This window comes from Halalkalibacter hemicellulosilyticusJCM 9152 (assembly GCF_000513115.1).
Classification (GTDB): domain Bacteria; phylum Bacillota; class Bacilli; order Bacillales; family Bacillaceae_D; genus Halalkalibacter; species Halalkalibacter hemicellulosilyticus.
On the sequence record NZ_BAUU01000034.1, the window covers coordinates 1 to 44,484 of the forward strand.

The following is a 44,484-nucleotide window of genomic DNA, read 5'->3' on the forward strand; positions in this document are numbered from 1 at the left end:
GTCTGTATAGAGCAGTAGTTTTTTTGTTAACAATAAAACAAAGAGCGCCTTCTATAGAAAGCGCTACATTGTGAAGTTGACACAATTGTTGAAATTAAGTTATTATAAATAGGTAAAATAGAGTTAACGATAAACTAACGAAGTAAACTGATTGTTAAGGAAGGTTGAATGACTATGATTCATGAAAAGTATTTTGATTTATTAGAAAAGCAAAATGAATACCTTGCAAAGAAAAATAAAAAGAAGGAAGATTTTTATAACGGTATTTATGATCGTTACGAAGACCCTGTCTTAACACGACATCATGTTCCTCTTCATTGGAGGTTTGATCTTAGTAAGCAATCTAATCCATTTTTTATGGAGCGTTTAGGCGTAAATGCTACCTTTAACCCTGGGGCTATTTATTTGAACGGGAAGTATTATATGGTCGTTCGATTAGAAGGGGTTGATCGTAAGTCTATCTTTGCGATAGCAGAGAGTGACAATGGGGTTGATCAGTTTCAGTTTATTGGTACTCCTATTACTTGGGAGAATCCTTATGAAGACGAGACGAATATTTATGATATGAGATTAGTGCAGCATGAAGATGGTTGGATTTATGGAATCTATTGTTCCGAGAGCAAGGATCCTGGAGCACCTCAGTTTGACACATCCAGTGCAGTTGCTCAAGCTGGTCTTGTTCGAACGAAGGATTTGAAATATTGGGAGCGCCTTCCAAATATTGAAACACCCTCACCGCAACAACGAAACGTAGTACTGCACCCTGAATTTGTGGATGGAAAGTATGCCTTTTATACAAGGCCACAAGATGGCTTCATCTCTACTGGGAAAGGTGGGGGAATTGCTTTTGGTGTATGTGATGACATAGAAAAGCCGATTATTTCCGAAGAAACGATCATGGATGAAAAGGTGTATCACACTGTGTATGAGGTGAAAAATGGCCAAGGGCCTGCTCCGATCAAAACGGATAAAGGTTGGATTCACATTGCACATGGAGTGCGAAATACAGCTGCTGGGTTACGATATGTACTTTATACCTTTGCAACTAGCTTAGAAGCTCCTGAGAAGATTATTGCTAAGCCAGGTGGACATTTTATTGCCCCGTATGATGAAGAGCGTGTCGGTGATGTTTCAAATGTGATTTTTTGCAATGGAGCAATTGTAAATGAGCAAAATGAAGTATTTATTTACTATGCTTCAAGTGATACAAGGATTCACGTAGCGACAACAACGATTGAAAAGCTAGTAGATTATACGTTCCAAACACCTGAGGATCCGTTACATTCGATCGAAAATGCTAAGCAACGTAAAGAATTGATAGAGAAAAATCTGCATTTACTTAAAAATATTAAGTAAGTCATAGGAAAAAATAGTTGCAACCTTTTGATTCGCTTAGTATTCTTAGTATGTGATAGTGCAAATTTAGTATTGAAGAGGTATCACAGAGGGTCAAAGTTGACTTTTTGCGATACCTTTTCTGTAAACAGTTGAAGAGTCGGTAAGGAGGTGCGCGCAATGAAAAGTAATATAACGATGAGAGATATAGCTGAACGTATTGGAGTGAGTAGTGTTACGGTATCAAAAGCGTTAAATGATAAAGAGGGAGTAAGCGATGAGCTGAAAGCAAAAATTAAAGCGCTTGCGATTGAAATGGGTTATCGATTTAATGCAGTAGCGAAATCGATGAAGGAAGGTCTTTCTTATAATATAGGGATTATCATTCCGGAAAGATTTTCTGGTGGTAATTTTTATTTAAAATTCTATCAGCACATTACGACAATGCTTGAACAATATAGTTATTATGGGATCTTGCAAGTTCTATCGGCAGAGGATGAACGGAACTTACAGTTACCGAGAACATACTATGAAAGTAAGGTTGATGGATTTATTATATTAGGTCAAATTAGTAGTAAGTATATTGATTTGCTAACTGATAATAATATCCCAAAAGTTTTCTTAGACTTCTATACAGATCACTCTGATATCGATTCTATTATTACAGATAACTTTTATGGAGTGTATGAATTAACGAATTATCTAGTGAAGGAAGGACATAAAGACATCGCTTTTGTTGGTAATATCCATTCAACGAGCAGTATTCAGGATCGATTTCTTGGGTATTATAAATCGTTATTAGAACATAATCTAAGCTTAAATGAGGGCTATATTATTAATGACCGTGACGAGAAAGGAACTTATATTGATCTAGAAATACCTAATCCACTACCGTCTGCCTTTGTATGCAACTGTGATCAAGTTGGTTATAATTTGATGAACAAGTTACGATCAATGGGTTATTCAGTTCCAGAAGATTGTTCAGTTGTAGGGTTTGATAATGATATTTATTCCACTCTAACAGAGCCTCAGTTGACAACGGTTGAAGTAAATATTGAAGAAATGTCAAAAGTAGCTGTAGAATTTATTATTGAAAAGATTAAGAACGAGCACAAAAATTCCGGTCGTGTTCTTATAAAAGGAACGATTATTCACCGTGATTCAGTCAAAAAAATTTAAATTAAATAAGAGAAAAAGATGTTGAAGGGGGATAGACTTCAACATCTTTTTTATTGTTTGGGGTCAATTTAATAAGTATTTTGAACGAAAAAATGATCAAGATAAAAAAGAGAAATGTATTGACAAGTAAGCGGTGTAAAGGTATTATACGTTATGTAACTTAAACGATAAACTCATTTGATAGGTTCGGGTAAGTAATTTTAAATTGAGTTTGAATAAGAATCATGTAATTAAGCGGTCGATTTGTACGAATATCAGGCCATATGAAAATCTCGGTCGTTACTTTATTCTTGGAAAGAGGTGTTCGTGTATGAGTCAAGTGAAGATCATTGGTGAGTCGTTATCTAATATGCTTGGCAGGAAAAGCCAAGTGGCTATCATGGGCCTGTTTGGAGACATTCAGATAATCCAGTAATAAGGCGAAACCCTGTTAAAAATGTTGCGCGTATCTTTAATAGTGCTGTTCTCCCTTATGGAGAGGGATTTGTAGGTGTGTTTCGCGCAGAAACAACGAATGGCCGTCCGCATTTACACTTAGGCTGGAGTGAAAATGCCTTAGATTGGAATATAGAGGAAGAAAGAATTCATTTTGTCGATGAAAATGGTGATGTGTTCCAACCGAACTATGCGTATGATCCACGTTTAGTTAAGGTTGAAGGTACGTATTATATTATTTGGTGTACAGATTTCTATGGAGCATCAATTGGTTTAGCTCAAACAAAAGATTTTAAACAGTTTATTCGATTGGAAAATCCTTATTTGCCTTTTAATCGAAATGGAGTCTTATTTCCAAGGAAAGTAAATGGTCATTATATGATGTTGTCGCGTCCTAGTGACAGTGGTCATACCCCATTTGGTGATATCTTCTTAAGTGAAAGTCCTGATTTGACTTACTGGGGTAAGCATCGCCATGTTATGAGTAAGGGAGGCGAAGGTTGGTGGCAGGCAGTAAAGATTGGTGGTGGACCCGCGCCGATTGAAACAACAGAAGGTTGGTTAATGTTTTATCATGGAGTGACTGGAACGTGTAATGGATTTGTTTATTCAATGGGTGCTGCCATTTTAGACCTTGAGAATCCATCTAAAGTGAAGTACCGTTGTAAAAATTTCGTTCTTACGCCTGAAGAATGGTATGAGGAACGAGGGTTTGTTAACAATGTCATCTTCCCATGTGCTACATTACATGACGCTGACTCTGGGCGCATCGCAATTTACTATGGTGCGGCTGATACGTACGTTGGGATCGCGTATACAACAGTTGAGGAAATTGTCGCTTATACAAAGGAATACCATGAAGTGATTGGTGAGGACCCTTTAGAAGGGAATATGTAAGTAAGGAACTTGTTTCAGCCCGCTATGGATGGTTGGTCTCATAGCGGGCTTGTTTATCTAAATGAAAAGAAAAAGGAGAAAGTTGAGATGATTCCACAATTAGAACTACGTCAACAAATTGAAAAGCATCTTACGAGTGATATTTTACCTTACTGGATTGATCATACGATAGATGAAGAATATGGTGGGTTTTATGGTTATATAACAAATGATCAACAAATTAATAAAGAAGCAGAAAAAGGGTGTATATTAAACTCTCGTATCCTTTGGAGCTATTCAAAAGCTTACCGAATGTTCAAGGAAGAACGTTACTTAAAAGTTGCTAATCACGCATATTCATTTTTAATTGAATCATTTATAGATCCTGAGCAGGGCGGAGTGTATTGGATGGTTGATTATAAAGGGCAACCAGTAGAAGATCGTAAGCACATTTATAATCAGTCTTTTGCGATTTATGGTTTGTCCGAGTATTACATGGCAACTGGAAATGAAGAAAGCTTAGAAATAGCAAAAGAGCTGTATGAATTAATTGAGAAGCATGCGTATGATCAGGAAAATAAAGGGTACTTAGAAGCTTTTACTCGTAAATGGGGGGAGATGAAGATTTACGATTAAGTGGTAAGGATTTGAACACTGCAAAATCAATGAATACTCATTTACACATTCTTGAAGCATACACGAACCTATACCGAGTATGGAAGGATGAAGGTTTGAAGAGTCAGTTAACCGAGTTAATAGTAGTGACGTTGGACCATATTGTTCATCCTGATACGTACCAATTTATATTGTTCTTCAATGAACAGTGGCAACCTGCGTCCAATACGATTTCTTATGGTCATGATATTGAAGGAAGCTGGCTGCTATATGAAGCGGCAGAGGTTCTTCAAAATGAATGCTTATTAGAAAGAGTAGAAAAGGTATCGTTAAAAATGGCCAAAAAAGTGTTAGAAGACGGAATAGATTCAGATGGAAGTGTCATGAATGAGTTAGAGGACAACGGACATTTAGATAAGGACCGTGTATGGTGGGTACAGGCTGAATCAATGGTTGGTTTTTATAATGCATTTCAGCTTACGAAGGATCCAGCATATTATACTGCTGTCGAAAGCTTATGGAAATATACAACCAAATATGTCATTGATCATAAAAATGGTGAATGGTATTGGAAGTTAGATAAAGATAATCATGTATATCAAGATTTTCCGAAGGTGGAGCCTTGGAAATGTCCTTATCACAATTCAAGATTTTGTTTTGAAATGATTGAACGTATTAGTGAAGAACAGCGTTAATGACAAAAAAAGGGGCGTTTGTGTAATGAATTTTATTAAAGGAATGACTTGGGGTTGGGTAGGTATCCGTGGTCAATGGGCGACGGAGGAAGCGAAGCACTCTATGAAAGAAATGAAGGAGCGTTTAGCTGTTAATTGGACGGCGATCGCATTTCAAGGGTTACAAGAAACAGCACATTCGACAGAAATTAACTATAAAAGCGGCACGGTCGTAACAGATGATGAAGTGTATTGGGCTATTAATGAAGCAAAAAAGTTAGGCTTGTCCGTTTGCTTAAAGCCTGTTGTTAATTGTTCTGATGGCACATGGAGAGCACATATTAATTTCTTTGACCTTGATGTTCCTTGTGAACCAAAATGGTCAGAATGGTTTGAAAGCTATACGAAATTCATCTTGCATTATGCGAAGATAGCTGAAGAGACGGGCTGTGAAATGTTCTGTGTAGCTGTGAAATGGTGCAAACCGATCGCCGTGAGCAGGAATGGCGAGAACTTATTCGAAAAGTACGTGAAGTGTATTCAGGTGTCGTTACTTATAATTGTGACAAGTATCAAGAAGGCCAGGTGAAATGGTGGGATGCGGTCGATGTCATCTCATCTAGTGGCTATTACCCTGTTGATTCTTGGGATGAACACATTCAACGTATTAAAAAAGTCGTTAATCAATGGGAGAAGCCATTTTTCTTTATGGAGGCTGGCTGTCCCAGTCGGTTCGGTTCTCCGATGGTTCCGAACGATTGGAACTTAAATAAAGGGCAAGTGAGTGAAGAAGCCCAAGATGACTATTATAAGGAAATGTTTTCTAAGTTAGATGATGAAGAATGGTTTGGCGGGTACATGCTTTGGGACTGGCCTGCTCGTTTGTATGGACGAGATCAAGCTTCTTCGAATGATGATTATTGTATATACGGCAAAAAAGCAGAGAAAACCGTCCATAATTATTATTCATCTAAATAAGCATCCTAAAAAATGCCAGATCAGAGAAAAGGCTGGTGATCTGAAGGGCACTGAAAAAGTTTTGTTTTTAACTTTTTCAGTGCTCTTTCAGCAATGTGCGAAATCGTTGCCTTTTTGAAAAGTTTGATACGAGTGGGTTTCTCCTATTAAGCGGGTGACGAGTGAAGCTAGTGTTAGTCAAATTAAAATGGACCTCTTTCATTCTGTCCTTTATTTCAAAGTCAGAAGTGCTTTCTCGACGCACGAAGGTTCTTGAAATGTCGTTGTACATTTCTTATAGTAAAGTGAGCGTTAAGGAAAAAATTAAGTAGAAAGTAGGGGGATGTATTGTATTTAATTGGAGTTGATTTAGGAGGGACGCAAATACGAGCAGGGCTTTTTACTGAATTAGGCGATTTGATAAAAAGAGAAAGCACGCTAACTCAGGCTGAAGAAGGACCGGATTCTGTTATTAAACGTTTAATTTCATTGGTTGAGCGAGTGAGCGATGAAACGGTTAAAATAGAAGGGAAACAAGCGATATTAGGAATTGGGATAGGCTCTCCAGGACCATTAGATGTGTTTCAAGGAACGATTCTTTCGCCACCTAATTTACCTGGTTGGGTAAATATCCCTTTGAGGAAGATTCTTGAGGAACACTTTAATGTACCTGTTTATCTTAACAATGATGCTAATGCTGCAGCCTTGGGGGAATATTACTTTGGGGCAGGAAAAGGAAAAAGAAATATGGTGTATATGACGATAAGTACGGGGGTAGGGACAGGGATACTAGATAATGGCCATTTGCTATTAGGAGTTAACGGTAGTTCAGCAGAGGTTGGACATATGAGCCTAAACCCTGATGGTCCTGTATGCGGTTGTGGGAATCGAGGTTGTCTAGAAGCATACACCTCAGGTACAGGAATTATGAATAGAACGAAAGAGCGATTACGAGAGAGTTCAGTTGATAGTATTTTAAGAGAAAAGAGTACAATTACGTCTAAAGATGTTTTTGATGCAGCGAAGAGAAACGATGAGTTAGCATTAGAAATTGTTGAAGAAACGAGAACATATTTAGGTGTAGGACTTGTTAATGTTATCCATTTATATAATCCAGAATTAATCATTTTTGGGGGAGGGGTGAGTAAAGTAGGTGATTACTTGTTTAACCCTTCAATTGAGTTTGCTAGAGAGAAAGCGATGAAACCACTGGCTGATCATTTGCAATTCAAAATGGCACAGTTAGGTGACGATGTTGGGTTAATTGGGGCAGCTGCATTAGTGAAATATAATGAAACACAGTCATAGAAATTTCTGGATTTCAAATATTGAGCAGGAGGATGAAGATGTATAATGAACCGATTTTTTTAGAACCAGAATTTAAAGATCGTATTTGGGGTGGAAAGAAACTTAGGGAGCTATTTGGTTATATAATTCCGACTGAGACAACAGGTGAATGCTGGGGGATATCGGCGCACGAGAATGGTCCTTCGACCATTAAAAATGGTCCTTTAGCTGGTCGGACGCTAATTGATGCTTGGAACGATCATCGCGAGCTATTCGGAAATGAAAAGGGAGAGCAATTTCCACTTTTAGTGAAGATTTTGGATGCGAATAAAGACTTATCTGTTCAAGTTCATCCTGATGATGATTATGCCCGTGTAAATGAAAATGGTGAGCTTGGTAAAACAGAATGCTGGTATGTTATTGATTGTGAAGAAGGGGCAGAATTGATCTTAGGCCATCACGCTCATACGAAAGAAGAATTCGTAACAATGATAGAAGAAGGGGCATGGGATAAATTGTTAAAGAAAGTACCCATATCTCCAGGAGACTTCTATTATGTACCGAGTGGTACTGTTCATGCCATTGGAAAAGGGACTCTTATTCTTGAAACACAGCAAAGCTCGGATACGACTTATCGAGTGTATGATTATGATCGTATTGATGATAAAGGGAATACGCGTGAGTTACATATTCGTCAATCAATTGATGTAACGACTATCCCGCATCAGGATACATATCCAGAACAAACGGAGTTAAGCGATCAAGGGTTAACAAAGAAAAAATTAGTGTCACAAGAGTACTTTACTGTATTTCATGGAACGTTAGCAGGGGTTTATGAAACAGAGCACACAGAGAATTATTTATTAGTTAGTATTCTAGCTGGCGAAGGTGAGATTGTTGTTAATGAAACATCTCATTCATTTTCAATGGGTGACCATTTTATTATTCCTGCGACTGTTGAACGTTATGAATTAATAGGAAATGCTGAAATGATCTATTCATATTCGTCAATTAAATAGAAGAAGCGAGGGGAATACGATGCCAATGATTGATATGCCTTTTGAAGAGTTAGTTGAATATAAAGGAAGAAATCCGAAACCGAAAGATTTTGATGAGTATTGGGAAAGAGCATTAGCAGAAATGAAAGCAGTTGATGCTCAATTAGAGCTTGTTCGTAGTGAATTCCAAGTCCCTTTTGCGGAATGTTTCCATTTATACTTTACAGGCGTGAAAGGGGCGAGAATACATTGTAAGTATGTGAAGCCGAAAAATGCTTTAGAACCTCATCCAGCAGTTATTCAATTTCATGGATATACGGTTAACTCAGGAGAATGGGCTGGCTTATTAAGCTTTGCTGCATTGGGGTATTCAGTTATAGCGATGGATGTACGTGGACAAGGCGGATACTCAGAGGATACGGGCGGAGTGAAAGGGAATACTCATCATGGTCATATTATTCGTGGACTCGATGATGAAGGAGCAGATCATTTATTGTTCCGTCATATTTTTTTAGATACAGCTCAAGTGGCTAGGATTGTGATGGATTTACCTGAAGTTAATGAAGAAAAGGTTATTGCAACAGGATGGTCACAAGGTGGCGCATTAACGTTAGCTTGTGCTGCATTAGAGCCAAGAATTAAAAAAGCCGCTCCTGTTTATCCGTTTTTAAGTGATTATCAGCGGGTGTGGGAAATGGATTTAGCGAAGGATGCGTATCATGAGCTGAAAGAATACTTTAGACATTTTGATCCTCAGCATAAACGTGAAGAAGAGATATTTACGAAGTTAGGTTATATCGATATTCAGCATTTAGCACCTCGTATAAAAGCAGATGTGTTAATGGCTGTTGGCTTAATGGATACAGTTTGTCCTCCGTCGACACAATTTGCAGCCTATAACAAAATTACATCTTCGAAACGTTATGAATTGTACCCAGATTTCGGACATGAGCAATTGCCAGGTCATCCTGATCGTATTCTTCAATATATTTTAGATATATAAGATAGTAATGGGTGTCTTGAAAGAAGGACTTTTGAGACACCTTCAGTTATTTTAGGATTTCTCTAAGGAGTGGATTTTATGGGGGAGAAGAAAAATCAATCCTTTAATTATGAACCATTATTTAACGGAGATCAGGTGAAGCAGGGGAGAGCTTTGCAGACGTTTTTACAGTTATATAAAGGTCAAGTAAGTAATATTGTTCTATCTTTTATTTTCTTTTTGATGAAGCATTCACCTGTCTGGGTGATACCTGTTGTGACAGCTAATATGATTAATATAGCTAGTGCCCCTGATGAACGAAATGTAGCAGAGTTGTGGATCAATTTTGCTGTTGTCGTTTTAGTTATTGTGCAAAACATTCCTTCTCAAGTGCTACATGTTAGTTACTTAAGCAAAGCTTCAAGACATGTTGAAGCAGGTCTAAGAAGTACGTTAATTCGTAAGTTACAGCATTTATCGATTTCCTATCATAGTGAGTTGCGCTCAGGGAAATTACAAGCGAAGGTGCTTCGAGATGTAGAAAATATTGAGGTTCTCTCTAAACAAGTGATGTTTACTTTTTCTGCTGCGGTTACAAATGTGGTTGTAGCCATAACAGTAACGGCCTTTCGTGATGGAACGATGGCTTTATTTTTTATTTTGGTCATTCCTCTTGCGATTGGTTTAGTTATCCTCTTTAAGAAAAGATTGAGACAACGTAACCGGGAATTTAGAACGCAAATTGAAGTGATGTCAGGTCAGGTGGCGGAAACAGTAAATATGATTCCTGTAACAAGAGCTCATGGGCTCGAAGATTTAGAAATTAAAAAAACAGATTCGACGCTTAAGGATTTAAAAGGGAAGGGGTATAAATTAGATATTGCTGAAGCGTTCTTTGGGGCATCAGGTTGGGTCGTTTTTCAGGTGTTTCAAATGATTTGTTTAATTTTCACGGCGTACCTTGTGTATCGTGGACAAATGCCAATTGGTGATATTGCTTTGTATCAAGCATATTTTACAACGATACTAATGTCAGTTAATCAGATTATAAATGTGTACCCACAATTAGCGAAAGGGTATGAATCCATTATTTCAGTCTCAGAAGTGTTATTTTCAAAAGAAATGGTAGAATATCAAGGCGAAAAGCGGCTTGGACATTTGAAAGGGCAGTTTACATTTGATGATGTAAGCTTTCATTATAAAGATACGAAGAAGCATGTTCTTAATCGTTTTAACTTAACTGTGAAGCCAGGAGAGTGTATAGCCTTTGTCGGGGAATCAGGTGCAGGAAAATCAACGGTTCTAAGTATGGTTGTAGGTTTTTACCGCCCGACAGAAGGCAAGATTTTGATCGATGGTGTCCCTTTTGATGACTTAAATATGCAGGCCTACCGGCAAAGAATTGCGGTCGTTCCTCAAAACACGGTACTATTTTCCGGATCAATCAGAGACAATATAACATATGGCTTAGACCATGTATCGGAGGGGCAGCTTCAGCAGGTCGTACAAATGGCCAACCTTCACGATGTTATTGCGGAAATGCCAGACGGTTTGAATACGTTAATTGGGGAGCATGGAGGAAAACTATCTGGGGGGCAACGACAACGTATTGCCATTGCTCGTGCTCTCGTCCGAAACCCTGAAGTGATTTTATTAGATGAAGCGACTTCTGCATTGGATAATAAGTCTGAATTCCATGTGCAAGAAGCGATTCGCGAGCTAATTAAAGGACGTACGACGTTTATCGTCGCACATCGATTATCAACGATAAGAGATGCCGACCGCATTGTTGTCATGAAAGAAGGGCGATGTGTGGAAGTCGGAACGTACGATGAATTAATGGAAAAACAAGGTGAGTTTTATCAGTTGAAAAAAATGCAACATTAAATTAATAGAGGCTAGGACATAACGAAAGTGTTTAGTTGAAAATCTGAACATTAGTGAATGTAGCGAGAATATTTCAGGAGCAGTTACTGTGCATTTCTGTGTATTTGTTCGGTTTCTCTTTTATAAAAATACTTTTGTCTTAGTCTCTATATAAGTAGGTGTTTAACCATGATGGACATGGCATTTATAACAAGGGTTTATTATTATATTCAAGCAAGTATCCTTTTTTGGTTATTTGTTTTAAGAGGGTTTGTTGTGTATGGATTAGTACCAGCTACAGCGGGGTTGTTTGCCGTAATAGCTGATGTGAAAAGTGGGCGAATGGACGAAGAGGACGTGTCAATTGCTCAGATGTATAGGAGATATTATCGGGCGTATGCTACTTATAAATGGGGGTCGTTTCTATTTGCATTAGTGTTTGCGTTGCTGTATATGACAACATTTTTATTAAATGAATCAGCTACGGAATACTCATTAATAGGATTAATTGTCATGTTATATTTATTAGCAATATTTTTATTGCTTTTTACTTATACGTCCTATCTTATTACAGAAGGGAAAGGGCATTCCTTTAATCAAGCTGTCGGAATTAGCTTTGTCTTAGCTTTAAAGAACCTTCTAAGGTCCGTTTTTATGCTCGTAGGTATGTTTGCTTTGTATTATATTGGGACGCTAAATCTTTTATTATTTGCTGTAAGTGCACCGGCTTTGTACAGCGTCATGGTTCGGGCATTAATGACGAATTTAAACAAATAAGTTAACTTATTTATTCATGGTTGACACGTAAACGTTCTCATAATAAGATAGGGTTTAGATGAAACTTTAACGATTACTTAATTAAATACTTTATCATATTAATGTTGATTAGAAATGGAGAAAATAGTAAGCATTTTAAGGGGAATGTATGATGGTGTCGGCATTTGATCTGTGAGAAAGCGATGTCATATGTTTGATTCCACGCTATTAAGTGATCGATGAACTAATATTCGAGGAGAGAGCGTATGTAAGAAATGTAACATTATGAAAAGAAATATAGGTCTTAACTAGCTTGTTGTGTATGAACCGAAAAGGGAAGGCTACTATAAAGCGTAAAGCTGAAGTTCTTAAGGGGGTTTACTGATGGCAAATGTGTCTGAAAGTGTGAGCGATAAAAAAAAGGGTGGTTTAGGACTATCTAATCTTAATTATCGCACACAACGAATTATTATTATTATTGCTTTTTCTCTTATACCAGTAGGGTTGCTCGTAACGTTTTCGTACTTACCATTGTTTAATATGATTGTGTACAGCTTTCATAATTGGAATGGAATGAGTCCAACTATGGATTTTGTTGGGTTCAGTAACTATGTCACGATTTTTACAAGGCCGGAATATTTCTCGGTGTTTGTTGTTAGTTTGTATTACTTTGCTGCTACTTTTGTGCAAATGGGCTTAGCACTTTATTTTGCTACACTACTCAGTTTTGAAGTAAGGTTGAAGAACTTTTTCAAAGGTGCTATTTTCTTCCCCTACTTATTAAATGGTGTTGCTATTGGCTTTATTTTCTTATTCTTTTATCGTGAAGGTGGGACGTTAGATAGCTTATTGGCTGTATTGGGTCTTAGTGAGTATACTCAATTGTGGTTAGGAAACCCTGATTTAATTAATATTTCTTTAGCAGGAACGTCTGTCTGGAGGTACATGGGTTTTAATTTCATTATATTTCTAGGAGCAATTCAGTCAATTTCAAGTGAAATCTACGAGGCTGCTGAAATTGATGGTGCGAATAGATGGCATCAATTTGTATACATTATTTTACCTAGTATTCGTCGAGTTGTTGAATTGAATCTTATTTTAGCTGTTAGTGGTGCGATTAGCGTATTTGAAATTCCGTTTATTATGACAGGTGGAGCTAACGGAAGTAGCACATTTGTTATTCAAACTGTAGATACGGCCTTTAAGTTTAGTCGAGTTGGACTGGCTTCTGCCATGGCGGTTGTCCTCCTAGTCATCGTTATTTTTGTTACGTTGCTTCAGAAATTTCTCTTTAAGGATAAGGAGGCTTAATAATGAGTTTAAGTGCAAGGTTTTTTTCAGTTGTTAAATACGTTTCATTAACATTAGGGGTTGCTGCTACAGTTATACCGATTTTAGTTGTGTTGTTTGCCTCCTTTAAAAGTAGAGAAGAATATGTTTCGACAGGTGCGCTAGTTCCACCGCAAAGCTGGTTGAATTTCGAAAACTATACTAGAGCCTTCACTGAAGGGAAAATGTTACTTGGTTTTTTCAATACGTTCATTATTTTTGTGCTTGCCGTATCGAGTGCTATACTGCTCGGATTAATGATTTCATATATATTAAGTCGCTTTCAATTTAAAGGCAGTAAGCTTATGCTAGGCTTATTCCTATTAGCGACTTTAATTCCTGGCGTAACTACTCAAGTAGCAACGTTCCAAATTATTAGTGAATTAGGTCTCTTTAATACGAGATGGTCAGCGATTATATTATTCATGAGTACAGACATTATTGCAGTTTTTGTTTTCTTGCAATTTCTTGATCGTGTATCTGTATCATTGGATGAATCAGCGATGCTTGATGGAGCGTCATATTTCACGATTTTCAGGAAGATAATTGTTCCACAGCTAAAACCAGCTATAGCAACGATTTTCATTATAAAAGGTGTAGCGGTTTATAATGATTTCTATATACCGTACTTATATATGCCGAAAGCGGAATTACAAGTTATTTCTACGGCCTTGTTTAAATTCCAAGGCCCTTATGGAGCGCAGTGGGAAATTATTTGTGCAGGTGTCATCATTGTTGTGATTCCGACATTGATTATATTCCTTGCATTGCAGCGTTATATTTATAACGGATTTTCAGAAGGATCGGTTAAATAAAACAGTTCGTTTTACTATTAGGGGGCACAAAGGATGACGACAGTCTTCTTTTGAAGCCCCTTTTTTAGAAGGGAGAAGCAAATAACGATCAAGGTGATTGATATGTAGGGTAGATTGGAGAAATTGCAATAAGGGGGATTATAAATGGGAATTACATATGATGGGCAAACAAAGACATTTCACTTACAATCGGAAAGAACGAGCTACATAATCCAAGTGTATAACGGGTATTTGGCACATTTATATTGGGGTAAGAAAATGGATTCCTACAATCATGGGACGAAGCTACGCTTTAAGGATCGATCATTTTCACCTAATCCAGACCCTGATGACCCATTCTTTTCATTAGATACGCTGCCTCAAGAATATCCTGCATTTGGGAATACTGATTTTCATATACCTGCTTATCAAATTCAATTAGAAAATGGCACAACGGTGACTAATTTTCAATATAAGTCACATCGCATAGTGCAGGGAAAAGGTGAGCTTGATGGTTTGCCTGCAACATATGTAGAGTCAGACAGTGAAGCCCAAACACTAGAGCTGACTTTATTCGATGAGGTAATAGATGCTGAAATTGTTGTGAGCTATACGGTGTTCACGACGTTTGATGTCATGACACGTACGGTTCGGTTTGTGAATAATGGCAGCCAAAAGCTAAAGCTCTTAAAAGCGGCAAGTGTTAATGTAGATTTCCGTGAATCTGAGTTTGAGCTAATCACGTTGCCTGGAGCGTGGTCCAGAGAGCGTTATATGGAAAGAGAAAAATTACGATCCGGTATACAAATGATAGAAAGTCGTAGAGGAGCAAGTAGTCATCAATTTAATCCATTTTTAGCACTTGTCCGACCTGAAACAACCGAAGAATTTGGAGAAGTATTTGGTATTAATTTGGTTTATAGTGGAAATTTTCAAGCTTCTGTTGAAGTAGATCAGTTTCATTATTCACGTGTAACGATGGGAATAAATCCATTTGATTTTTCATGGGTGTTGGATCCAGGACAAACGTTTCAAACTCCTGAAGCTGTCATGGTCTATTCAGATCAAGGATTAGGTGGGATGTCTAAGACGTTTCACCATTTGTATAGAGAACGATTATGTCGTGGGAAGTATCGTAATCAATTACGTCCCATTCTTATTAATAATTGGGAAGCGACTTATTTTGACTTTAATGAAGGAAAAATAGTCGATATTGCAAATGCAAGTAAAGAATTAGGTATCGAATTATTTGTACTTGATGATGGTTGGTTTGGGAAGCGTAATAGTGATAAAGGGTCTTTAGGAGATTGGTTTGTTGATCGAAATAAATTACCGAACGGAATTGAACATCTAGCTAATCAAGTTGTAGAGAATGATATGCAATTTGGTTTATGGTTTGAGCCAGAGATGATTTCTGTAGATAGTGATTTATATCGTGCGCATCCTGATTGGTGTATTCATATTCCAGATCGTTCACGGTCGGAAGGGCGTAATCAATTAATACTCGACCTAACTAGGAAAGACGTGTGTGATGAAATAATAAAGCGAGTATCAGATATTTTAGCAAGTGCTCCAATTAGTTATGTGAAATGGGATATGAATCGTCATATGACGGAGGTCGGTTCAATTTCACTTCCTGCAGAGCGACAAAGAGAAACAGCACATCGTTATATTCTTGGTGTGTATTATGTTATGGATCAGATCACTAGTACATTTCCGGATGTATTGTTTGAAAGTTGCTCAGGAGGTGGGGGACGATTTGATCCAGGTATCCTATATTATATGCCTCAAACGTGGACAAGTGATAATACGGATGCAATATCGCGTTTGAAAATTCAATATGGAACAAGTCTCATTTATCCTATTAGCGCGATGGGATCACACGTTTCAGCTGTTCCGAATCATCAAGTGAATCGTATGACTTCATTAGATATTCGAGGCCATGTCGCGATGTCTGGTAATTTCGGTTATGAGTTAGATGTATCAGCATTAAGTGAAGAAGAAAAGGCGAAAATCAAGGAGCAAGTTAATTGGTACAAGGGAGTTAGACCGATTATTCAATTTGGAGATTTTTATCGATTGAAAAGTCCTTTTATCCAATCACACACATCATGGATGTTCGTTTCCGACGATCAAACGGAAGCAGTCCTTGCTTATTTCAGTACATTGGCAGAAGCGAATGTTCCTTTTACGAAAGTGAAGCTAAGAGGACTTGATCCAAATAAAGTATATAAAATTGTTGAGTTAGATCAGGAGTTTACGGGTCAAGAGTTGATGTACGCTGGTGTAAATATTCCAGAACTCCATGGTGATTTTCAAAGTGTCATGTGGACGTTGCAAGCGAAGAGTTAACAAAAGGAATAGGGGGTAAATGTTATGAAGGATCTTTTTATTAAAGGTATGACCTACGGCTGGAATACAACAAGAGGTGCATATCGTACCGCAGAAGCGGTTGAATCAATGAAAAAGCTGAAAGAGACTGGAAGCGAGTGGATCGCTCTATCATTTTTTACTTATCAAGAGACGTTCTCATCAACTGAAATTATATTTGATTATGGCTTTACAATGACAGATCGCGATATTGAATTTGCTGTTAGACAAGCGAAAGAGCTTGGATTAAAGGTTTGCTTAAAGCCTGTCGTAAATTCTAGGGATGGTTTATGGCGTGCGCGAATTGGATTTCCAAAAGATGCAGATGAGTATTGGGAGAAGTGGTTTGGCTCTTATACGAACTTTCTGCTTCATTATGCGGAGCTTGCTGAGGAACTAGAGTGTGAAATGTTCTGCATTGGTTGTGAGATGATCGATACAGAATCAAGAACAGATGAATGGTATCAGGTCATTAAAGATGTTAAAGCTGTGTATAATGGACCTTTAATTTATAATGCTAACCACGGTAAGGAAGAAGGGGTTGACTGGTTTGATAGAGTCGATCTAATTGGCACAAGTGCGTATTATCCAGTAGCAAACGTACCAGGTGATTCAGAAGAAAATATGATAAAAAACTGGGAGAAGGTAAGGGATAATCTTAAAAAGCTGCACGAGAAATTTAATAAGCCGATTGTATTTGTTGAGATTGGCTGTCGAAGTGCAAGAGGTTGTGCGACGATGCCTTGGGATTTTGAACATACTGAGTTACCTTTTGATGAAGAGGAGCAGGCGAGATTCTATAGTTCAGTATTAAAGGTTTTTTGGGATGTTCCGTGGTTCGCTGGTTTCTTCTTTTGGGACTGGAAAACAAAGTTATACCCTTTAGAGAAAGCGAAGGAAGATGTTGATTTTGATATTTATGGGAAGAAAGCGGAATCTGTTTTAAAGCAATGGTATAGTAAAGATAACAGGTGATTATAAAATATATAAAGATCCAAGAGGGAGTTGGTTGAATAAACAGCTTCCTCTTCTTTGAGTAGTATTCAAAAAATGGGTGGGCACTAACGTACTCTTTCGGTATATTCGTATAGATAAAAATGTGTTTCAATATAATAAAATGTGTTATGATGATAACAAAACTAACAAAAATAACACTTTTGTGTTAAATCGCTCTAGAGGTGAATGCTTTGGCGAGGAAAAAAGTAACTATGCAACAAATTGCTGACGTAGCTGGTGTTTCTAAATATGTTGTTTCAAAAACGTTAAATGGAAAACCAGGTGTAAGTGATCAGACGAGAGAGAAAATATTATTTATAGCAAAGCAACTTGGTTATCATTCTGATTTGTTGAGATCGAATAAGACAGAGGATGTTAATGCTAGTCATTCGTCGTTTATTATAGTCGTAATTGAACACCAAAGCCATCATGATTCCCTTTATTGGGGGAAGATTATTGATGGTATTTATGAAGCCGTTAATGAAGTGAAATTAGGGATGATGATCGTAAGTGAGGACCAGCAAGTTAAGCAATTGGTTAATACGGCCAATTTGCAAGGAATTATTGGAGTTGGGCACGTATCGTCTGAAGTATTAGTAGAGCTACATCAGTTAGCGGTACCTATAGTTCTAATAAATCATGAGGATAGCTTGGTTCCTGCTGATTCTATTTATGCAGATAACATGGATGGGTTATATAAAATGACTAATCATCTCATTGCAATTGGTCATCGTTCAATTTCATTTGTAGGGGATACGTCTTTTTCAAAAAGCTTCTATGAACGTTGGTTAGGTTATCGAATGGCGATTGAAGAAAATGGCCTTCAAGATGAGATAATAAAACAACCACTCTCCATTCCTTATTCAAGTGAATTCCAATTATCATTTCAACGATGGGTAATGGAGCGTGACGAAATACCGACCGCTTTTCTTTGTGCTAATGATGATATAGCTCAAAGAGTGATTATGAGCCTTAGGAAAGTAGGTTATAATGTTCCAGTTGATTGCTCCGTGACTGGGTTTGACAATATTGATTCTAGTGCATTAATTAAACCTAGTCTATCGACTGTGCAAGTATTGAAAGAGTCGATTGGTCAACGAGCTGTATATAAATTAATTTGGCGAAGAGAACATAGGCAGTTTCCTCCTGAGAAATTACTGATCAAAGCTGAAATTGTCATGCGAGATTCTGTAGTTCCAATGAATTGAATGATGAGGCATTAGAATAGTTAAAAAGCGAATTTAATGGATGAAGCACTTTTCAGATACGAGGATGAGTTGTAATAAACGATTCATCCTCGTATCTTTTTGTGAGCTCAGAAACGAGAGTGGCGCGAAAAACTAATCATGGAAGATAAGGAATTTGGGAACTAGTGCTGTCTTGCTCATTGTAGAATAAGAAGCCTTACAATAGGTTTCTTATTTGCGTTTAGTTAAATACATTGCTATATTAGTTAGGTTATAACTAACAAATAAAATAACAAAAATAACAAAAGGTGGAGAGGTAAATTGGGCACATTAGAAAAAGATAAAGCTTTTTATAAACGAATGATGGCATTAAGTGTCCCCATAACGATTCAGTTTTTGCTGACGTCATTTTTAAGTATGGTAGATTCTTTGATGGTTGGTCAGCTTGGAGAAGTTAGTATTGCATCTGTTGGGGTAGCAAATAAAATCACGATCATTTTAATTCTTATTACACAAGGTTTTGCAAGTGGAGCGGGGATTTTTGCTGCTCAATATTGGGGGAGAAAGGATAAGGTAGGTATAAGCAAGATATTGATGATTACGACAACGATTATTTCTGGATTTACAATAGTCGCTTCTTTCTTCGTTGTTGGATTTGCTAATCAATTGATTAATTTATTTTCTCCAGACCAAGCTGTTGTTGAGTTAGGTTCTTCGTATATAAAAATTATAGCAATTAGTTATTTTTTTACGGGAATAACAATAATTCTAACGGTCATATTAAGGTCAATGGGGGAAGTAAAGGTTCCTATGTATTTCAGTGTCTTTGCCATTTTACTTAATACACTGTTGAACTATTTATTCATTTTTGGGAATGGCGGATTCCCTGAATTGGGAATAGAGGGGGCGGCTATTGCAACGGTAATTGCTCGTGTGTTTCATTGTGTATTAATGGTATTGCTCATTAGACAGTTTAATTTATTTTCAACCTTTCGACATATTGATATGAAAGAGGTGTTCGAGAGTGGTTTAATTAAAAGTTATTTTGTTATTTCAGTGCCTTCAATTTTAAATCATATCTTTTGGACGTTAGGTGAAACTAGTTATTTTTGGGTGTTTGCTCGTATGGGTACGAATGAATTAGCTGCAGCCACCTTAATTGATCCATTAATCTTTTTGTTTATGGCTGTATTTATTGGTTTAGGGGATGCTGCCTCTGTAATGATAGGGAATAGTATCGGTAGTGAACGGTTTAAGGAAACTTATCAATATGCCAAGAAATTTCTTTGGATAACATTGGGTCTGTCGATCGTGGCATCTGCTGGTGTTTTATTAGTCGCTCCATTTTTTGTTAGCTTTTATAATATTAGTTCGAGTGTAGCCGAATATGCGACTTCGATCTTATATGTATATGCAATTATTTTACCGTTCAAAATGCTGAACCAAGTAAATAATATAGGCATATTACGAGCGGGCGGAGATACAAAGTTTGTTATGTATTTAGACTTAATAGGTGTATGGTTTGTAGGGTTGCCTTTGGCTCTTATAGGCGCATATGCGGGTTTCCCGATTTATATTGTATTTGGTCTAGCCAACACACAAGAAATCGCTAGGATCTTATTTGGATTGAAGCGTACATTGTCACGAAAATGGATGAACGTTGTTGTCAGAGAAGAGAGTAAATTAAATGTAAGTTAAATTAATTAGGTAGGGGCTAGGACAAAAGTGTTTTAATAAGTAGGAATCTGAACAAGTATACAAGGATGTAAATAAATGACTCCATTGCATACGCACAATGTTCAGATTCTTAAATAAACACTTTTGTTATGTTCCAACCTTTACTTTAAAAAAAGTATAAAAAATGAATTAACTGAATTTACCGTTTACTTAATTAAAAATAAATGAAATGACGAAACATCTGGTATAAAAGGGTTTTTCTATGTTTAAAAAGTTATAAAAATCTCTTGACTTGAAAACGTTACCACTATAAAATGAAATTGTTGAATCTTGTAACGTAATTTTTGATTCAACGATAAACTAATTAATGTGACTTAGGGGGTAAGTAGGATGACAAAGAAATTTTGGTTAGCACTTGCGTTGGCTGCATTGGCAATGTTCATAGTAGCTTGTGGCGGTGGTGACACCGATGATGAAGGTACAACAACAGACGAAAATGGTACTGAAGAGGCTGATTCAGTGACAGCTCCTGAAGATATTGAAGGAGATATTACCATTCTTCATCAGCGTACTGATATCAATGATACAGTATTTGAGCAAGATTACAGAGAACGTTTCAACGAAATTTATCCGAATATTAACTTAAGCTTTGAAGCTATAACAGATTATCAAGGTCAAGTACAAATTCGTATGAATACACAAGATTATGGTGATGTTTTACTTATTCCAGATAGTGTTGTTCCTGGAGATTTACCACATTTCTTTGAACCGCTTGGAACAGTAGATGAACAGCTTGAGCAATATTTGTTTGCCGATGATTTTGCTTATGAAGGTTTGTCTTATGGTATTCCGATTGTCGTAAATGCAAATGGAATTGTTTATAATACCGAAGTTTTTGAAGAAGCGGGAATTACTGATATCCCAGCAACTCCAGATGAGTTTATCGAAGCATTGCAAGCAATTAAAGACAACACGGACGCGATTCCTTTATACACGAATTATGGTGATTCGTGGCCACTCGATCAGTGGGAGCCGAACCGCCTTGCGATTGCAGGTGATGAACAGTTTAATAACCACTTAATCGATACAGAAGCTCCATTCTCTGAAGGAGAACCACATTATACTCTTTATAAAGTGATGTATGATGCAGCGAATCAAGGATTAATTGAATCTGATCCGTTGACGACTGATTGGGAGCTTTCAAAACAAATGTTAGCTGATGGAGAAATCGGTACGATGGTTTTAGGTTCTTGGGCGATCATTCAAATGCAAGAAACGGCAGAGGTTTCAGGTCATGATCTAGATGTAATCGGATATATGCCATTCCCTTATACTCAAGAGGATGGAACGGTTTATTCAGTAGTAGGTGGAGACTTTAATCTTGGAATTAATGTAAATTCTGATCATAAAGAGGCTGCTAGAGCTTGGGTTGATTGGTTTATCCATGAATCTGGTTATGCATTTGATCAAGGTGGAATTTCACCGATTGTAGGTGAAGATTTCCCAGAAACACTTGCTGCATTTGAGGAACTAGGTGTAGAGTTTATTTCAGATGCAACTCATAGAGAAGGTGAAGAAGGCTGGCTAGATGACATTGATAATATTTCAGAAGTAGGGTTTTGGCAAGCAAACTTCAAGCAACGTATTATTGAAGCTGCGATTGGTAACCGTAATGAGTCATTTGATGACATTATGGATGATTTAAATAGTAGATGGGCTCCAGCTCGTGAGCAAGTTGTAAATCAATAATAAAACGATATCGTTAAAAGGTAAGAGCGATAGTGCTCTTACCTTTTTTTGAGCATTGATTAGGTATAAAGTTGTATTAAATTAGTTCTGTTATTGACGGTCTATCGGTCGTCAGTTATAGTTAAATTATAAATAATTAGTTATAAAGAAATAAATCTTTTGTATGATATGGAAGCGTTATCAGCTTTCGTTAAGAGTATAGTAATGAACAAACTACTGACCTAAGTATTAAATCATACAAAATGAAAGCGGATTATTAAGCCGAGAGAGTAGAGGGGGATACATATGAGAAAGCTGCTTAACCGTTTTAGGAAAGAAAATAATCCAATTTTTTCTAACAGGGAGAGTCGGTTTCAACGGATTAAAGAAAAATTCCAACTGCGTTTTTCAAGAAAAACGAGTGGTGAGCAAGCGCAGAAAAAGAATCGTTTTTCATTTTTAAAACGAAAACAACAAGAACTAACGAATCAAACGGATGGAAAAGTTGAAAAACGAATGACATTGAAAATGAAATTAATTGTATTCTTTATTTTATTTAGTGTTATTCCGAGTGTAGTTGTTGGTAACTTTGTTTATTACATATCAAAAGAAACGATCTTTGATAAGACTGCTACGATGAGTGAAGAAATAGCTGGTCAAGTTACTTATAGCGTGGATACAGTTATAGCAGAAGCAGAAAAGGTGACAATGCTTCCATTTTCCAATGCTGATTTAATGGATACATTAAGCGAGGATTATGAAGACCAATTCGAACAAATGAGGGCGCAATCAGATGTAAGCACTTATTTTTCATCTTTAATATTTTCTTATAATCACTTTAATAATTTCTTTTTTGTAACAAATGATGGAACGGTAATGGGCTCGAGAAATTCAGAGTTTGATACTGATGCCTTTATCGAGAATGATTTAGAGAGATTGAGTGAACAAGCATCCAATCGAGCGGTTTGGTTGACAGGATATCAGGATCACTACGGTCATATGTATGTGCTAAGACGATTAACGGGGTCTTTCGGGAATGATTTAGGGTTTTTGGTTTTAAGTGTAAATCGTTCTGCATTTAGTGGGATTTTTGACCAATTTGATGCAAGCTCAGGGCAAAATATATATGTTATCGATAGTGAAGGACAAATTGTTTCAAGTAATGAAAGAGAATTAGTTGGAGAGAACTTTGAGAATAGTGTAGAAACAGATGGTCAGCTCGTTTCAGAAAATGAAGGCTCAACAGGTTGGACGATTAGTGTTACGACTCCTGAAGAATTTTTATTAAGAGAAATGAACAGTGTGTATTACCTTGTTTATGTTGTAATCGGTATATTTGCTCTCATTTCGATCGTCGTCGGTTTCTTCTTAACATTAACGATTACGAAACCTTTAAATCAGCTGATGAACTTAATGAAAGTTGCTGAGAACGGTGATTTAAAGGTTGAATCCAAATACTTATATTCGAATGAAATTGGACAATTAGGACGAAGCTTCAACAAAATGGTAGCCAATTTTAAAGCGATCATTTATGAAAATAAAAAAGTATCAAAAAGTGCCGTTGATAGTGCGGAAAACTTAAATAAAATTTCATCGGAATCGTCAGAAACAGCAGAGCAAGTAGCTGCTGCTATTGAAGAATTAGCAAAAGGTGCCGTAGAGCAAGTAAATTATTCAGAGAATACAAATAAGGAAATGAACGTCTTGTCTGAAGAAATTGAAGGCGTAGCGAAATATGTGCAAAATGTTTCGAGTGCTACAGTGAAGACGCAAGAATTAAGCCGAGACTCCCTACAATCCATGCAAGGGCTAACCGATAAGAATTCGGCTGTTGGTGAAAATATTAAGAGTGTGGAATCAACTATTGTGAAATTAAGTGGAGATGTAGCAGAGATTCGTCAAATTATTGAATTAATTCGAAATATTAGTGATCAAACGAATTTATTATCGTTAAACGCAAGTATTGAAGCAGCCCGAGCAGGTGGGTCAGCTGGACAAGGCTTCGCAGTAGTAGCTGCTGAGATACGTAAACTTGCTGAAAAATCAAAACAATCTACGATTCAAATTGAAAAAGTGATCTCAAATATTTTAGGTGTAACAGATGAATCTGTGGATCTTGTTAATCAATCAATCGTATTATTTGATGAACAAACGTCTGCGATTGATGAGACAAGAGATTCCTTCAATAAAATCATTGAGGATACAGGGTCAATTATTACAGAGATCCAAGATATTGAACAATCGATTCATAAAATTAATGGAACAAAAGACCGAGTTGGTCAAGCGATAGAAGAGATGGTGAAGGTTGCAGAAATCTCATCTTCAACTACGGAAGAAGTGACAGCGACTACAGAGGAACAGGCTGCTGCAGCGATCCAACTTGGTCACTTGGCTCAAGATTTAGCCGAAACAATGAGCGATTTGGAAGAACAAATTAATAAGTTCAAATTGTAAGAGTCTCATCTTAAAGGCTACTGAAAAAGTTAAAAAAAGTAATTTTTTTAGTGCCTCAAGAGTTGTCCTTTTATTGGTTGAATTTCGTTTTAGTATTTTGTTAAAAGGGAGCGTACGCGAAAGATAAAGCGATGCTTCCTTTTTTCTGTTTCAATCGATGAAAGCATTGCTTCAACCGTGTCGTAATCCATGAGTATGAATTTATTTGCTCTCGCCTCTTTCTTTGCTTCATGTGAGAAATAGTGATTTGTTATAATAAAGCTTTGATGGGCATTTAATGCTATGCTATTCTCCTGTATTTGTTTTAATTGGCTAGCAGAAATGAGCTCTTCACTATTAATAAGATGTACGGCAGCTTTTAATCCTTTTTTTCGTAAAATAAAATCAGCGATCGGTGGTTGTCCTTTTACATTACTAACAGAATAACCTTGCTTTTTAAAAAGAAAAGCAAGCAGTTGTTTAAAATCTTCTTTCTTTAATGTGTTTTTTGCCTCGTGCTTCTCTTTTGTTATGTGAAGGCGTAGCTGTTTTTGGAAAAAGGATATAATAACGAATAGGCTAGCAAGGAAGAATGGTATACAAATTAGGAGAAAATGAACATGATATAGTTGTACAACTAGGTATGTAGTGAGAAAAAGAAGAATGGGACTATATGACCACTTTTTCTTATCGGTTTTTTTCATGATTATGTCACTCCTTATTTTTAACATTCCCATGTATATGAAAACTATGCAAAGTTAGGAGGATGAGATGGGTCAAGAATGGCTTTGGGATTATCGTATTTTGTCAATCATTGCGGTTTTCATCATTTCATTATTAATTGTTTTTTTATTTCGAAGTAAAAAGAAAAGATATGATGTCAGAAAAATAACAATGAAGGATATTGATCGAATGACTGGGTATGAATTCGAGAATTATTTATATGTGATGTTGGCAAGTATTGGATTTGAACATACATCCATTACGAAGAGTAGTCGGGATTTTGGCGCGGATCTTATTTTTACGAATCTTGATGGTGAAAAAGTAGTTGTACAAGCAAAGAGGTTATCTAATAAATTAGGGCTCGATTCTGTTCAAGAAATTTATGCTGCAAAAGCCTACTATGAAGCAGATATTGCTCTTGTAATGACAAATACAGATCATGTGTCATTACCTTGTAAAAGGCTAGCTAGTGCGACAGGTGTAAAAATTATAAGTAGAGATCAGCTTCAAAAGTTTGTATATGAAGGGAAAAAGGGCAGGATTGATGAAGTGCAGGAGATTATGAATCAAGCGGATGAATATGTAGCATATTGCGCGGATGAAAGTATTGAAAGGATAGAACATAGAAGAGGAATGATTGAAGCAGGTGATTATTACATGAAATTGTAGCTATGGAATGGTGTTATCATAATAGATATCAACCAAGCCCTCCATTACATAAGTTATATGAGGAGGGATGTTTATGCTAAAAGTAATTGATTGGCAGCTCGTTATCTTTGTTGGGGGATCTCTGATTCAAGAATGTCATCCTTTACGTATACCGCGAATGTATTATTTTCGATGAGGCTTTATAAAAGTGTTTAGAAAAAAACTAAAGCCAAACGCGGAAAGTGTTTGCCTGAAGCGGCGATCAGAGAGAGAGGATCGCTCGCATGTTTGATATTTTCTTTAGAAAGGAACACTTTACTTATGTTCAACCTCATCAAGATAGACCATTTTATTCTCTAAAAAAGGAAATCTATGCTTGTATGTTGAATAGTAACTATTGACCTGATAACGTAAAAATCATTAAATGTAAGTAGAGTGTTTTATATTTTGGAAGGAAGTGTAAGGATGAGTTTTCAATTTGATGAAGTCATTGATCGACGTGGTACGGACTCAATGAAATGGGACATGACAAAGCAACGGTTCGGTGGAGATAATTTATTGCCGTTATGGGTAGCTGATATGGATTTTCGGGCACCTCAAGAAATATTAGATGCCTACATAAAAAAGTGGAGCATGGTATTTTTGGTTACCCTGCTCATTCAGATAGAGTAGATCATGCAGTTGTCAATTGGTTGAAGCGTCGTTATGATTGGGAAATTCAGAAAGATTCAATTATTTATACTGCTGGAATTGTTCCGACGATTAGCTATATTATCCAGGCTTTTACCGATCTGGAAGATGAAGTGATTATTCAAACTCCAGTCTATTACCCTTTCTATGATGTAGTGAACAAGAACAATCGTAAGCTTGTGAGAAACCCTTTATCTTTTGATGGTAATACGTATACAATGGACTTAGAACATTTGGAATCGGTTATAAATGATCGAACAAAGATGATTGTTTTATGTCATCCGCACAATCCAGTAGGTAGGGTTTGGACGCGTTCAGAACTAGAAGCACTCGCTTCAATTTGCCAAAAATACGATCTTCTTGTTGTTTCTGATGAAATACATGCAGATTTACTGTTTAAAGGACAACGGCACATTCCGTTTGCGTCATTAAATGAAGATGCTGCACAAAGAACGTTTTCGTGCTTAGCACCTAGTAAAACCTTTAACTTAGCTGGCATTCAAACATCTTATGTTGTTATTGAAAATAAGGACATGCGAAATAAATTAACCCAGCATTTAGCAGCATCATTTGCTAATATGACTAATTCTTTTGCTGAAGTTGCTACAGAAGCTGCTTATAATCACGGTGAGGCCTGGCTTGATGGACTAATGGAGTATGTTGAGGCTAATTACGTTTATATCAAACAATTTATTGCTGAACATATGCCGAAAATGCGTGTGCTTCCATCAGAAGGAACGTATTTAATTTGGATTGATTGCTCTCAATTGCCGTTTACACCACAAGAGAGAAAAAGTTGGTTAATCAATGAAGTCGGGCTAGCGCTAAATCCAGGGTCAATCTTTGGGGAGGAAGGGAACGACTTTGAAAGAATGAATATTGCTTGTCCAAGAGCGACCATTCAAGAAGCTCTTGAAAAGTGGAAGAAATCGTATGATCAGCTATGGAAGAGTTAGAGTTTACTTTTTTAATCGAAGCCTATGAACGTGCAATAGAGTGGGATTTGGATGACATTTTTATCGTTTTATTAAAAGAAGCTATTATTTTGCGCCAACAAGAGGTTGTTCATACTCATTCATTCAGAACTATGTAAGGACCACTATTTTTAGAAAAGAGGTTTTATTCCATGGTAATGAAAAGTCTGTATTTAGAGATGTTAATGGATTTCCAGAAAAAATTAGGTAGGAAATTAACAAACGAGGAGAAATCATTGCTACAGTGGGCTGAAGAAAAAGAGTATGAGGAATTTTATCGAAGAATGAAAAGTTCATAAATGCGCTTAGTAAAGGGTTGTTACGTACAATATTGTATGATTAAGTAGCAACCCTTTTTGCAATCAAGAAGGGGATGAATATGAAAACGTTTAAATTGATTTCATTATGTGTACTTGATGGTAAAAAAGGACAAGTTGAACAGAAAATAGTACCAATTGAAGATGGATTAATTATAAATATGGCTAACCCCCATGCTTGGTATATTGAAGCAATTGTGGATAAAGATCAGGCTAAATATTTTCAAATGATCTATGAGAGAAGGGGAAATATCCTTGTTGATGTTGTGATTACGAGTAAGGATAATCATCCGGCAGCGATGATCACTAATGTTGAATCAGTTACTCCTCTATCAGGACAAATGAGTATTTTGCTAAAGGGTGAATTGGCCTTTAAAAAGGATGATCTATTGGCTGATGTTTTAGAGGACATTGTGAATGAAGGCTTTAAAGGACAAGAGCTACTTGAGGAGTTTGGAAACAGACGGCAAAATTTAATTGAGTATTCGCAAAGAACGCTTGATGAATTGTATCAATCATTGCGTAAAGGTGGTCGCTATTCGTTAGAGTAATGGTGAATAGAATGTGAGAACCTCCCCATACTAAAAAGGTTAATATGCTTGTAGGATGGAGGAACTCATTCATGGAAGAGAAGAAAACGTGGGATATTATATCGATTTCATCGATCCCACTAGTTATGACTTTAGGAAATTCTATGCTGATTCCCGTTCTTCCGCAGATTGAAAGGGAGCTACAAATTTCATCTTTTCAAGTAAGCATGCTTATAACGGTTTATTCGATTGTGGCGATATTATGTATTCCCATTGCCGGATACGTTTCAGATCGAATTGGGCGAAAAAGAGTGATTATTCCAAGTTTAGTTATAACAGCGATAGGTGGTGGTATTTCCGCTTTCGCTAGCTGGAAAATGAATGATCCTTATTCAGTTTTAGTATTCGGCAGGCTTTTACAAGGAATAGGTGCTGCTGGAGCTGCTCCTATTGTCATGCCTCTTGTTGGAGATATGTTTACGGAAGAGAAAGATGTTAGTAGGGGTCTAGGAATTATAGAAACCTCTAATACATTAGGAAAAGTGCTAAGTCCTATTCTAGGGGCTGCTCTAGCACTTATTGTTTGGTATATGCCTTTTTTTGCAATACCAATTTTTTGTTTTATTTCGATCATCGCGTTAAGCTTATTGGTGAAAGAACCAAAGATGAAAGAAAAACCATTAGCTTTTAAAGCGTTTATTAAAAGCTTGATTCTTATTTTCAAACAAGAGGGTAAATGGCTATATGCTGTTTTTATCATTGGTGGAATTTGCATGTTTGTGCTCTTCGGGGTACTATTTTATTTATCAGATTTATTAGAAAAATCTCATCAGATTGATGGAATAAAGAAAGGAATTATATTAGCAATTCCATTAGCGGCGCTTTGCTGTGCATCATTTGCAACCGGGAAAGTGATCGGACAAGATAAACAAAAAATGAAATGGATGACGGTGTTTGGAGTTAGTTTATTAACGGTTGCTTTATTTACGATGTCATTTTCTCAAGATATTTATTTATTGTTAACAGCTTTATTAGTAAGTGGAGTAGGTATTGGCATTGCTCTTCCTAGTTTAGATGCCCTAGTAACGGAAGGGATAGAGATGGCTCAGCGAGGCTCGATTACTTCACTTTATAGTAGTATGCGTTTTGTAGGAGTCGCTTTAGGTCCGCCCATTTTCTCTATTTTAATGAAAACCACACATGTTTTCACGTTCTTACTCAATGCTGGGATTTGTATACTTGCATTAATTGTCGCACTGCTAATGATTAAACCTGAACAAAAAATAAATATTACGTGGGATTGAAGAATGGGTGTTACTTACAGTGAGATGAAATTTTATGAAGAATCAGAATCTATAAGTGCAATCAATTAAGAAAGTATAAAATTCGAGGAAGACATGTGGGAAAAGACGCTGTCGCGTTTTTCTTAACCGATATTTAAAGAAAAACTGCATTTGCAGTTTTTTTTCTGTATTAGACGTGATAAAATGCGATGGAAACGAAGAACACCGTATTTTTAGTGGAAGGTGGTAACGTGGAGCATGATTCAATGTATGGATCAAAATGGATGTCTCGTTCAATTACGACTTGGTGAAGACTTTATCGTTGAACCTGAACATGTTTTGGTCTTTTGTCGATTTGAACAAGAATGGTTAGTAACGAACCATTGCAATAGAGGGTTAGAATTTCCAGGTGGTAAGAAGGAAAGAGGAGAATCACTTGAAGAAGCAGCATTTCGTGAGGTATGGGAAGAAACGGGTGCTATCTTATCTCAACTAAAGTATTGCGGATTTTATGTTGTTAATGAGATTGATCATGAATTTCATAAAGCTATTTTCTTTGCTGAAGTTATAGATGTTGAACAAAAGGAGGATTATGGCGAAACGACAGGACCGGTTTTAGTAAAGCAATTTCCCAAGACTATTAAACATGACAATCGATACAGTTTTATTATGAAGGATGATGTGCTTCCGGCTACACTAAGTTGGTTAAAGAGGGAAGGCTTGATAACATGATTATAAGTCAGACGAGTTTGAAATCTCCTCATTCTGCTATTGAGCTTTCGGAAATAACATATTGTAGTCAAGAATTACGTGTGAAGGCTTATTTAGCTATTCCTCGTAATCAGAACAAGCTTCCAGGTTTACTTTATTTACGTGGTGGCATTAAACGTGTCGGTATGGTTAGGATCGAACGTATCATCCAATGGGCTTCAGAGGGAATGGTCGTAATGGCGCCATTTTATCGTGGTAACTTTGGTGGGGAAGGCAGAGAAGATTTTTGCGGAGAGGATCGTCAAGATGCGATTTCAGCATATGATGTTTTAGAATCGTTAGATACAGTTGATCGCCATTCTATTCATATTGTAGGCTTTTCAAGAGGTGGTGCAATGGCATTATTAACGGGAATGGAGCGAACGAATGCGAAAACGATTACGTGCTGGAATGGTGTTTCAGATATGAAGCTAACATATGAAGAACGTGTTGATCTAAGAAGAATGATGAAACGTGTTGTTGGAGGAACTCCGACTAAATATCCAGAGAGATATGAATGGAGAACTCCGTTAGGAAAGCTGAAACAATTACAATCACCTGTATTAATCATTCATGGCATGTTAGATGAGCATGTATCTGTAGAGCATGCATTTCGCTTAAAAAAAAGCTGTGATCGATTTAAAAAACAAGCTGATATGTGGTTATATCCAACTTTTAAACATCAATTTCCATATGAAGCACAAAAAAAAATTCTTACAAATGCAGCTCAATGGATGAGGCGAGCAATTCATGACTAAATTAGGTTTAGTCATGAATTTTTTATGATATATAGTTGACAGTTTACGATGATGTGCGATATGATATGCCTCGAACGGATACTCTTATCCCGAGTTGGCGGAGGGACAGGCCCGACGAAGCCCAGCAACCATCACTTAATAGCCAAGAGTGAAAAGGTGCTAACCTGCAAGGCATATGCCTTGAACGATAAGAGGCAAAAGGTAAACATTTACACCCTTTTCCTCTTGATAGGAAAAGGGTTTTTTGTTGTATTTGTATGAAAACGCCTTTGGTGAGATACTCTTGAAATGGAAAAGTGATACATCAATCTTATTCATATATTCATGGCACACGTATGTGTATAAAAATGAATGATTTGCTGTTTTTCTTATCGTTTCGTGTAATCTTATGAAAGAGATTCCCTTACTTTTTTTGATGGGAATGAGTGCCGTCTCAAAAAAAGCACATGCTATAAAAGGAAATGTGCGAAGGAGGATATGAAAAGATATGTCAGAATTACAAAGTCGTCGTTTATTTACGTCAGAATCTGTAACAGAAGGTCACCCAGATAAGATTTGTGATCAAATCTCAGATGCCATTTTGGATGAAATTTTGAAAAATGATCCCAATGCACGTGTCGCATGTGAAACAACGGTTACAACCGGACTAGTGTTAGTTGCTGGTGAGATCACAACAAGTACTTATGTTGATATTCCAAAAGTTGTCCGTGAAACGATTAAAGGAATTGGTTACACACGAGCAAAGTACGGTTTTGATGCTGAAACGTGTGCGGTATTAACATCTATAGATGAACAATCTCCTGATATAGCTCAAGCAGTTGATGAAGCTCTAGAGGCACGTGAAGGTAATATGACAGATGAGGAAATTGAAGCAATTGGGGCTGGGGATCAAGGCTTAATGTTCGGTTATGCGAATAATGAAACGAGAGAATTAATGCCCTTACCGATTTCACTAAGTCATAAGCTAGCACGACGCTTAACGGAAGTACGAAAGGAAGAAATTCTCCCTTACTTACGTCCTGACGGCAAAACACAAGTGACGGTTGAATATGATGAACATGATCAGCCGGTTCGTGTTGATACGATTGTTATTTCAACACAACATCATCCTGAAGTAACGTTAGAACAGATTCAACGTAACCTTAAGGAATATGTCATTAACCATGTAGTACCAGCGAACTTAATTGACGAGAAGACAAAGTATTTCATTAATCCAACAGGGCGCTTTGTTATCGGTGGTCCACAAGGGGATGCAGGTTTAACAGGACGAAAAATTATTGTCGATACATACGGTGGTTATGCCCGTCACGGTGGTGGTGCATTTTCTGGAAAAGATGCAACAAAAGTTGATCGCTCTGGTGCGTATGCAGCGAGATATGTTGCAAAAAATATTGTAGCGGCTGGCCTTGCTGATAAATGCGAAGTACAATTAGCATATGCGATTGGAGTGGCTCAGCCTGTGTCAATTTCAATTAATACGTTTGGAACAGGAAAAGTTGTTGAGGAAACACTTGTTTCACTTGTAAGAAATAATTTTGATCTACGTCCTGCAGGTATTATTAAAATGCTTGACCTCCGTCGTCCTATTTACAAGCAAACGGCAGCATATGGACATTTTGGACGTACTGATGTCGAGTTACCATGGGAATTAACGGATAAGGCAGAATTGTTAAAAGCTCAAGCGGATATATAATAGAATTGGTTCAGGTTGGAACATAACTAGCTTTAAGTAATGAGAAAGGTGATTTGAGCGTGCTCAAATTCACCTTTCTATTTTGCGTTTTCGATAGATGGCACTCGTTTTCTCTTCAGAAATCTTCACTCGTACATATTCTTTTCGCTGTTCCCATTAGTAAGGTGTATAGATTTTCTGTGGCCGATCTGTACATGAATAATATCCAGCTTTCCATTGACCGTTTTTCATATAGTCATCTTTCATGAAAGTCACTGAAAAAGTGAAAATCGCATTTTTTCAGTGGACTCGAAAGCGAGTGGCTGAAGCGCAATGGAACGAACCTGTGGCTGGCTACATATTTCCATAAAAATCATGCGGAAGAGCTCCAAAAAATTCCACCGGCTTTTTCATTTCGGAGGAGGGGGTTGTCCCAGACTGTTTAGTTTAATCAGAATTTATAAATGTTGCAGTGAATTCGCAGGTGGTGTTGGTTTCGCTCGTGGATTGCGGATATGTCGCTCCGCTGAGGGGATGACGACGTATGTGAAGGAAAAAAGCAGGATACACTATTGAATAGGAGGTGAAAAAAATGGCACAAGATGTACTTTGTGAAGTGGATAACTGTGTTCATTGGTCTCAAGGGAATAAGTGTGAGGCAGAACGAATTTATGTCGTTAGCCACCGTGAACAAGCGGAGCGTACAGAAGAAACGGACTGTAAAACGTTTAAGCCTCACTAGGAACTATGAAGATGTAAAAATACGTCCATCAAGCCCATGCTAGCTTAATGGGCGTATTTTGTTAACCGTGTTATACCGTTAGTATTGATAATAATAATCAGTTTTATTCATTATTAAGCTAGATGTTTTTTCTTATTGTTTATAAATGAGACACGTTCATATTGCAGGAGCAGCTGATCGAAAATAGCTTCCCATGATTGGGTAAGCGCATAGGAACGAGCTTGCTGGGCAAATTGACGTCGTTTATTAGGATGTTGAATTAAGTCAGTTATAGCGTTAATAAAGCTTGTAGGAGATTTTGCTTCACAAACTTTCCCTGTTTTATTATGTTCAACGATTTCCCTTACCCCTCCTTGATTCGATACAATCGCTGGTGTTCCTGAAGCAAGTGATTCTAAGACGACATTTCCGAAGGTTTCGGTAGTAGAAGGGAAAATAAATAAGTCAGCGCTCGCATAAACAGCAGCAAGTTCTTCTCCTTGTAAATATCCCGTAAATGTAACAGGTTCATTATTAAACTCTTCCTGCATTTCAGATAGGAGTGGTCCGTCCCCTACGATGACCCATTCGATATGTCTTTTCATTTCATGAGGAAGTTGTTTAATAATTTTTCGCAATGTCGCCATGTCTTTTTCTGGAGCAACCCTGCCAACGTATATAAGTGTATATTTGTTTTTCGAGGTGGAGGTCTTTTGCTTGCTCGGGTGATATAATGAACAATCAACTCCTCGTTTCCATAAATCCACTGAAGTAAACCCTTTATTGAGAAGATGTTCCTTCGTTTCAAGTGATGGTACGAAGGTTTTCTCAAAGCTTGAATAAAACCATTTCATATATTTCCAAAGCATATCTGACATAAATAATAATTTATAATAGCGTAAATAGTGGTCAAAGTGTGTGTGGTAAGAACCAACCATTGGAATGTGATACTTCTTACCATAATAAAGACCTGTTAATCCAATGTTAAATGGAGTTGTAATGTGAATAAGATCTGGTTTAAATGTTTCAAGACGTTGTCTTAATTTAATGATGTTCGGAACCGCTAGTCTGCATTCAGGATACAGAAAAAAAGGGAAGCTTGTAAAAGCATGGATATTACTTGCGAATGGATTCTCTTGTTCAATAGATTCAGGAACAAATAGTTGATAAGGAATTCCTCTCCGCTCAAGATGATTGACAAATCGATGTAATGTACGTGCAACTCCATTGACTTGAGGGATATACGTATCTGTGAATAATGATACTCGCATTAAACTCCTCCTTAATCAAACTTACATAATAGGTAAATACATCATTAGTATATAACTTACAAATGCTGATACCGTACCGAGAGTTGCTCCAGCTAAAACATCAGAGGGATAATGAAGTCCAAGAACAATTCTTGATAATCCGACAAGTACTGCCGCAAGGAACAGTGGAAGAATTAATATTGGATAAGAAATCATGAATGGTACTAAGATCGCAAAGATAGCTGTTGTATGTCCTGATGGAAAGGAATGATCTTTAAAAGGATTATCAACGACTGTTACATTTGGTAGTACTAAATATGGGCGGTTTCTTGGAACCCTCTTTTTAATCAAGCTCACAACTGTATGGCTTACAATTAAAGCAAGTAAGGCAGTCCAACCCGTTCTTTGTAAGGCCCCTGATGCAAAGATGCTTAAACTTAATGAAAAAAGAATGGTAAAGCTTGCTCCACCGAAGTGGGTCACATATTTCATAGTGGAGGTTAAATAGTTTTGTTGATTAAAAAAGTGGAAAAAAGAACAATCCGTTTCATATAAACGTTGTCGATACAAATAGGACTCCTCCCTTGTGGTTGGCTGATTCGATTGTCACTTACACATACTTATAGTTTAAAGGTTGATTATTGAGAGAAAATCAAGAAGATGTAAAAGTTATTTATAGATTGTGAAAAGGAGGCTGTATAGACACAAAAGGCACGATACAGCCAATATAGGAGCAGTGAATCTGCGAACACGCATTATTTTCTGTAGCTTGCAGTAACGTGGAAGAGTTAGTTGTTATTTTGTGGTTGAGAAAGCTTGTAATGTTGCCCTTTTTCCACGTACTCATTCCGAATTCTTGTCATGTCTTGAATATCTTCCTCAGTCAAATCACGGATCACTTTGGCTGGTCTTCCGAACGCTAACGTATTGGCAGGGATCACTTTACCTTGAGGGACTAAGCTGCCTGCACCGATAAAAGCCCCTTCTCCTATTTCCGCTCCATCGAGAATAATGGAGCCCATTCCAATTAATGCTTTTTGACGAATCGTACAGCTATGAAGCATACATTGATGGCCGATGGTTGCATCATCTTCAATGATTAACGGATAAGCAGGGCTTTGATGTAACATCGATTGATCTTGAATGTTGACTCGCTTTCCTATGATCGTAGGTGACACATCTCCTCTTATTACTGTATGAAACCAAATACTTGTTAGATCACCAATTGTTACATCACCTGAAACAACAACCCCATCAGCTAAGTACACACTATCAGCAATTTGGGGCACTTTTCCTTCATAAGGATAAATCAATAGTATCAACTCCTTTTCGTTTGTAAGAAAAATCGCTATACTTATTGTAACGTAAAGTCATGTTACGATGTCTAACTTTCTACAGACACGCAAAGGAGGCTACATCATGTGGAAATGGGAAGTGGAAGAGCCGAGAGGAACGGTTGTCGTTGTTCATGGGGCTGGAGAGCATCATGCACGCTATGAATGGTTAGCTGAGCGCTTTAATGAACATGGATTTGATGTCATAATGGGTGATTTACCAGGTCAAGGTCGAACGCGTGGTAAAAGAGGACATATCCCATCTTTTGATTATTATTTAGATACAGTGGAAGAGTGGATAGAGGAGGCGAAAGCTTCTCAAATGCCAATTATCTTATTCGGACATAGTATGGGCGGTTTAATTGTCATTAGAACGTTGATGGAACGAAAGCCAACAATGATTCATGGTGTGATTTTGTCATCACCATGCTTAGGATTAACAGCGCCTCCACCTAAAATGAAAGAGCTAAGTACTAAGCTACTACATCGGGTTATTCCGACATTTAGTGCTGACTCAGGTTTGAAGACAGAGCATTTAACGAGAAATGAAGAGATTCGTGAACGCTATTCACGTGATGAGCTTCGTGTCAAAAAAGTTTCTGTAAGGTGGTATCAAGAATTGATGAAAGCGATGAGACTCGCTCATCGTTACCCAGAGAAATTTCCAGATATACCTTTGATGGTCTTACAATCAGGTGAGGATTATGTTGTAAATAAGGAAGAGGTTCGAGCTTGGTTTGATTTGTTACTAACTCAAGAAAAGTATTATAAGGAGTGGGAAGGCTTGTATCATGAATTGTTTAATGAGCCTGAGAGAAAGCAAGTGTTTCGTCATGCGATTGGTTTTGTGAATCTTTTATTACCTTAATCACACTTGTATTGAGCCTTTTCAATCTGTGTGCTACTGTATGTAAGGACGAACGATGAACAATTAAAGTTATAGAGAAAGAAGGGGGAGATCATTTTTTGAGAGTGCCTACAAAACCAATTCCACTGCTATATCGTATATACCGCCGCGTTTTACCTACTGTTCATACCTATTATGATCAGTGGAAAGAGCGTGCAAAAGATATTCCTAATGATGAACTGAGAGCTCAAGCATTAGATGCATTAGATCGAAAAGGATTTCATTGTGAAGGAGGAGGAGTGTTTGGCCTCCTTGCTGATCAAGATTTGTTTGAAGAGTTTATTCAATTTATGATTGCTTATCAATTGATGTGCGATTATCTAGATAATTTATGTGATCAAAGTCCGGCACTTGATCCAAATGATTTTAGACAATTACATCAAGCGTTATTAGATGGATTAACTCCAGGGGCAAAAGATTGTGATTATTATACCTATCATCAGGAGAGTGATGACGGTGGTTATTTAAGAGAGCTAGTTGAAACCTGTCAACGACTAGTCCAATCATTCCCTTCATTTGACATTGCACAGCCTTATATGCTCATGTTAAGTCGCTTATATGGTGATTTGCAAGTACATAAACATGTTATTAAAGAAGAGAGGATTCCAAGGCTGGAAAGTTGGTTTTCGAAGCACCAGCATGCTGTACCGACTATGACTTGGTATGAGTTTTCGGCATGTACAGGATCAACGTTAGGGTTGTATACACTTGCGGCATATGCAACGAGAGAAGGGTTAACGGATCAAATTGCTAAAGAATTGAAGGATGGTTATTTCCCTTGGTTTCAGGGTGTTCATATATTACTCGATTATTTCATCGACCAAGAAGAAGATATAGCCGATGATGAATTAAACTTTTTGTTTTATTACGAGAATGACGATGAGATGATCGAACGTTTTACGTATTTTTTTGATCAGGCTGAGCATACCGTTCGCTCGTTACCTGATGGGGCGTTTCATCGGATGATTTTAAAAGGTGTTATTGCTATTTACCTTGCTGATGAGAAAGTTCAAACAAATAAGCAGCTAAAAGCACAGTCGAAACAAATGATTAAAATGGGAGGTTGGCCTTCGCTTATTTTTTATTTGAACAACTGGATGATGAGGCGATAAATGAATGATTTGAAAGCACAAGAAAGGCAGTGAACAAAACTTTAATGATATCCTTGTAAACAAAATGAGTGCCATCTATCGAAAACGCAAAATCGATGTGGAACCAGTTTTTGGATATTTGAAGGCTAATTGGCGTTTCACTCGATTTTCCGTATGAGGAAAATCAAAGGTGAAAACGAATGGGTCTCGCGTTAATGGCGGTGAACTTAAGAAAGTTCACCGCCATTAACTAAGAAAAGAGAATAAATTATACATAAAATAGAGACGCTAGTTATGTCCCAGCCGCTTTCATTTTAAAGTTTATAGCCACTGCTTACAAGGTCGAGTTTTCCTGTTTCAGGATGAATAACAAGTCCGTGGACTGGAACATCGTCAGGCATTAGAGGGTGCTTTCGGACCATACTTACACTATGCTCAACACTCTCTTCTACACTTTGAAAACCAGTTAAGAATTGGTCAATATCAACCCCGACAAATTCTAAATCTTTAATTGAGTCCATATTCACACCACGAGATTCGGCCAGATCTAGAATATTAGATGACTCTAAACCTGCCATCCCGCATTGGTGATGACCGATGATCATTACTTCATCTGCTTTAAGTGCGTAAAGGGCTACTAAAATACTTCTCATCACACTTCCAAAAGGGTGTGAAATAACAGCGCCGGCATTTTTAATGACTTTAGCGTCACCTTGTTTAATGTTCATCGCTGCAGGTAATAAATCATGAAGCCTCGTATCCATACATGTTAAAATAACTAATTTCTTATCTGGGAACTTTGTCGTTTCATACTTTTTATATTGTTCAGAGGCTACAAACTGTTCATTATGATCTAAAATAGTTTTTAATAAGCTCACTTGCATCCACTCCTTTTTTGTTTAACAGCCATGATCTGTTCTTCCTATTATTTTTGACAGTCTGTCCATTTGTCAAGGTTATCTTTTTTCAATACCGATGACATATGGAGGGTTATTCACTTGGTTCAAAAATTGATATTTAAGGACATGGGCTGTTTTCTGGTTAATTTGCGTTACGTATGATTCAATCGTTTCCTTTTCTTTTTTTCCTTCTTGGTGACCATGATAAATCACTAATACGATCGTCCCCCCTTGAGGCATGTTTTGTAACAATTGTTGAATTGCCTTAATTGTGGTTGTCCCTTGTGTGACGATGCTTTTATCTCCACCTGGTAAGTAGCCTAAATTAAAAATAGCCGCTTTGACTTTGCTTAAGTGATCAGCAGGAAGTTTCGTTGCGAACTGTTCATGACCACATTGGAAGAGAGTAACTTGATGAAGTTGCTCTTTACGTAACCGCTGCTTCGTTTTGTTGATGGCTTCTTCTTGAATATCAAATCCATAAACATGCCCACTTGCTTCAACTAGTTGAGCAAGAAATACAGTATCATGCCCATTGCCGACTGTACAATCAATGGCAATATCGCCTTTTTCTAATGTGTTTTCTAGAAGTGTTCGAGCAAAGGGAAGGATTCCTTGTACATTCATTGCTGAAGCTCCTTTTCTATTTGATAATATTTACCTTGCCAACTATTTCGATTTGTTAATTCGGACTCGATGGCATTTAAGACCTTCCACTTATTTAAGCTCCACATCGGTCCTATCATTAAGTCGGCAGGACCATCGCCAGTTAAACGGTGCACAATCATATCTGGTGGAAGGATTTCTAATTGATCAACGACTAGGCGAATATATGAATCAAAGTCCATTAATTCGACTAAACCTTTTTCATATTGTTTAACCATCGGTGTACGTTTTAATAAATGAAGTAAATGAATTTTTATTCCTTGTACATTTAAATGTGCCACTTCTTTAGCTGTTTGCAGCATCATGTCTTCGGTCTCCAAAGGAAGACCATTGATGATATGACTACATACTCGTATTCCATGCTTCCGTAGCTTTTCAACGCCTTCCTTATAGCATTGAAAATCGTGGGCACGATTAATGATTGTTGCGGTTTTCTCATGGACCGTTTGTAATCCTAATTCGACCCATAAAAACGTCCTCTCGTTTAAATCAGCTAAGTAATCCACGACGTCATCTGGAAGGCAATCGGGCCTTGTAGCAATGGACAGCCCTACAACCCCTTTTTGTTCAACAATTGTTTCAAAGTATTTTTTTAATGTATCAACAGGAGCATATGTATTGGTGTACGCCTGGAAATAGCCAATATATTTTCCTGACTTCCACTTTTGATGCATTTTTTCTTTAATTGAATGGAATTGAGTAACTAAATCATCACGCCTATCACCTGCAAAATCGCCAGAACCACGTTCACTACAAAAGGTACAGCCTCCAAAAGCCACATTGCCGTCACGGTTCGGACAGTCAAATCCAGCATCTAAGGGGATTTTAAATACTTTTTCACCAAATTGTTGCTTTAAATAATGATTCCATGAATAAAATCGTTTATCGCCAAAGTGGCTCGGCTTAACTTGATTAATGCTCATACGAAACTCCTTTAATCAACAAAGTAAATGATCAGGCAGGTGGAAAAGTTTAGTATTAACCTTTTTCTATGACCTCAATGATCAGTTTTTTTACTAACTTCTTAAATAGTTTATCATGAGCGGTTCATGTTTCAAATGCTTATTGAATGATCAATGACATTAAAGCAATCTGCTAGCTTGACAGCACGACTATGAATTCATACAATACTAGTAAGTTCATAATGGAAGAATGTCGAGAAGGAGTAGTAGCGTGATTTGGGAACAAAGAGAGCTGACGGTTGGTGCGAGTCAGTCGAACAATGATCGTGAACTTACCTTGGAGTTTTTGAAATAGGGTATATATAACCGTTTCAACGGGTTACGTCCGTTATACGTTTTGAGCGAATGAATTTATGTATTCATTAATGTGGGTGGTACCGCGGGATAATAACTCTCGTCCCTAACGTCTGTTAGGGGTGGGGGTTTTTTTAGAAGATTAGAACTTGTTAGGTGCTGGGCTATGAAAAACTTATGCGTGTAAAGGCTTTGAATCGTAGTGTTATTTTAGATACAGGAGGAACAAAGATGGCATTTTCACATGAGGAAATTGAACGTAAGTGGCAAACGTATTGGGAAGAACATAAAACGTTCCGAACGAATGAAGAAAAGGGGAACGATAAACCTAAATTTTATGCATTAGATATGTTTCCGTATCCTTCGGGAGCAGGTCTTCACGTTGGCCATCCAGAGGGCTATACGGCTACAGATATATTATCACGTATGAAGCGTATGCAAGGATATCAAGTGCTTCATCCAATGGGATGGGATGCGTTTGGTTTACCAGCTGAGCAGTATGCTTTGGATACAGGAAATGATCCTGCGGAATTCACAAAACAGAATATTGATAATTTTCGTAGACAAATTAAAGCTCTTGGATTTTCATATGATTGGGATCGAGAAGTGAACACAACGGATCCGGATTATTATAAATGGACGCAGTGGATCTTTACGAAGCTGTATGAAAAAGGATTAGCCTATATTGATGAGGTTGCTGTGAACTGGTGCCCAGCACTTGGCACCGTGTTAGCAAATGAAGAAGTGATTGATGGGAAAAGTGAGCGAGGCGATCATCCGGTTGAACGGCGCCCAATGAAGCAATGGATGCTGAAGATTACGGCGTATGCTGATCGATTATTAGAAGATTTAGAAGAGTTGGATTGGCCTGAAAGCATTAAAGATATGCAACGCAATTGGATTGGACGTTCTGAAGGTGCTGAGGTCGTCTTTGCTGTTGACGGACATGTAGATCAAGAAGTTAAGGTGTTTACGACACGACCAGACACTTTGTTTGGAGCGACGTATATGGTTCTTGCACCGGAGCATAAGCTTGTATCACTTGTTACAACAGATGAGCAGAAGTCGGCAGTAGAAGAATATAAACAACTGGTAGCAGCAAAGAGCGATCTTGAACGAACAGAGCTATCAAAAGAAAAAACAGGCGTTTTTACTGGGGCATTTGCGATTAATCCGGTTAATGGTACGAAGGTTCCTATTTGGATTGCTGACTATGTATTAGCAAGCTATGGAACAGGAGCAATTATGGCCGTTCCTGCTCATGATGAACGAGATTATGAATTTGCGAAGACATTTGATTTACCGATCCAAGAAGTAGTTGCTGGTGGGAATGTGGAGAAAGAGGCATATACTGGAGATGGTGAGCATGTTAATTCCGAATTCCTAAATGGCCTCGGTAAAGAAGAAGCAATTAAGCAAATGATCACATGGTTAGAAGCAAATGAGTATGGAAAAAAGCAAGTAACGTATCGTTTACGTGATTGGCTATTTAGTCGTCAACGTTATTGGGGGGAGCCGATTCCTGTTATACATTGGGAAGATGGGACAATGACAACTGTTCCGGAAGAAGAGCTTCCTTTAGTGTTACCAAAAATGAAGGAAATTCGTCCTTCTGGAACAGGTGAATCTCCTCTTGCCAATGAAAAAAGCTGGTTAGAGGTAACTGACCCTACAACAGGTAAAAAGGGGCGACGTGAAACAAATACAATGCCACAATGGGCGGGAAGCTGCTGGTATTATTTACGCTATATAGATCCACAGAATGACCAAATGCTTGCTGATAAGGAAAAGCTAGAGAAATGGTTACCTGTTGATATTTATATAGGTGGAGCGGAGCATGCGGTACTGCATTTATTGTACGCTCGTTTCTGGCATAAATTTCTTTATGATATCGGTGTCGTTTCGACGAAGGAGCCATTCCAAAAGCTATTTAATCAAGGGATGATCCTCGGTGAAAACAATGAGAAGATGAGTAAATCAAAAGGAAATGTTGTTAATCCCGATGATGTAGTAGAGAGTCATGGTGCTGATACCCTTCGCTTATATGAAATGTTTATGGGACCGTTAGATGGATCAATTGCGTGGTCAACGAACGGGTTAGATGGTGCGCGTCGTTTCTTAGATCGTATTTGGCGTTTATATGTAAATGACGAAACAGGTGAGCTTAGCGATAAAATCCAAGCATCAAAAGGTGAAGAAGCGTTCATCCGGGCATATCATCAAACGGTGAAGAAAGTAACAGAGGATATGAGTGAGCTACGCTTTAATGTAGCAATTTCTCAAATGATGGTGTTCATTAATGAAGCCTACAAGCAAGACCGTCTTCCGAGTGATTTAATGGAGGGCTTTGTGAAAATGATTGCACCGATTACGCCACATTTAGCAGAAGAGCTTTGGGAGAAGTTAGGGCATGTAGAAACAATTGCTTATGAACAGTGGCCATCTTATGACGAAGCGTTTTTAGTGGAAAATGAAATCGAAGTCGTTGCTCAAATAAATGGAAAAGTTCGTGCTAAACTTGTTATTCCTGCAAATGCATCTCGTGAACAAATGCAAGAATTAGCTTTAGCTGATGAAAAGATTACAGCAGCGATTGGCGATAAGTCTGTTCGCAAAGTGATCGCTGTACCTGGTAAGCTTGTAAATATTGTTGTTGGATAAATGTGAGATAGTTTTCTTATCAAAGACCATTCTGGATTGTTAAGCCGGAATGGTCTTTGAATATTGAGAGATTAACGGTTGTGGATATGTGCATAAGATAATAAAATTTCTGTGTATAATGTGGATATTAACTGTGAATAATTTGTTCTGCAGCGGATTTCCCTGCTGTATAACCTGTGGAAAAGGCAACAGTAATGTTATAACCTCCTGTGTAGCCGTGGATATCCAGAACTTCACCACAGAAATACAGTCCGTGCATCTTTTTTGAATGCATCGTTTTTGGTTCTACTTCTTTTATCGAGACCCCTCCACCCGTAACAAACGCTTTCTCAATCGATAGCGTTCCATTTACTTCAAATGAAAAATGCTTGCATTCTCGAGTGAATGCTCTCAACTCATCATGAGCGATCATTTGGCTTTCAGCATTCAAGTCAATGTTACTTCGCTCAAGTAGAAAATGGAGCATACGTTCACTAAGAAACCCTTTTAACACATTTTTAACCGTTTTTTTCGGAGTAGCTTGCATTCGTTTCAGAACGATTTGAAATAAAGCTTCTTGAGATTCGTTAGGAAAAAAATCAATTTCCATTTTAATGGACGATGATTTTCCTTTTTTTAGTTCCTTTACGACATATTGGCTACATCGCAATGCGGCTGGCCCAGATAGACCGAAATGTGTGAAAATCATATCACCATCATGTGTTTTTATTTTCTTTCCTTTATGGTTAAAGACAGAAAGGTGAATCTCTCGTAAGGATAAGCCTTGTAGTGTTTTATTTTTAATAAATCGTTCATTAGAAGTAATGGGGACCTCTGTCGGATATAGGTCGGTGATCGTATGACCAGCTTTCGTTGCCCAAGGGTAACCATCTCCTGTAGA

39 protein-coding genes, 3 pseudogenes, 1 riboswitch and 1 other annotated feature are annotated in these 44,484 nt (G+C 37.5%); of the genes and pseudogenes, 34 read left to right on the forward strand and 8 right to left on the reverse strand.

The features are described from left to right. The first annotated feature begins 174 nt into the window (after window positions 1–174). The 19 genes and pseudogenes from JCM9152_RS17530 (at window position 175) to JCM9152_RS17615 (ending at window position 24,495) form a co-directional block, all read left to right on the forward strand. Window positions 175–1,356 carry a glycoside hydrolase family 130 protein gene (locus JCM9152_RS17530; RefSeq protein WP_035346669.1) on the forward strand — a complete coding sequence of 394 codons (1,182 nt, stop codon included), beginning with the start codon at window positions 175–177 and terminating at the stop codon, window positions 1,354–1,356. 159 nt (window positions 1,357–1,515) lie between these two features. Beyond that, complete coding sequence (locus JCM9152_RS17535; protein WP_035346637.1) at window positions 1,516–2,514, forward strand: substrate-binding domain-containing protein; 999 nt, start codon at window positions 1,516–1,518, stop codon at window positions 2,512–2,514. Window positions 2,515–2,824: 310 nt separating this feature from the next. Then, window positions 2,825–3,846 (forward strand): annotated as a pseudogene (locus JCM9152_RS17540) (glycoside hydrolase family 130 protein). An 87-nt stretch (window positions 3,847–3,933) separates the two neighbouring features. Continuing rightward, on the forward strand, window positions 3,934–4,461 hold the full coding sequence (locus JCM9152_RS24200) for an AGE family epimerase/isomerase (protein ID WP_369384583.1): 528 nt from the start codon (window positions 3,934–3,936) through the stop codon (window positions 4,459–4,461). Window positions 4,462–4,472: 11 nt separating this feature from the next. Beyond that, entirely contained in the window at window positions 4,473–5,135 is a 663-nt protein-coding gene (locus JCM9152_RS24205; protein ID WP_369384584.1) for an AGE family epimerase/isomerase, read from the forward strand. Window positions 5,136–5,160: 25 nt separating this feature from the next. Further along, window positions 5,161–6,092, forward strand: a pseudogene (locus JCM9152_RS17550) (glycoside hydrolase family 113). 327 nt (window positions 6,093–6,419) lie between these two features. Then, window positions 6,420–7,379, forward strand: a complete 960-nt coding sequence (locus JCM9152_RS17555; RefSeq protein ID WP_035346638.1) for an ROK family protein — start codon at window positions 6,420–6,422, stop codon at window positions 7,377–7,379. Between the two features lie 38 nt (window positions 7,380–7,417). Further along, window positions 7,418–8,377, forward strand: a complete 960-nt coding sequence (gene manA / locus JCM9152_RS17560; protein ID WP_035346639.1) for a mannose-6-phosphate isomerase, class I — start codon at window positions 7,418–7,420, stop codon at window positions 8,375–8,377. A gap of 19 nt (window positions 8,378–8,396) precedes the next feature. Next, the gene (locus JCM9152_RS17565; RefSeq protein ID WP_035346640.1) at window positions 8,397–9,359 is read left to right on the forward strand and encodes an alpha/beta fold hydrolase; all 963 of its coding nucleotides are present in this window, start codon (window positions 8,397–8,399) and stop codon (window positions 9,357–9,359) included. 78 nt (window positions 9,360–9,437) lie between these two features. Continuing rightward, complete coding sequence (locus JCM9152_RS17570) at window positions 9,438–11,225, forward strand: ABC transporter ATP-binding protein (RefSeq protein ID WP_081728097.1); 1,788 nt, start codon at window positions 9,438–9,440, stop codon at window positions 11,223–11,225. A 171-nt stretch (window positions 11,226–11,396) separates the two neighbouring features. After that, the gene (locus JCM9152_RS17575) at window positions 11,397–11,981 is read left to right on the forward strand and encodes a DUF624 domain-containing protein (protein ID WP_158318458.1); all 585 of its coding nucleotides are present in this window, start codon (window positions 11,397–11,399) and stop codon (window positions 11,979–11,981) included. 363 nt (window positions 11,982–12,344) lie between these two features. Then, complete coding sequence (locus tag JCM9152_RS17580) at window positions 12,345–13,271, forward strand: carbohydrate ABC transporter permease (RefSeq protein ID WP_052016098.1); 927 nt, start codon at window positions 12,345–12,347, stop codon at window positions 13,269–13,271. 2 nt (window positions 13,272–13,273) lie between these two features. After that, on the forward strand, window positions 13,274–14,104 hold the full coding sequence (locus tag JCM9152_RS17585) for a carbohydrate ABC transporter permease (protein ID WP_035346642.1): 831 nt from the start codon (window positions 13,274–13,276) through the stop codon (window positions 14,102–14,104). Between the two features lie 144 nt (window positions 14,105–14,248). Next, window positions 14,249–16,435, forward strand: coding sequence for an alpha-galactosidase (locus JCM9152_RS17590; protein ID WP_035346643.1), 2,187 nt, complete (start codon window positions 14,249–14,251; stop codon window positions 16,433–16,435). Between the two features lie 24 nt (window positions 16,436–16,459). Further along, the gene (locus JCM9152_RS17595) at window positions 16,460–17,428 is read left to right on the forward strand and encodes a glycoside hydrolase family 113 (RefSeq protein WP_035346644.1); all 969 of its coding nucleotides are present in this window, start codon (window positions 16,460–16,462) and stop codon (window positions 17,426–17,428) included. A 212-nt stretch (window positions 17,429–17,640) separates the two neighbouring features. Continuing rightward, window positions 17,641–18,657, forward strand: a complete 1,017-nt coding sequence (locus JCM9152_RS17600; RefSeq protein WP_052016100.1) for a LacI family DNA-binding transcriptional regulator — start codon at window positions 17,641–17,643, stop codon at window positions 18,655–18,657. A gap of 300 nt (window positions 18,658–18,957) precedes the next feature. Beyond that, on the forward strand, window positions 18,958–20,334 hold the full coding sequence (locus JCM9152_RS17605; RefSeq protein WP_035346646.1) for an MATE family efflux transporter: 1,377 nt from the start codon (window positions 18,958–18,960) through the stop codon (window positions 20,332–20,334). Window positions 20,335–20,703: 369 nt separating this feature from the next. After that, window positions 20,704–22,062, forward strand: a complete 1,359-nt coding sequence (locus JCM9152_RS17610; protein WP_035346647.1) for an ABC transporter substrate-binding protein — start codon at window positions 20,704–20,706, stop codon at window positions 22,060–22,062. Between the two features lie 285 nt (window positions 22,063–22,347). Then, the gene (locus JCM9152_RS17615) at window positions 22,348–24,495 is read left to right on the forward strand and encodes a methyl-accepting chemotaxis protein (protein ID WP_035346648.1); all 2,148 of its coding nucleotides are present in this window, start codon (window positions 22,348–22,350) and stop codon (window positions 24,493–24,495) included. A gap of 89 nt (window positions 24,496–24,584) precedes the next feature. On the opposite strand, the gene JCM9152_RS17620 is transcribed toward JCM9152_RS17615, so the two are convergent. After that, window positions 24,585–25,178: a restriction endonuclease gene (locus JCM9152_RS17620; protein WP_035346649.1), complete on the reverse strand. Its 594-nt coding sequence runs from the start codon at window positions 25,176–25,178 to the stop codon at window positions 24,585–24,587. Window positions 25,179–25,245: 67 nt separating this feature from the next. On the opposite strand from JCM9152_RS17620, the gene JCM9152_RS17625 reads away from it, so the two are divergent. The 11 genes from JCM9152_RS17625 (at window position 25,246) to JCM9152_RS22070 (ending at window position 33,561) form a co-directional block, all read left to right on the forward strand. Further along, the gene (locus tag JCM9152_RS17625) at window positions 25,246–25,866 is read left to right on the forward strand and encodes a restriction endonuclease (RefSeq protein WP_035346650.1); all 621 of its coding nucleotides are present in this window, start codon (window positions 25,246–25,248) and stop codon (window positions 25,864–25,866) included. Window positions 25,867–26,310: 444 nt separating this feature from the next. Next, complete coding sequence (locus JCM9152_RS23495; protein WP_235715751.1) at window positions 26,311–26,517, forward strand: hypothetical protein; 207 nt, start codon at window positions 26,311–26,313, stop codon at window positions 26,515–26,517. Beyond that, on the forward strand, window positions 26,472–27,491 hold the full coding sequence (locus tag JCM9152_RS17630) for a MalY/PatB family protein (RefSeq protein WP_235715752.1): 1,020 nt from the start codon (window positions 26,472–26,474) through the stop codon (window positions 27,489–27,491). Before JCM9152_RS23495 ends, JCM9152_RS17630 begins: the two co-directional genes overlap by 46 nt. After that, the gene (gene sda / locus JCM9152_RS22065; protein ID WP_081728099.1) at window positions 27,479–27,628 is read left to right on the forward strand and encodes a sporulation histidine kinase inhibitor Sda; all 150 of its coding nucleotides are present in this window, start codon (window positions 27,479–27,481) and stop codon (window positions 27,626–27,628) included. The genes JCM9152_RS17630 and sda overlap by 13 nt, the downstream gene beginning before the upstream one ends. A 33-nt stretch (window positions 27,629–27,661) precedes the next feature. Further along, a complete protein-coding gene (locus JCM9152_RS22715; RefSeq protein ID WP_156315004.1) occupies window positions 27,662–27,808 on the forward strand; it encodes a hypothetical protein in 147 nt (48 codons plus the stop codon). Window positions 27,809–27,888: 80 nt separating this feature from the next. Next, window positions 27,889–28,377 (forward strand): YwpF family protein, encoded by a 489-nt coding sequence (locus JCM9152_RS17635; RefSeq protein ID WP_035346651.1) that lies wholly within the window; start codon window positions 27,889–27,891, stop codon window positions 28,375–28,377. Window positions 28,378–28,448: 71 nt separating this feature from the next. Beyond that, window positions 28,449–29,660, forward strand: coding sequence for a bacillibactin exporter BcbE (bcbE, locus tag JCM9152_RS17640; RefSeq protein ID WP_035346652.1), 1,212 nt, complete (start codon window positions 28,449–28,451; stop codon window positions 29,658–29,660). Window positions 29,661–29,897: 237 nt separating this feature from the next. Beyond that, a complete protein-coding gene (gene ytkD, locus JCM9152_RS17645; protein WP_035346653.1) occupies window positions 29,898–30,371 on the forward strand; it encodes an RNA deprotection pyrophosphohydrolase in 474 nt (157 codons plus the stop codon). Then, window positions 30,368–31,147 (forward strand): alpha/beta hydrolase family protein, encoded by a 780-nt coding sequence (locus tag JCM9152_RS17650; RefSeq protein WP_035346655.1) that lies wholly within the window; start codon window positions 30,368–30,370, stop codon window positions 31,145–31,147. Before ytkD ends, JCM9152_RS17650 begins: the two co-directional genes overlap by 4 nt. An 81-nt stretch (window positions 31,148–31,228) precedes the next feature. Beyond that, window positions 31,229–31,341, forward strand: a riboswitch (SAM riboswitch). 293 nt (window positions 31,342–31,634) lie between these two features. Continuing rightward, window positions 31,635–32,840, forward strand: a complete 1,206-nt coding sequence (metK, locus tag JCM9152_RS17655) for a methionine adenosyltransferase (protein ID WP_035346656.1) — start codon at window positions 31,635–31,637, stop codon at window positions 32,838–32,840. Window positions 32,841–33,411: 571 nt separating this feature from the next. Then, window positions 33,412–33,561, forward strand: coding sequence for a DUF1540 domain-containing protein (locus tag JCM9152_RS22070; RefSeq protein WP_081728101.1), 150 nt, complete (start codon window positions 33,412–33,414; stop codon window positions 33,559–33,561). 113 nt (window positions 33,562–33,674) lie between these two features. Here JCM9152_RS22070 and JCM9152_RS17660 read toward each other — a convergent pair whose 3' ends face one another. The 3 genes from JCM9152_RS17660 to JCM9152_RS17670 form a co-directional block, all read right to left on the reverse strand. Then, window positions 33,675–34,811 carry a glycosyltransferase family 4 protein gene (locus tag JCM9152_RS17660; RefSeq protein WP_035346657.1) on the reverse strand — a complete coding sequence of 379 codons (1,137 nt, stop codon included), beginning with the start codon at window positions 34,809–34,811 and terminating at the stop codon, window positions 33,675–33,677. Window positions 34,812–34,832: 21 nt separating this feature from the next. Beyond that, window positions 34,833–35,360, reverse strand: coding sequence for a phosphatase PAP2 family protein (locus JCM9152_RS17665; protein WP_035346658.1), 528 nt, complete (start codon window positions 35,358–35,360; stop codon window positions 34,833–34,835). Between the two features lie 218 nt (window positions 35,361–35,578). Continuing rightward, complete coding sequence (locus JCM9152_RS17670; protein ID WP_035346660.1) at window positions 35,579–36,103, reverse strand: gamma carbonic anhydrase; 525 nt, start codon at window positions 36,101–36,103, stop codon at window positions 35,579–35,581. A gap of 106 nt (window positions 36,104–36,209) precedes the next feature. Here JCM9152_RS17670 and JCM9152_RS17675 point away from each other — a divergent pair, with 106 nt between their 5' ends. The 3 genes and pseudogenes from JCM9152_RS17675 to JCM9152_RS22850 form a co-directional block, all read left to right on the forward strand. Then, window positions 36,210–36,992, forward strand: coding sequence for an alpha/beta hydrolase (locus JCM9152_RS17675; RefSeq protein WP_035346661.1), 783 nt, complete (start codon window positions 36,210–36,212; stop codon window positions 36,990–36,992). A 104-nt stretch (window positions 36,993–37,096) separates the two neighbouring features. Continuing rightward, window positions 37,097–38,143 carry a tetraprenyl-beta-curcumene synthase family protein gene (locus tag JCM9152_RS17680; RefSeq protein WP_369384586.1) on the forward strand — a complete coding sequence of 349 codons (1,047 nt, stop codon included), beginning with the start codon at window positions 37,097–37,099 and terminating at the stop codon, window positions 38,141–38,143. A gap of 73 nt (window positions 38,144–38,216) precedes the next feature. Beyond that, a pseudogene (locus tag JCM9152_RS22850) lies at window positions 38,217–38,376 on the forward strand (transposase); the annotation flags it as partial. A 60-nt stretch (window positions 38,377–38,436) separates the two neighbouring features. On the opposite strand, the gene JCM9152_RS17685 reads toward JCM9152_RS22850, so the two are convergent. The 3 genes from JCM9152_RS17685 to mnmL form a co-directional block, all read right to left on the reverse strand. After that, on the reverse strand, window positions 38,437–39,000 hold the full coding sequence (locus JCM9152_RS17685; RefSeq protein ID WP_035346664.1) for a beta-class carbonic anhydrase: 564 nt from the start codon (window positions 38,998–39,000) through the stop codon (window positions 38,437–38,439). 78 nt (window positions 39,001–39,078) lie between these two features. After that, on the reverse strand, window positions 39,079–39,648 hold the full coding sequence (mnmM, locus tag JCM9152_RS17690; RefSeq protein WP_035346665.1) for a tRNA 5-(aminomethyl)-2-thiouridylate-methyltransferase MnmM: 570 nt from the start codon (window positions 39,646–39,648) through the stop codon (window positions 39,079–39,081). Beyond that, the gene (gene mnmL / locus JCM9152_RS17695; RefSeq protein ID WP_035346666.1) at window positions 39,645–40,610 is read right to left on the reverse strand and encodes a tRNA modification radical SAM protein MnmL/YtqA; all 966 of its coding nucleotides are present in this window, start codon (window positions 40,608–40,610) and stop codon (window positions 39,645–39,647) included. Before mnmL ends, mnmM begins: the two co-directional genes overlap by 4 nt. 223 nt (window positions 40,611–40,833) lie before the next feature. Next, window positions 40,834–41,054: a binding site (T-box leader), on the forward strand. Window positions 41,055–41,174: 120 nt separating this feature from the next. Between mnmL and leuS the strand changes: the two genes are divergently transcribed. Beyond that, complete coding sequence (gene leuS / locus JCM9152_RS17700; RefSeq protein ID WP_035346667.1) at window positions 41,175–43,604, forward strand: leucine--tRNA ligase; 2,430 nt, start codon at window positions 41,175–41,177, stop codon at window positions 43,602–43,604. A gap of 127 nt (window positions 43,605–43,731) precedes the next feature. Here leuS and JCM9152_RS17705 read toward each other — a convergent pair. Further along, a partial coding sequence (locus JCM9152_RS17705) for an aminoacetone oxidase family FAD-binding enzyme (RefSeq protein ID WP_035346668.1) occupies window positions 43,732–44,484 on the reverse strand: 753 nt, incomplete at its 5' end.

What these genes read in the sequence shown, in the direction of transcription:
- JCM9152_RS17530 (WP_035346669.1), top strand. Translation starts at nt 175, where the DNA reads ATGATTCATGAAAAGTATTTTGATTTATTAGAAAAGCAAAATGAATAC.
- JCM9152_RS17535 (WP_035346637.1), top strand. Translation starts at nt 1,516, where the DNA reads ATGAAAAGTAATATAACGATGAGAGATATAGCTGAACGTATTGGAGTG.
- JCM9152_RS24200 (WP_369384583.1), top strand. Translation starts at nt 3,934, where the DNA reads ATGATTCCACAATTAGAACTACGTCAACAAATTGAAAAGCATCTTACG.
- manA (WP_035346639.1), top strand. Translation starts at nt 7,418, where the DNA reads ATGTATAATGAACCGATTTTTTTAGAACCAGAATTTAAAGATCGTATT.
- JCM9152_RS17565 (WP_035346640.1), top strand. Translation starts at nt 8,397, where the DNA reads ATGCCAATGATTGATATGCCTTTTGAAGAGTTAGTTGAATATAAAGGA.
- JCM9152_RS17570 (WP_081728097.1), top strand. Translation starts at nt 9,438, where the DNA reads ATGGGGGAGAAGAAAAATCAATCCTTTAATTATGAACCATTATTTAAC.
- JCM9152_RS17575 (WP_158318458.1), top strand. Translation starts at nt 11,397, where the DNA reads ATGGACATGGCATTTATAACAAGGGTTTATTATTATATTCAAGCAAGT.
- JCM9152_RS17580 (WP_052016098.1), top strand. Translation starts at nt 12,345, where the DNA reads ATGGCAAATGTGTCTGAAAGTGTGAGCGATAAAAAAAAGGGTGGTTTA.
- JCM9152_RS17585 (WP_035346642.1), top strand. Translation starts at nt 13,274, where the DNA reads ATGAGTTTAAGTGCAAGGTTTTTTTCAGTTGTTAAATACGTTTCATTA.
- JCM9152_RS17590 (WP_035346643.1), top strand. Translation starts at nt 14,249, where the DNA reads ATGGGAATTACATATGATGGGCAAACAAAGACATTTCACTTACAATCG.
- JCM9152_RS17595 (WP_035346644.1), top strand. Translation starts at nt 16,460, where the DNA reads ATGAAGGATCTTTTTATTAAAGGTATGACCTACGGCTGGAATACAACA.
- JCM9152_RS17610 (WP_035346647.1), top strand. Translation starts at nt 20,704, where the DNA reads ATGACAAAGAAATTTTGGTTAGCACTTGCGTTGGCTGCATTGGCAATG.
- JCM9152_RS17615 (WP_035346648.1), top strand. Translation starts at nt 22,348, where the DNA reads ATGAGAAAGCTGCTTAACCGTTTTAGGAAAGAAAATAATCCAATTTTT.
- JCM9152_RS17620 (WP_035346649.1), bottom strand. Translation starts at nt 25,178, where the DNA reads ATGAAAAAAACCGATAAGAAAAAGTGGTCATATAGTCCCATTCTTCTT.
- JCM9152_RS17625 (WP_035346650.1), top strand. Translation starts at nt 25,246, where the DNA reads ATGGGTCAAGAATGGCTTTGGGATTATCGTATTTTGTCAATCATTGCG.
- JCM9152_RS23495 (WP_235715751.1), top strand. Translation starts at nt 26,311, where the DNA reads ATGAGTTTTCAATTTGATGAAGTCATTGATCGACGTGGTACGGACTCA.
- sda (WP_081728099.1), top strand. Translation starts at nt 27,479, where the DNA reads ATGGAAGAGTTAGAGTTTACTTTTTTAATCGAAGCCTATGAACGTGCA.
- JCM9152_RS22715 (WP_156315004.1), top strand. Translation starts at nt 27,662, where the DNA reads ATGGTAATGAAAAGTCTGTATTTAGAGATGTTAATGGATTTCCAGAAA.
- JCM9152_RS17635 (WP_035346651.1), top strand. Translation starts at nt 27,889, where the DNA reads ATGAAAACGTTTAAATTGATTTCATTATGTGTACTTGATGGTAAAAAA.
- bcbE (WP_035346652.1), top strand. Translation starts at nt 28,449, where the DNA reads ATGGAAGAGAAGAAAACGTGGGATATTATATCGATTTCATCGATCCCA.
- ytkD (WP_035346653.1), top strand. Translation starts at nt 29,898, where the DNA reads ATGATTCAATGTATGGATCAAAATGGATGTCTCGTTCAATTACGACTT.
- JCM9152_RS17650 (WP_035346655.1), top strand. Translation starts at nt 30,368, where the DNA reads ATGATTATAAGTCAGACGAGTTTGAAATCTCCTCATTCTGCTATTGAG.
- metK (WP_035346656.1), top strand. Translation starts at nt 31,635, where the DNA reads ATGTCAGAATTACAAAGTCGTCGTTTATTTACGTCAGAATCTGTAACA.
- JCM9152_RS22070 (WP_081728101.1), top strand. Translation starts at nt 33,412, where the DNA reads ATGGCACAAGATGTACTTTGTGAAGTGGATAACTGTGTTCATTGGTCT.
- JCM9152_RS17660 (WP_035346657.1), bottom strand. Translation starts at nt 34,811, where the DNA reads ATGCGAGTATCATTATTCACAGATACGTATATCCCTCAAGTCAATGGA.
- JCM9152_RS17675 (WP_035346661.1), top strand. Translation starts at nt 36,210, where the DNA reads ATGTGGAAATGGGAAGTGGAAGAGCCGAGAGGAACGGTTGTCGTTGTT.
- mnmM (WP_035346665.1), bottom strand. Translation starts at nt 39,648, where the DNA reads ATGAATGTACAAGGAATCCTTCCCTTTGCTCGAACACTTCTAGAAAAC.
- mnmL (WP_035346666.1), bottom strand. Translation starts at nt 40,610, where the DNA reads ATGAGCATTAATCAAGTTAAGCCGAGCCACTTTGGCGATAAACGATTT.
- leuS (WP_035346667.1), top strand. Translation starts at nt 41,175, where the DNA reads ATGGCATTTTCACATGAGGAAATTGAACGTAAGTGGCAAACGTATTGG.